Annotated in this window: 39 protein-coding genes and 1 pseudogene (1 of these 40 only partly in view); 17 read left to right on the top strand and 23 right to left on the bottom strand. The window is 37.3% G+C overall.

The features are described from left to right. Positions 1–5,331 carry the 5' portion of a LamG-like jellyroll fold domain-containing protein gene (locus F6K18_RS05180; RefSeq protein ID WP_287519299.1) on the bottom strand. It extends 2,355 nt beyond the left edge of the window, so 5,331 of the gene's 7,686 nt are visible here — the first part of the coding sequence; its start codon is at positions 5,329–5,331; its stop codon lies off the left edge, out of view. A gap of 389 nt (positions 5,332–5,720) precedes the next feature. Here F6K18_RS05180 and F6K18_RS05175 point away from each other — a divergent pair, with 389 nt between their 5' ends. The 3 genes from F6K18_RS05175 (at position 5,721) to F6K18_RS05165 (ending at position 18,404) form a co-directional block, all read left to right on the top strand. Then, a complete protein-coding gene (locus tag F6K18_RS05175) occupies positions 5,721–10,058 on the top strand; it encodes an SDR family NAD(P)-dependent oxidoreductase (RefSeq protein WP_287519298.1) in 4,338 nt (1,445 codons plus the stop codon). 134 nt (positions 10,059–10,192) lie between these two features. Further along, positions 10,193–18,250 carry a non-ribosomal peptide synthetase gene (locus F6K18_RS05170; RefSeq protein WP_287519296.1) on the top strand — a complete coding sequence of 2,686 codons (8,058 nt, stop codon included), beginning with the start codon at positions 10,193–10,195 and terminating at the stop codon, positions 18,248–18,250. Further along, on the top strand, positions 18,231–18,404 hold the full coding sequence (locus tag F6K18_RS05165; RefSeq protein WP_287519295.1) for a hypothetical protein: 174 nt from the start codon (positions 18,231–18,233) through the stop codon (positions 18,402–18,404). The genes F6K18_RS05170 and F6K18_RS05165 overlap by 20 nt, the downstream gene beginning before the upstream one ends. 48 nt (positions 18,405–18,452) lie before the next feature. On the opposite strand, the gene F6K18_RS05160 is transcribed toward F6K18_RS05165, so the two are convergent. The 5 genes from F6K18_RS05160 to F6K18_RS05140 form a co-directional block, all read right to left on the bottom strand. After that, complete coding sequence (locus F6K18_RS05160) at positions 18,453–18,620, bottom strand: hypothetical protein (protein WP_161564580.1); 168 nt, start codon at positions 18,618–18,620, stop codon at positions 18,453–18,455. Beyond that, positions 18,589–19,614 (bottom strand): ABC transporter permease, encoded by a 1,026-nt coding sequence (locus F6K18_RS05155; protein ID WP_287519293.1) that lies wholly within the window; start codon positions 19,612–19,614, stop codon positions 18,589–18,591. The genes F6K18_RS05160 and F6K18_RS05155 overlap by 32 nt, the downstream gene beginning before the upstream one ends. A gap of 647 nt (positions 19,615–20,261) precedes the next feature. Continuing rightward, complete coding sequence (gene folP, locus F6K18_RS05150; RefSeq protein ID WP_287519291.1) at positions 20,262–21,113, bottom strand: dihydropteroate synthase; 852 nt, start codon at positions 21,111–21,113, stop codon at positions 20,262–20,264. 565 nt (positions 21,114–21,678) lie between these two features. After that, the gene (gene tpiA, locus F6K18_RS05145; protein ID WP_287519290.1) at positions 21,679–22,404 is read right to left on the bottom strand and encodes a triose-phosphate isomerase; all 726 of its coding nucleotides are present in this window, start codon (positions 22,402–22,404) and stop codon (positions 21,679–21,681) included. Positions 22,405–22,678: 274 nt separating this feature from the next. Further along, entirely contained in the window at positions 22,679–22,864 is a 186-nt protein-coding gene (locus F6K18_RS05140; RefSeq protein ID WP_124154833.1) for a PCP reductase family protein, read from the bottom strand. A 737-nt stretch (positions 22,865–23,601) separates the two neighbouring features. Here F6K18_RS05140 and F6K18_RS05135 point away from each other — a divergent pair. After that, positions 23,602–25,176, top strand: coding sequence for a peptide ligase PGM1-related protein (locus tag F6K18_RS05135; RefSeq protein ID WP_287519289.1), 1,575 nt, complete (start codon positions 23,602–23,604; stop codon positions 25,174–25,176). A 60-nt stretch (positions 25,177–25,236) separates the two neighbouring features. Further along, positions 25,237–25,446: a hypothetical protein gene (locus F6K18_RS05130; RefSeq protein ID WP_287519287.1), complete on the top strand. Its 210-nt coding sequence runs from the start codon at positions 25,237–25,239 to the stop codon at positions 25,444–25,446. 117 nt (positions 25,447–25,563) lie between these two features. On the opposite strand, the gene F6K18_RS05125 is transcribed toward F6K18_RS05130, so the two are convergent. Further along, positions 25,564–26,142 carry a TIGR04376 family protein gene (locus tag F6K18_RS05125; RefSeq protein ID WP_287519285.1) on the bottom strand — a complete coding sequence of 193 codons (579 nt, stop codon included), beginning with the start codon at positions 26,140–26,142 and terminating at the stop codon, positions 25,564–25,566. A 265-nt stretch (positions 26,143–26,407) separates the two neighbouring features. Then, a complete protein-coding gene (locus F6K18_RS05120) occupies positions 26,408–27,775 on the bottom strand; it encodes a hypothetical protein (RefSeq protein WP_287519283.1) in 1,368 nt (455 codons plus the stop codon). Between the two features lie 729 nt (positions 27,776–28,504). On the opposite strand from F6K18_RS05120, the gene F6K18_RS05115 reads away from it, so the two are divergent. The 3 genes from F6K18_RS05115 (at position 28,505) to F6K18_RS05105 (ending at position 30,091) form a co-directional block, all read left to right on the top strand. After that, positions 28,505–28,735 carry a hypothetical protein gene (locus tag F6K18_RS05115; RefSeq protein ID WP_287519281.1) on the top strand — a complete coding sequence of 77 codons (231 nt, stop codon included), beginning with the start codon at positions 28,505–28,507 and terminating at the stop codon, positions 28,733–28,735. Beyond that, positions 28,732–29,511, top strand: coding sequence for a LamG domain-containing protein (locus F6K18_RS05110; protein WP_287519279.1), 780 nt, complete (start codon positions 28,732–28,734; stop codon positions 29,509–29,511). Before F6K18_RS05115 ends, F6K18_RS05110 begins: the two co-directional genes overlap by 4 nt. Positions 29,512–29,644: 133 nt before the next feature. Further along, the gene (locus tag F6K18_RS05105) at positions 29,645–30,091 is read left to right on the top strand and encodes a DUF29 domain-containing protein (protein ID WP_287519277.1); all 447 of its coding nucleotides are present in this window, start codon (positions 29,645–29,647) and stop codon (positions 30,089–30,091) included. Positions 30,092–30,189: 98 nt separating this feature from the next. Here the strand turns inward: F6K18_RS05105 and F6K18_RS05100 are convergent, their stop codons facing one another. Genes F6K18_RS05100 through F6K18_RS05090 form a run of 3 tightly spaced genes read right to left on the bottom strand, consistent with a single transcriptional unit; the run spans position 30,190 to position 31,202 of the window. Continuing rightward, entirely contained in the window at positions 30,190–30,381 is a 192-nt protein-coding gene (locus F6K18_RS05100) for a DUF6887 family protein (RefSeq protein ID WP_287519275.1), read from the bottom strand. Positions 30,382–30,435: 54 nt separating this feature from the next. After that, positions 30,436–30,828 carry an ACP S-malonyltransferase gene (locus F6K18_RS05095; protein WP_287519274.1) on the bottom strand — a complete coding sequence of 131 codons (393 nt, stop codon included), beginning with the start codon at positions 30,826–30,828 and terminating at the stop codon, positions 30,436–30,438. Further along, on the bottom strand, positions 30,825–31,202 hold the full coding sequence (locus F6K18_RS05090; RefSeq protein WP_287519273.1) for a DUF433 domain-containing protein: 378 nt from the start codon (positions 31,200–31,202) through the stop codon (positions 30,825–30,827). The genes F6K18_RS05095 and F6K18_RS05090 overlap by 4 nt, the downstream gene beginning before the upstream one ends. Positions 31,203–31,548: 346 nt before the next feature. On the opposite strand from F6K18_RS05090, the gene F6K18_RS05085 reads away from it, so the two are divergent. Both F6K18_RS05085 and F6K18_RS05080 read left to right on the top strand, forming a co-directional pair. Continuing rightward, positions 31,549–32,139: a helix-turn-helix transcriptional regulator gene (locus tag F6K18_RS05085; protein WP_287519272.1), complete on the top strand. Its 591-nt coding sequence runs from the start codon at positions 31,549–31,551 to the stop codon at positions 32,137–32,139. Positions 32,140–32,169: 30 nt separating this feature from the next. After that, entirely contained in the window at positions 32,170–32,508 is a 339-nt protein-coding gene (locus F6K18_RS05080; RefSeq protein ID WP_287519271.1) for a hypothetical protein, read from the top strand. Here F6K18_RS05080 and F6K18_RS05075 read toward each other — a convergent pair. Both F6K18_RS05075 and mnmG read right to left on the bottom strand, forming a co-directional pair. Continuing rightward, a pseudogene (locus tag F6K18_RS05075) lies at positions 32,498–33,886 on the bottom strand (DNA cytosine methyltransferase). The gene F6K18_RS05080 and the pseudogene F6K18_RS05075 overlap by 11 nt on opposite strands. A 335-nt stretch (positions 33,887–34,221) precedes the next feature. After that, on the bottom strand, positions 34,222–36,114 hold the full coding sequence (mnmG, locus tag F6K18_RS05070; protein WP_287519269.1) for a tRNA uridine-5-carboxymethylaminomethyl(34) synthesis enzyme MnmG: 1,893 nt from the start codon (positions 36,112–36,114) through the stop codon (positions 34,222–34,224). Between the two features lie 489 nt (positions 36,115–36,603). Between mnmG and F6K18_RS05065 the strand changes: the two genes are divergently transcribed. Then, positions 36,604–37,173, top strand: coding sequence for a DNA methyltransferase (locus F6K18_RS05065; RefSeq protein WP_287519267.1), 570 nt, complete (start codon positions 36,604–36,606; stop codon positions 37,171–37,173). Positions 37,174–37,634: 461 nt separating this feature from the next. Here F6K18_RS05065 and F6K18_RS05060 read toward each other — a convergent pair whose 3' ends face one another. Then, positions 37,635–38,450, bottom strand: a complete 816-nt coding sequence (locus F6K18_RS05060) for a hypothetical protein (RefSeq protein WP_287519265.1) — start codon at positions 38,448–38,450, stop codon at positions 37,635–37,637. Between the two features lie 627 nt (positions 38,451–39,077). On the opposite strand from F6K18_RS05060, the gene F6K18_RS05055 reads away from it, so the two are divergent. The 3 genes from F6K18_RS05055 to F6K18_RS05045 all read left to right on the top strand — a co-directional run bounded on the left by F6K18_RS05055 (position 39,078) and on the right by F6K18_RS05045 (position 40,276). Beyond that, the gene (locus F6K18_RS05055; RefSeq protein ID WP_287519263.1) at positions 39,078–39,227 is read left to right on the top strand and encodes a hypothetical protein; all 150 of its coding nucleotides are present in this window, start codon (positions 39,078–39,080) and stop codon (positions 39,225–39,227) included. 305 nt (positions 39,228–39,532) lie between these two features. Beyond that, positions 39,533–39,691, top strand: coding sequence for a hypothetical protein (locus tag F6K18_RS05050; RefSeq protein WP_287519261.1), 159 nt, complete (start codon positions 39,533–39,535; stop codon positions 39,689–39,691). Positions 39,692–39,745: 54 nt separating this feature from the next. Further along, entirely contained in the window at positions 39,746–40,276 is a 531-nt protein-coding gene (locus tag F6K18_RS05045; RefSeq protein WP_287519258.1) for an HIRAN domain-containing protein, read from the top strand. A gap of 87 nt (positions 40,277–40,363) precedes the next feature. Here the strand turns inward: F6K18_RS05045 and F6K18_RS05040 are convergent, their stop codons facing one another. The 3 genes from F6K18_RS05040 to F6K18_RS05030 form a co-directional block, all read right to left on the bottom strand. Continuing rightward, positions 40,364–41,017 (bottom strand): lectin-like protein, encoded by a 654-nt coding sequence (locus tag F6K18_RS05040; protein WP_287519255.1) that lies wholly within the window; start codon positions 41,015–41,017, stop codon positions 40,364–40,366. 830 nt (positions 41,018–41,847) lie between these two features. After that, entirely contained in the window at positions 41,848–43,317 is a 1,470-nt protein-coding gene (locus tag F6K18_RS05035; RefSeq protein ID WP_287519252.1) for a hypothetical protein, read from the bottom strand. Between the two features lie 168 nt (positions 43,318–43,485). Then, positions 43,486–44,013 carry a DUF29 family protein gene (locus F6K18_RS05030; RefSeq protein WP_287519248.1) on the bottom strand — a complete coding sequence of 176 codons (528 nt, stop codon included), beginning with the start codon at positions 44,011–44,013 and terminating at the stop codon, positions 43,486–43,488. A 1,024-nt stretch (positions 44,014–45,037) separates the two neighbouring features. Between F6K18_RS05030 and F6K18_RS05025 the strand changes: the two genes are divergently transcribed. Continuing rightward, entirely contained in the window at positions 45,038–45,409 is a 372-nt protein-coding gene (locus F6K18_RS05025) for a hypothetical protein (protein WP_287519245.1), read from the top strand. Between the two features lie 219 nt (positions 45,410–45,628). Here the strand turns inward: F6K18_RS05025 and F6K18_RS05020 are convergent, their stop codons facing one another. Then, positions 45,629–47,677 (bottom strand): hypothetical protein, encoded by a 2,049-nt coding sequence (locus F6K18_RS05020; protein ID WP_287519243.1) that lies wholly within the window; start codon positions 47,675–47,677, stop codon positions 45,629–45,631. A gap of 546 nt (positions 47,678–48,223) precedes the next feature. Between F6K18_RS05020 and F6K18_RS05015 the strand changes: the two genes are divergently transcribed. Together F6K18_RS05015 and F6K18_RS05010 are read left to right on the top strand one after the other, a co-directional pair. Continuing rightward, on the top strand, positions 48,224–51,034 hold the full coding sequence (locus F6K18_RS05015) for a phospholipid carrier-dependent glycosyltransferase (protein WP_287519242.1): 2,811 nt from the start codon (positions 48,224–48,226) through the stop codon (positions 51,032–51,034). Between the two features lie 358 nt (positions 51,035–51,392). After that, positions 51,393–51,632: a photosystem II protein, Psb35-related gene (locus F6K18_RS05010; protein WP_287519238.1), complete on the top strand. Its 240-nt coding sequence runs from the start codon at positions 51,393–51,395 to the stop codon at positions 51,630–51,632. 474 nt (positions 51,633–52,106) lie between these two features. Here F6K18_RS05010 and F6K18_RS05005 read toward each other — a convergent pair whose 3' ends face one another. From F6K18_RS05005 to tmk, 5 genes are all read right to left on the bottom strand, one after another. Then, complete coding sequence (locus tag F6K18_RS05005) at positions 52,107–53,108, bottom strand: DNA polymerase III subunit delta' (protein ID WP_287519236.1); 1,002 nt, start codon at positions 53,106–53,108, stop codon at positions 52,107–52,109. A gap of 394 nt (positions 53,109–53,502) precedes the next feature. Continuing rightward, positions 53,503–53,694: a hypothetical protein gene (locus F6K18_RS05000; protein WP_287519234.1), complete on the bottom strand. Its 192-nt coding sequence runs from the start codon at positions 53,692–53,694 to the stop codon at positions 53,503–53,505. 14 nt (positions 53,695–53,708) lie between these two features. Then, on the bottom strand, positions 53,709–55,184 hold the full coding sequence (locus F6K18_RS04995) for a family 10 glycosylhydrolase (RefSeq protein ID WP_287519232.1): 1,476 nt from the start codon (positions 55,182–55,184) through the stop codon (positions 53,709–53,711). 832 nt (positions 55,185–56,016) lie between these two features. Then, complete coding sequence (locus tag F6K18_RS04990; protein WP_287519230.1) at positions 56,017–56,577, bottom strand: glutathione S-transferase family protein; 561 nt, start codon at positions 56,575–56,577, stop codon at positions 56,017–56,019. A gap of 245 nt (positions 56,578–56,822) precedes the next feature. Next, entirely contained in the window at positions 56,823–57,545 is a 723-nt protein-coding gene (gene tmk, locus F6K18_RS04985; protein WP_287519229.1) for a dTMP kinase, read from the bottom strand. Positions 57,546–57,671 lie beyond the last annotated feature (126 nt).

Raw genomic sequence — 57,671 nt, 5'->3', positions numbered from 1 at the left:
ATTGATAGCAACCCATCCTATCAATTTTTTCTCGCTGTTAAATCCAAATTCTATGGCATCATTTTGACCGAAAAGACTAGCATTGGGCAAGGAAGCAGGTTTTATCCACCCCTCAATGGTGAAAGATGATAAGTTGTTTAATAGACTTGAGTTAGGACTGATATAATCACCTTCGCCATTAAACTCCATCACTTGATGACCTAAGTTACCAATGGGAGCAGTACAACCCCACCAAGTACCACCAAATACTGTTCCATTGTTACCGCTACCAGTCAAGTCTCTGACTTCAGTACCTGTAGCTTCATTCAGAGGATAGTAAGCGACTAATCCTGGCTCATTACCAGTGAGTCTAGTTTTACTATTAATCGCAATTTCTGCATCACTCAGAGCAATGTTCCAAATACGGTATTCAGAAATTTTACCGAATTGTTGAGAACCTGATATGCTATTACCGATAGTTGAGAAATAACCAGTAATTTTGAAGCTTTCTTGCTCTAGTTGTTTCCTCGTGTCTTCATCAGTCTCTGCCTCCAGAATTGCTTGTTGGACATCAGCAACTTCTTTACCATTAATATAGAACTTTGTTGTTGATTCTTTACCTACAGCAGTTAGGTGATGCCAACCTACAGACAATTCTTCTAGATTATAGCCACTGTCGTAAAATTGATTTCGGAGAAAAATACCTAATTTTGCATTATTATTCTCTGTAAAAACATCAATACGCTCTCCATCAATTGTAGTAATTAAGGTCTGACTTGATGCTACTACCCTCACGCAGATATTCAAGAAGGCATTCATAATACTCTGAGTTTGAGTATCATCAATTTTTTCCGTAGTACCTCCTGCATAGAGCAGGTAGTATATACGCTTAGTACCTGAAATATTTGATATCAGATGTTGATCGTGATCGGTGTTTGTAGAAAATTGGTGAGTAGCAGAGCCATTATTTTCTAAAATCACAAGATGGTTAACGGATGGATCGGTAGTACCATAAACACGCTTGACAAACCCAGAGAAAGTCACACCCCCTACTTCAGTATTTAAGACTATACCATCAACTGAACCATGAGAGTCTGCACCAAGATTTCCTGTAATCTCAAAACTATTTACTCCATCAACATCGGCAATAAATACAAAAAGTCCTGGATATTTACGGGTGAAGTATCGACCATTTCCTCCGACATATTGACTACCAGCAATAGTATTATTGGAATATGGAATTGAACCCCCTAAATTAGTCCTAAGGAGATTGCCACCATCATACATATCTCTGCCACCATCTGAAATTGCAGTTCCACTCACACCATCACTGAACTCATAGCGGTTGGGAATCAAATTGGTAATAGATTGATAATCCTGATTGAGTTGTTCCAGTACTTCTTCTAGACTAAAATCTTTTTGAGCCTTCGGTAGTGGATAGGAAAACCAAGTCTCAATTGTCCATTCATTTGGTAGAGAAATTGGCTTGAGCAGCTCAATTTTAGAGTTAGTATTAGACAGTTTCAGAGCAACAGGAAGTTCATCAGCAACCCACTGTTCAAAAGTGGTATTTTGACTGTCAGAGGTAGCGTCATAATTTGTCAACCGCATTCGTCCTTGATGATCGAAATAGCTAAGTTGCACATTACCTTCACAAGTTTCAATAGCTGTTACTCGACTGGCAGCAGATGCAAATCCTAGGAAGGCCCCTTTAGTAACTAACTCCTTGTTATCTTTAGCCACTTCGGGCATAGTTTGTGGTGTTACCTGAATACTTACTATGTCATTGAGTAAGTTATTGTTTAATGTATTCAATAAACTCTGAACAGTAGTAAGTTCAGCAATGACTTCCTGTAAACGATCCTCTAGTTCAGCTTTTGTAGTATTTTTCTCCCCACTGGTTAATTGTAATAGCGCCAGTTCATTTTGAAGAGTTATCAAGTGTTGTTTCGCTTGATTCCATTCTCTTTCTTTTCTCTCATAAGCTGAACGAGCATTAGAAATATTGTTGGTAGCTACGCCTCCTATTTGGATTATTTTCCACTGTTGGTGAGATTTTTGATGTTCTGGCCAAATACAAACGTTATACTCACCGCCACCACGATCTAATACTCCTCCACTTGCCCGTTGGCGAATCAAATAATAACCATTTGATAAGGATTCTGGTTTCCATTCATATTTGCTACCGTCACTTGTTCCGCCATATACTAATTCTTTATAGTTCCCATACAAAGCTCTGTTTTCATAAAGTGATACGATCCGATAATACCCGTTACTCGTTGCTACAAACTTAAACTTGTTATTCGTGTAATAAGGGTTGCCATCAGCTCCCACATCAGCATGAAGAAGTCCTTTCGATGCGGTATAAATACGAGCAATCCAATTTTCATTCTCTCGACAAACCAGTTTACACCAGTAGTTTAATTTATTATTCTGCTCGTCTCGATAAGTATTAAAAAGTTGATTTTTTTGAGCTTCAAGATTGCTAATAAGTGTCTGTTGATTAGAAATTTCACTCTGTTTAGCATTTATAGCTGCTTGTCTTTCCACATCTCCTAGATTCAAATTAGCAATTTTTTGTTCTAGTTCCCGTTTTTCTTTGAGGAGTAATGCTTCCTCTTGCTCTTTTTGTTCAAGTTCTTTCAACTTAGATGGTAATGCTGCCTGACTATCTGCCAAGGTTGTCAGAGTAACACTATCGGTAGATTTGACTTCAGTAATACTATCGGAAACTAACTGAATGCCATGTTTACGAATTTCTAAAGTTGACCAACTACCTTGAATATCAGCAATTTCAAAAGCACGCATCATTGCTACCGTATAAGGTACAGTAACGCGACAAGTTGCTTGATACCAGTTATTGCCTAATGACACAAAGTCACTGTCAGCTCCAGAAAACGTCATCTTTTGCTCAGCACTGCGACTTGTTTTACCCCAATAGGAGAAACTGAACAATTTATTCCCATTCACATTATTGGGATTAACATGAGGAGCGGTCTTAAATTCAAAAGTTTCTACATAGGTTGCCCCACCACTAACTGCCACCAAATCATCATTGCTGTACTTAACTACTTGGGTAGTATTATCTCCTAAAGTGCGACTCAGAGTAATCGCACTCACAAAAGCATCCCCATGTACGACTCCATCATTTCCGTAGGCAGAGAAATCAACTACTTTTCTGTCTTTAGTAATCGCCCCTAAGCGCCAATAACCTACTAAATCTACTTCTCGTCCAGTTAGCTGTAGGTACATACTGTCTTTAATTTCCTGAACAGTACGAACTTTATCCCAAATTTGTACATCAGCAATTTTGCCAACAAACGACTTGCCAATCTCAAATTCTGGTTGCCAGTTTTCTGGTGTATTGGGTAATGCTGCAAATTCTCTAGGAGTTCCTAACTGCTGACCATTTTTACAAAGAGTTAAAGTTGTACTGTCACTTGCACCATCAGAAGCAATCACGCCAGCATAATGCACCCATTGATTTGTAGGGATCGTTGCGGTATCAGTGACTTGTTTATTACTATTACCTATTCTAGCTTTCAGAGTCACAGTACCATTATTAATCAATAGTTGGAAACGTTGTTCTTTTTCCCAAACAATTATTTGTTCTCCACTGCCTGTCTGTGATACATAAACCCAAGCTGAAATCGTATAACCGAAAGCAAATTCTGTAGATGGAGGGGTTAACTCGATAGCAGGAATAGCAATTTTCTGATCCCCACCATTAAACATCACACCCCGACGCTTTCTGGATTTCAATTTCAGATTTACTGCTTCCCCTGGTTGCCAACTAATACCGTTAACAACGAAATTTTCCTCGTCAAGCTTCTGAATAGCTAAAGTTCTATTATAGTCACTGGTATTAATAATTTGAACTTCATCCCCATCTTCCAGACCATGATTGAAAGCTGTTATTCTTAGTTTTTGATTTTCTACCCTTTCAAAAGCAGTGATGGCACCATCAAAAATTAAACCTGTTTCTTCTTCTGGCACTACTTCCCAACGACCAATGTCTCCATCAACATAGCTAGTCTCAATTTCAAATGTATCTTCGTCAATGGCAGTAGCTACATAATGGCCATCATAACTTTGAGTATCCGTGATTTCAATAATGTCACCAGTGATTAAATCCGCTGCTTCGGGAGAAGTAATCTGAACTGTGTCTTCATCTCCTCTATTTATTGCAGTAATTGTACCCTGGGGCGGTGGTGTAGAATCACCTATTCCTTTAATTTCATCCAGGGTATTTAAGGGTAATAATAAATCGCGACTATTGCTCCTGAGAATAGTCTGGGAGTCTGGGTTTTCATCAATCTCTGCCAAAGTGCCATCTGCTGCTACGGCAAAACTCAAAGCTGCAATATTTCCCTGTTTTGTGGGAATTGCCAACATGATCTTGGTTGCATTTTTTAAAAGCTGCATCCCCTCTCTAGTTTGCTGCTCCCTTTGGATATCGTATTTTGTGGCAGAAAAACCGTCAGCTACCTCAACGTTATTAATATCTAAAGTCCGATGAATAATTCCAGGAATCGAACGGGGCACCAAAGCATTCTTAGCTTCTGGTTTCTGTTCTAATATGGTATAGTCCTTAATATCAAATAATCCCTCTTCAGAAGCGCCAATTGTTGTCAACTCTATCTTCTGAGTTTGAGAATTGTAAGCAAAAATATGCCAACGGTATTTTTCATGTTCGTTAGTTGGTAACAAGACTACAGAAAACCAGCCTTTGTGAAGATTTGTAATGAGGCTCAATTCCGTAGTTGGTTCATAAAATGGCTCACCATCAGCATCTCGAAAGTCCAAAGAGTCGATATTTGCTAACCCACCATTTGCTTTTTTCTTCATGCTCTCAATGGGTTGATATTTTTTCCGAGAGCGTTTAAACCGCACATCTAACTTCCGCACTAGCTGATTAGTCATGCCATCGAGGACAAAACGGTCTACTAATAAAGTATTAGGAGTAGTTTCGGTGGCATTAGCTTTCGACTGACGAAAAACATAAATGTGTTCCATCCCAGAAACTAATTGTACTGGTGCAGCCGCAGATTCATTCTGAGTTCTGTAGCGAGAACGCAGAATAAATTTATTGGGGTCATCTTGATGAGTTAATTCTGCGGTTTCTTTGTCTATTACCGACTGGTCATCCTCTGCTTCATCAGGAAATTCCAGTTCTTGCCAATCTTCCCATCCCGTGCGTTGGTCTTCGGGAGTATTGAGGTAAGAGTCTTCAAAGCCATCCTGCTTAATGGTGTAGAAAATCTTGCCGTTAGTATCGGTCGCAATAACTACTACTTTGCCTTCATGGGCAATAGTGTTAATGAATTCCAGCTTTTCTTGGAGTAATAGCATTAATCTGCAGTTCTAAGTATTAAAATTATTGGTTCGACTCATGGTTTTAGCGATCGCAATTGGTCCAAACTAAAACCCGATAAGAGCAAGAGTATAATCAAATAATTAAAAAATCAAAAAGTTAACATTTTTTTAATTTTCTAGCCATGTCCCAGTCATATCATCTCCGGTTGAACAGTTATAAATAAATGATGAAGGAGTCAGGAGTCAGGAGTCAGGAGTCAGGAGGGAAGAAAGAAGAAGAAAAAGAAAGTCTTTTTTATCACTAATTATCCGGACATGATATCATATCATGTGCGGTTGAATACTTATAAAAAAACTACTTCTCCAAAATAATGCTATACTTACTCAAAACTTCCCTTAATTACGCAGCATAAAAACAGAAAATTATGCACGAATCAAACAACACCAAAACAGATAAATGTATCCATCAGTTATTTGAAGAGCAGGTCGATCAAGCCCCAGTAGCAGTAGCAGTAGCATTTAAACAACAACTAGAAATAGTCGGAACCAAACAACGGCAGACATGGATAAAAGGGAAGCGAATAGAACTAGCAGACATAGAAACTGCCCTATTATCAGTCTCCGGACTAGAACAAGCTTATGTATTAGCTCATCAAACCTTATTAGTAGCTTATGTCGTATTTGCCGGAGTCTGGAACCCGAAACAATTACACTCCCAAATTCAACAGCGGTTACCCCCAGACATGATTCCGGTAGCTCTTGTTCCTCTGTCGAGCTTACCCTTAACTGATAAAGGAAAAGTAGACGAAGTAGCATTAGGGCGTTTTCCAGTAATTGATGAAGATTTAGTACAACGATGGGAAACTGAACTCAAAACATTACCAGAAATAGAAAAAGTAGCAGTGGTAGTGCAACAGAAAATATTAAAGTTGCCACCATTGCATCTATCAGACTTGCTGCCATCAGAACAAATAAAACTTCCTAATAATGGTGCAACTCCCGTAGCAGAAAAGTCAGTTCCCACAACAGAATTACAAACCCAATCAACATCAGGAAAACCAGCTATCAGTGCAGGAGAAGCAATCAAGTGGTCGCAAAATGCACCAACTACTTTAGCACAAGTATTAGAACGAGCAGCTCAAAATCAGGGGGATACAAATCTGATATATATTCAGTCAGATGGAGAAGCGATCGCTCAAACCTATAGTGAGTTGTGGGTAGAAGCTCAAAGAATATTAGGTGGGTTGAGACAGTTAGGATTGAAACCTCAAGATAAAGTAATCTTTCAGTTAGAATCAAATCAAGATTTTATCAGTGCATTTTGGGGTTGTTTGTTGGGAGGGTTTGTACCTGTACCAGTATCAGTACCCCCTAGTTATGACCAATCTCATAGTAGTCTGACAAAACTGGAAAATACTTGGCAAATGTTAGGACAACCTTTGATACTCACAGATAGGAAATTAGTATCATCTGTGCGTGGGTGGTCGCAACGTCTGAATTTAGGTAGGTCTGTGGTTGAAACTTTGGAACAGTTACGAGGTTTTGCACCAGATACAAATATTTATAAAAGTCAACCACAAGACCTAGCAGTTTTGCTGTTAACTTCTGGCAGCACTGGGATACCTAAAGCGGTAATGCAGGAAAACAGCAAGCTATTGAGTATGTCTGCTGGTACAATTGCCATGAACCAATTTTCTAGTCAGGATGTCACCTTGAATTGGATGCCGATGGATCATGTGGGAGCATTGGTATTTCTGAGTATTATGGCAGTTGACTTAGGATGTCAGCAGATTCATGTACCGACACAATTGATACTGCAAAACCCACTCAAGTGGTTAGATTTAATTGACCGTCATCAAGCAACAATTAGTTGGGCACCAAATTTTGCATTTACTCTGATTGGCGATCGCGCAGAAGAGGTTAAACAACGACACTGGAATTTGTCTCCAATGAAATTTTTAGTAAATGCAGGAGAAGCAATAGTTACTAAAACTGCTAGAAACTTTCTCAAACTTTTAAGTTATTATGGTTTATCGACTAAAGCTATTCATCCAGCTTTCGGAATGTGCGAGACTTGTTCGGGAATTACATGGTCTAATAGTTTTTCTCTGGAATCTTCATCTGATGACGATCAGTTTGTTGAACTTGGTCCACCAATTACCAGGGCATCTTTGAGAATTGTTGATGCAAATCAAGAAGTAGTTGGAGAAGGAGCTATTGGGTCTTTACAAGTAAAAGGCGCATCAGTGACATCAGGTTACTATCAAAATCCGGTGGCAAATCAAGAAGCTTTTACCGAAGATGGTTGGTTTAAAACAGGAGATTTAGGGTTTCTGAAAAACGGGTGTTTAACAATTACTGGAAGACAAAAAGATGTAATTATTATCAACGGTTTAAACTACTATAGTCATGAAATTGAATCAGCAGTAGAAGAATTGCCAGAAATAAAAGTTTCTTACACCGCAGCTTGTGCTGTGCGAGAAAGTAATGGTAATACAGATAAATTAGCGATATTTTTTAATAGTGAAAAAACAGAGGAAACAGAGTTATTAGCTTTATTAAAAACTCTCAGAGAACAAGTAGTAAAACGAATGGGAATTAATCCAGATTATTTAATCCCCCTAGACAAAGACTTAATTCCTAAAACTTCTATCGGTAAGATTCAACGAACTCAACTAAGTCAAAGATTTGCCACAGGAGAATTCAAAGAAATTTTAAAACGGATAGATTTAATCACCGAAAATAACAATACAATTCCTGATTGGTTTTATCAAAAAAAATGGCGGATAAAACAAGGAAATTATCAGCCACAAAAATTAGCTAAAAATGAAGTATTCTTAGTATTTATAGACCAATTAGGATTAGGTAAACAGTTTTGCCAAAAGTTAGAAAATAATTCTCAAGCTTATGTGCAAATAGAACTAGGAGAAACTTTCAAAAAAATTAATGACAATCACTATATAATTGCTCCAGATGTTCCAGAAGACTATCAACAACTGTACCAATCTCTAGCAACAGAAAAACTCCAAGTCGGAGCAATTATTCACCTGTGGCATTATGATAAATCTCAAGGAGAAATTACTGATATCAAAACTCTAGAAACAGCACAAAAAACAGGTATTTACAGTTTCTTATTCCTCCTACAAACTTTCGGTAATCAGAGCCAAGATTATCCAGTACGACTACTGTATGTTGCCAATAATAGTCAGTCTCTCAATCCCCAAGAAGCAATTTCCTATCAAAAAGCAACAGTACCAGGTTTGTTGAAAACTATTCCCCAGGAAATCCCTAACTGGCATTGTCGGCATCTAGACTTACCACAAAACTCATTAGAAGTCAATAGCGATCGCATCCTTCAGGAATTAACTATTGATGCTAAAGATTCAGAAGTTGCTTATCGAGATGGAGAGCGTTGGGTATCAGGTTTGGAGAAAATTGACCTACCTTCAAAACCATTACAACCGTTACCATTCAAAACAGGAGGAACTTACCTTATTAGTGGCGGTTTAGGAGGAATAGGGATAGAAATTGCTGGGTATCTCCTGGAGCATTATCAGGCAAAACTATTGTTGTTAGGTCGTACCGCTCTACCAGATAGTAACAGTTGGAAAATTTATTTACAGCAAGGAGGTAAACTAGCACAGAAAATCAAAGCTTACCAACAATTACAAAAATTAGGTGGTGAAGTGATTTACCAAGGGGTAGATATTGCCAATCAAAAAGCAGTGCAGGAGGTAGTACAGCAAACTTTGTCTGGATGGCAGGTTTCACAACTGGATGGAGTGATTCATTTGGCAGGGTTGATGCAGGAGCGTTTGCTGAGGGAGGAAACACCAGAAAGTTTAGCTGAGGTATTACGTCCTAAACTCATAGGAACTTGGGTATTACATCAATTGCCAGAATTGCAACCAAAGAGTTTGTTTATCAACTTTTCCTCTATTAATGGTTTCTTTGGTGGCACAACGGTGGGAGCTTATGCAGCAGCTAATAGTTTCTTGGATGCTTTCTGTTACTATCAACGCGATCGGGGTCAGTTACAGAGCTATTGTTTAGCTTGGAGTATGTGGGATGAAATGGGGATGAGTCGGGGTTATCAGATGAAGGAGTTAACTCAAGCTAAGGGATATTTAGCTGTGGGATTATCTCAAGGTATGTCTTCACTATTAGCTAGTTTATGCTACGACCAACCATACTTAATGGTGGGTTTGGATGGTAGTAATGTTAATATCCGCAGGTTTACCACTGTATCGGATACTCTGCAACAATTAACGGCTTATTTTACTACTAATGGTAAGGGTAAGCCAAATGTGAGTGTTCTGGAGCGTCAGGTAGAGGATGCGGTGGGTAAACCTAGTAGTTGCGCTGTAGTGGAGTTGGCAGAAATGCCTTTGACTGATAGTGGGGAAGTTGATATAGGTTTACTTCGAGAGAGTAATTTGGGTCGCTCTACTACTGAAAGGGTAAAACCGAGAAATGAGATGGAGCGTCAAATTGCTCAAATTTGGCAGGAGTTGCTTGGGGTGTCCCAGGTGAGTATCTATGATAATTTCTTTGAGTTGGGGGGCAATTCACTGTTGGCAACTCAGGTGATTTCTCGTTTGCGACAGACTTTTGAGAAGGAACTCAACTTAAAGCTTTTATTTGAGTATCCGACTATTACTGGTATAGCTCAAAACCTGGAAGTGCTGCGTCAAGTTGCTCAAAATCAGACTACATTAACTTCTGAAACAGAAGAAGAAGAAAAGGAGAGGTTTTTGTTATAGACATCCCCAAAAATTCAAAATAAAATCAATTATCATATATAAATTATAAATTATTCCCCTCCCAGGAGGGGTTAGGGGTGGGTTCCCTATTCCCTATTCCCTATTCCTTATTCCCTTTTTTCTGGAGATGTATTATGAAAATAGTTGAGTTTATATCTTATCTACAAAATCTAGGTATCAAAGTCTGGATAGAACAAGAGCAACTAGGGTGTGATGCTCCAAAGGGAGTAATGACACCAGAGTTGAAACAAGATTTAATCGCTCGTAAAACAGAAATTATAGAGTTTTTGCGTCAGGGGTATAAAACTCAAGAACAGTTTATTAAACAAGTTTCTAGAGATGGCAAATTACCTTTATCCTTTGCTCAGGAAAGGTTATGGTTTTTGAATCAGTTGTTTCCTAATAATCCCGCTTACAATGTACCAATTGTTCTGACGATAGACGGTACTTTAAATGTTGTCGCCTTGGAGCAAAGTCTGAACGCAGTTATCCAACGCCATGAAACTTTGCGGACTACCTTTTTCGAGATCGATGGAAAACCCGTACAGATAGTTGCTCCGGTAACTGACTTGAAACTGCCAGTGGTAGACTTGCAAAATAACTACTCGCCCCAGGAACAGTCAGAAAAAGTTCAACAGCTAATCAGACAGGAAGCAATGACACTGTTTGACCTAGCTAAGGGACCAGTGTTACGAGTTACTTTGTTGCGACTTGACCCAGAACGTCATGTACTGCTGATGACAATGCACCACATTATGTGCGATCTCTGGTCTTTAGGAATTTTAGTTAAAGAGCTATCTAGTTTCTATGCAGGTTTTTCTCAGGGAAAATTTTCTAATTTACCAGAACTACCTATCCAGTATGCAGACTTTGCTTATTGGCAACGAGAATGGTTTGCTGGAGGGGTGCTGGAAAAACAATTGAATTACTGGAAAAAACAACTGACTGGAGTTTCCCCAGTTCTGAAACTTCCTACAGACTACCCCCATCCTGCTAAACCTACATTTAAGGGTGGGAGCAAGTCTTTTCAAATAAATCTAGATTTGACTAGAAAACTAAGACAGTTAAGCAAAGAGTCAGAAAGTACATTATTTATGACTCTGTTATCTGCATTTTTTGTTTTATTATCCCGTTACAGCGGTCAATTAGATTTAGTAGTAGGTTCTCCTATTGCCAATCGCAATCGAGGGGAAATTGAATCATTGATTGGTATGTTTGTCAATACTCTTGTGTTACGAGCTGACTTGTCAGATAATCCCACCTTCCAAGAATTATTAAATCAAGTAAGAGAAACTACCTTAGAAGCTTACGCTCACCAGGATTTCCCATTTGAGAAGTTAGTAGAGCAGCTCAAGATACAGAGAAATTTAAGTCATAACCCTTTAGTACAGATAGCGATCGCTCTCCAGAATACTAAAATGGAACCTTGGAATTTACCCGGTTTAAGGGTAAGTCAAATGTTGGATTCTGATTTCACCAGATTTGATTTGGAAGTTCAGTTGATGGAAGTTTCATCAGGTTTGGAAGTTTCTTGTAACTACAGCAGAGATATTTTTGAGTCAGATACAATAGACCGGATGATGAAGCATTTCCAGGTTTTGTTAGAAGCAGTTGTGACTCATCCAGAACAAAGGGTATTGCAATTGCCATTAATGACAGAAGTAGAGTTAGACCAGATACTGGTGGAGTGGAACGATACCAAAACAGATTATCTAAAAGACAAATGTATCCATCAGTTATTTGAGGAACAAGTAGAGAAAACACCAGATGCAGTCGCAGTAATATTTGAGGAGCGGCAACTTACCTACTTCGAGTTAAATTGTCGAGCTAATCAATTAGCTCACTACTTGCAAAGTTTGGGTGTCAGACCAGAAGTATTAGTGGGTATTTGTGTAGAGCGATCAGTAGAAATGGTAATTGGTTTGTTAGGTATCCTCAAAGCAGGTGGAGCTTATGTACCATTAGACCCCAGTTATCCAGCAGCACGTTTGAGTTATATATTGGAAGATGCAACAGTACCAATATTAGTAACAACTAAATCAGTTTTATCAGATTTGCCACAACATTCAGCCAAAGTGGTTTGTTTGGATAGAGATTTAGAAACAGTCCCCTCATCTCAAGAAAGTACAGTTAACGAAGTCAGAAGTCAACCCACCCCTCGCCCCTCCCCCTCCCAGGAGGGGAACTCAGAAGTCAGAAGTTGTTTTGGTAATGGGGATTTGAGCAACTCTCCAAAAACGTTTCACCCATCGAGGGGGGGTTTTAGACCCAATTATTTTGATAATCCTGCTATTGGAGTAACTCCAAATAATTTGGCTTATGTAATTTATACTTCAGGTTCAACAGGAAAACCAAAGGGAGTCTTAATTTCCCATCAAAATGTCACGCGCTTATTCAAAACAACTGAAGCAATTTACAATTTTAATGCTCACGACTGCTCGACACTATTTCATTCCTACGCTTTTGATTTCTCTGTGTGGGAACTGTGGAGCGCTCTGCTGTATGGTGGTCGCCTTGTAATTGTTCCGTACTGGGTTAGTCGTTCTCCCAAAGAATTTTACGATCTGTTAGTCCAACATCAGGTTACTGTACTGAATCAAACTCCATCTGCATTCGCTCAACTAATTGAAGTCGATCAAGACTATAGTGTTGATGCTCTCAAACTACGATATGTCATCTTCGGGGGGGAAGCTCTACAGATAAAAACTCTTGCTCCATGGTTTGAGCGTCATGGCGATCGCTCTCCTCAGTTAATCAATATGTATGGTATCACCGAGACAACAGTCCATCTCACATACCAAATCTTGAGTACAGACAACATAGAACAGGTCAGTAGTCCAATTGGAAAAGCTTTAACCGATCTGAAAATTTATATCCTCGATCGCTATTTACAACCAGTACCCATAGGAGTAACAGGAGAGCTTCACATTGGTGGCGCAGGTTTAGCACGAGGATATCTAAACAGACCAGAATTAACAGCAGAAAGATTCATACCTAACCCTTTTGAAAAAAACTCGAAACTATATAAGACGGGAGATTTAGCTAGATATTTACCCGATGGAAATCTAGAATTTATCGGTCGCATCGACAACCAGGTAAAAGTACGAGGATACCGTATTGAAACAGGAGAAATAGAATCGACTTTAACTCAAAATCCTAGTGTTAAACAAACAGTGGTATTAGCAAAAGAAGATAACTCTGGTCATAAAATTCTAGTCGCTTATCTCGTGCTAGAAAGTGAAACTCCAGAAGGAACGCAGACAGAAGCAATAGGGAAATTGAAACATTATCTGAAACAACGGTTGCCGGAGTATATGATACCAAGTTGGTTTGTAGTCTTGCCACAACTGCCACTGACTCCCAATGGTAAGGTAGATCGTAAGGCATTACCTGTACCAAATGTAGCCAGTAGTGTGTCAACGGAGTATGTCGCTCCCCAGACGCAGACACAAAAAGCATTAGCAGAGATTTGGAAAGAAGTTTTGGGAATAGAAAAGGTAGGAATACATGATAATTTCTTTGATTTGGGGGGTCATTCTTTGATGGCAACTCAGGTTGTGTCTCGGGTGCGACAAACCTTTAATATAGAGTTACCCCTCACAAAGTTATTTGAAAATTCCGAACTGGTGAGTCTAGCTCAGGAAATAGAGCTATATTTAGCTCAGAGCCAAAATATAGAAACAGTAGTCATTCAACCAAGAGATAAAAATGAAAACCCCCCACCCTTATCACATCCACAACAAAGGCTATGGTTTATTGAAAAAATGGATTTGAGTAGCAACGCTTACAATCAACCATTAACTCTACATCTAGTAGGTAAAGTAGATTATGTCGCTCTACAAACAAGTATCAACCAAATTATTGCTCGCCATGAAACCCTGAGAACTACTTTCAGTGAAATCAATGGTACACCAGTACAAATAATCAAACCCCCTTTTGAACTACAACTACCCATACAAGATTTAAGTGAGTTAACACCATCTGAGCAAACCGTCAAACTCCGACAGCTACTTCAACAAGAAAATGAACAAACATTTAATCTAGAAATAAACCCTCCTATACGCGCTCAGTTGATAAAACTAGAAACAACAGAACACATACTGCAAATCACATTACATCATATAGCTAGCGACGGTTGGTCACTGACCGTATTATTCAAAGAACTCTCAGCAATTTACACTGCCATACTAGAAAACCAACCATCCCCATTACCTCCACTACCAATACAATATGCAGACTTTGCAGTGTGGCAGCGGAACTACTTACAAGGTGAAATTCTTGAAACCCAACTCAACTATTGGAAGCAAAAGCTGCAAGACTTACCTCAACTACAACTACCCACAGACCATCCCCGACCCCCAGTTCAAACCTTTAATGGGGGAGGTATACCGATAAACATATCAGCAGCAGTAACATCAAAAGTTAAACAACTCAGCCAAAAACAGGGAACCACCCTATTTATGACTTTGCTCGCAGTATTCAAAGTATTACTGTTTCGTTACAGTGGTCAAGAAAGCATAGTAGTAGGGACAGCGATCGCCAACCGCAACCGTACAGAAATAGAAGGGTTGATAGGTTTCTTTGTCAACTCCCTAGTCATGTACACAGACCTGGGAGGGGAACCAAGCTTCACAGAAGTATTAAACCGAGTTAAACAAACAGCTTTAGAAGCTTATACTCACCAAGATATACCCTTTGAGAAATTGGTAGAAGAGTTGGACCCTCAAAGGTCTCTATCGCAAAACCCCTTATTTCAGGTGATGTTTGCCCTTCAGCAGGAGGAAATATTCAAACCATCCTTTAGCTTACCTAACTTAGAGATAGGGTTCGGTTGGGAGCGATGGATGGGAGATAAAATGACAGTGCGGATGGATATGGAATTACATCTGTGGCAAGCAGGAGATGAAATCAAAGGATTTTGTGCCTATAACCGAGACTTGTTTGAAGCTGAAACTATTAGTAGGATGCTGTCACATTACCAAAATTTACTATCAGCAGCAGTAGAGACGACCGAGGGACCTATTAGTCAGTTGCCATTGATGACAGAACCAGAGCTAAACCAAATACTGGTGGAGTGGAACGATACCAAAACAGATTACCCCACAGACAAATGTATCCATCAGTTATTTGAAGAGCAAGTAGAGAAAACACCAGATGCAGTCGCAGTCATATTTGAAGGGGAACACTTAACATATCAACAGTTAAATTGTCAAGCTAATCAATTAGCTCACTACTTGCAAAGTTTGGGTGTCAAACCAGAAGTATTAGTGGGTATTTGTGTAGAGCGATCGCTAGAAATGGTAATTGGTTTATTAGGTATCCTCAAAGCAGGTGGAGCTTATGTACCATTAGATCCCAGTTATCCACCAGCACCTTTGAGTTATATCTTGGAAGATGCAGCAGTACCAATATTAGTAACAACTAAATCAGTTTTATCAGATTTGCCACAACATTCAGCTCAAGTAGTTTGTTTGGATAGTGATTTAGAAACAGTCTCCTTATCTCAACAAAGTACAAATAATCCTGCAATAACTCCTGAAAATTTGGCTTATGTAATTTATACTTCAGGTTCAACAGGACAACCAAAGGGAGTCTTAATTTCCCATCAAAATGTCACGCGCTTATTCCGCACAACTGAATCAATTTACAATTTTAATGCTCACGACTGCTCGACATTATTCCATTCCTACGCCTTCGATTTCTCTGTGTGGGAACTGTGGAGCGCTCTGCTTTACGGTGGTCGCCTTGTAATTGTGCCGTACTGGGTTAGTCGTTCTCCCAAAGAATTTTACGATCTGTTAGTCCAACATCAGGTTACTGTCCTGAATCAAACTCCATCTGCATTCACTCAACTAATTGAAGTCGATCGAGGATATAGTGTTGATGCTCTCAAACTACGATATATCATCTTCGGGGGGGAAGCTCTACAGATCAAAACTCTTGCCCCATGGTTTGAGCGTCATGGCGATCGCTCCCCTCAGTTAATCAATATGTATGGTATCACCGAAACAACAGTCCATGTCACATACCAAATCTTGAGCAGAGAGAGCATAGAACAGGTTAGTAGTCCAATTGGAAAAGCTTTAGGCGATTTGAAAATTTATATCCTCGATCGCTATTTACAACCAGTACCCATAGGAGTAGCAGGAGAACTACATATCAGTGGTGCAGGTTTAGCACGAGGATATCTAAACAAACCAGAATTAACAGCAGAAAGATTCATACCTAACCCTTTTGAAAACAACTCAAAACTTTATAAGACGGGAGACTTAGGTAGATATTTACCCGATGGAAATATAGAATATATCGGTCGCATCGACAACCAGGTAAAAGTGCGAGGATATCGTATTGAAACAGGAGAAATAGAAGCAGTCCTCACTCAACATCCCAGTGTTAAACAAACAGTGGTATCAGCAAGAGAAGATAACTCTGGTAATAAAATTCTAGTCGCTTATCTTGTGCTAGAAAGTGAAACTCCAGAAGTATCGCAGACAGAAGAAATAGGGAAATTGAAACAGTATCTGAAAGAGCGTTTGCCGGAATATATTATACCGAGCGGGTTTGTAGTGTTGCCACAACTGCCACTGACTCCCAATGGTAAAGTAAACCGTAAGACATTACCTATACCGGATAATATCAGTAGTGTGTCAACGGAGTATGTTGCTCCTGAAACGGAGACACAGAAAGTATTAGTAGAGATTTGGCAAGAAGTTTTAGGAATAGAAAAGGTGGGAATATATGATAATTTCTTTGATTTGGGGGGTCATTCTCTAACTGCAGTCAAATTAGTTTCTAAGATATCCACAAATTTCAACATTAGTCTCTCAGTAAAAACTTTATTCTTACACCCAATAATTGCTGATTTAAGTAATATAATCACAGAATTACTAAACAATAAAAGTGTCTCTCAACAGCCAAGTTATCAATCAATTCAAAATGAAGTTCAGGAAACATTAAAGGAGAAAGTTGTACAATCTAAAAATTCCGAGTATGTACAATTTGAATCTCGTTCTTTATTATCTTTATTTGCTGTCGGTAAAATTCCTCCTGTCGATGCTGTAGCTTTAGGTTATTTAGGAGAATATGATGCAGAAATATTTGATTATAGTCGAGAAAATATTATTGAAAATATCTTTGGAAATCTTCCTTTTTGGATAATGATAAAACAGACTAATTGGGGTCGAATTGCAATAATAATTTTGCCTCGATTTATTTCTGATTTATATAACAATCAAGATGATACAGTACAGGTAATTATTGAAGCATTAGAAATGGCTAGAATAATTGGTGCTAAATTTGTTTCTTTGACTGGCTTAATTCCTTCTGCTACTGATTATGGTTTGGCAATTAACAAGGCAATTGCTAATCGTCAGGATTTGCCAAAAATTACGACTGGACATAGAACAACTGGTGCTGCTGTTGTACTTACTATTAAGAAAATATGCGAGGAAGGTGGTCGAGATTTAAGTACAGAAAAAGTAGGATTTATTGGCTTAGGTTCTGTGGGAATGAATGTGCTGCCTTTAATGTTGAAATGCTTACCGCATCCTCAAGAAATTACTCTTTGTGACGTTTATAGTAAGTGGGAATTTTTGGAGAATATTCAACAATATTTAGTACAAAAATTTGGTTTTAAAGGTCAGATAAATTTGGCATTATCAAAAACAACAGTTCCCGAACAAATTTACGACTCTACTTTAATTGTGGGAGCTACAAATGTCGCAGATGTATTAGATATTATGCAGGTTAAACCTGGTACGCTAATTGTTGATGATTCTAGTCCTCATTGTTTTTCAGTAGAGAAAGCTATTCAGCGTTTTCAGGAACGAGAAGATATATTGTTTAGTGAAGGTGGAATGTTGCGATCGCCATTTCCTATAAAAACAACAGTCTATTTACCACCCTCTGTAGAAAAGATAATGAATAATGCTCAAAGGGCAGCAGTTTTTAATTCAAATCCTTTTAATATCATGGGTTGTGTTTTTTCTAGTTTACTCTCATCTGAGTTTGAGCAACTGGAACCTACTGTAGGAATTTGCGATGGAGAAGAGTCTCAATTACATTACCAAATTTTGCAAGAATTAGAATTTGAAGCAGGGGATCTACATTGTGAACATTATGTACTTCCAGCAAAATCAATTGCCAATTTTAGACAGCGTTTTGGGTTTGCTTATGGAAAGTCTTATGGGTGAGGGTAGGAGACAGGAGACAGGAGACAACCCACCCCTAACCCCTCCCAGGAGGGGAGAAATGGGAATCAGCGAGGAGGTAGGAGTAACAATTGTCAATTTGGGATTTTTCTGCACTTTGGAGGAGGGAAAGCAGAAGGCAGAAAGCAGAAGGTAGAAGGGAAAGAAAAGTTCAAAGGGAGTTATATCATGTCCGGATAATTAGTTATAAAAAAACTTTCTCCTTCAACTCTAGTTCTTCCTCTTCCTTCTTCTTTCTTCCCTCCTGACTCCTGACTCCTGACTCCTGACTCCTAATAAATAGCTTAGTTATTTGTAGCAAACATTTATCGCGCTTGGTATTAGTACCTAATTCTCGGATCGATATAAGCATTTAAAATATCAATAAAAATACTAACTACCACAACAATTCCGGCAAAAAATACAACAATTCCCTGTACTGTAGGATAATCTCGCGAACTAATTGCCTCATATAATCTATTCGCTAAACCAGGCCAAGAAAAAGTTACTTCGGTTAATATTGCTCCTCCTAATAAAGCAGCAAAAGTTAATCCTAAAATTGTAATTACTGGTATCATGGCATTTTTGAAAGCATGAGCAAATAGTATTTTCAATTCGGGAATACCTCTAGCTCTAGCAGCTTCTACATAATCAGATTTTAATGTTTGTTTGAGATTAATTCTGACTATTCTTTCAAAAATACCACTAAGCAAAATTCCTAATGTTAAACTTGGCAAAGCTAAATAATATATAGAGGTGAAAAAATGATTGATATTACCACTAAAAATACTATCAATTGTGTATAGACCTGTAATAGTTGGAGGTGGATTTTCAGTAATAGGAAAACGAGTACCTAAAGGAAACCATTTTAACTGTACTGCAAAAATTAATTGTAAAATCATCCCAGCCCAGAAAGGTGGAACTGCATAAGTAATAATTCCAAATAAACGCCCACCAATATCTAACTTGGTATCAGGGTGAGAAGCTGCAATAGAACCAACAGTAATACCAACAATTAGAGCGATCGCCATACTAAATACTGCTAATTCTACAGTGGCAGGAAAATAATTTTGAATAATTTGCCAGACTGACTCCCCGCGAGTGGTCATTGATGTACCAAGGTCAAAACTGAGTAATTTTCCTAGATAATTAAGATACTGTTCCAGTAGTGAGCCATCTAAACCAAGTTCTACTCTTAGAGCTTCTTTTGTTGCTGTTGATACTTTTGGTCCAAGAATAGCATCTACGGGGTCTCCTGGTGTTGCTCTTAATAACAAGAAAACTAATGTGCTAATCGTCCACAACATCAGTGGAGCTAATAGCAAACGTATTAATATATAAGAATATAAGGCTTTAGAACGAGACATTATTTCAAGTCAAAATTCAAAATTCAAAAGTCAAAAGTAAGAAATTAGAAGTAATTGCCTTTTATTGCTGATGGAAAAATAGGCAGCAAAGTTAAAAGTCAAAAGTCAAAAGTCAAAAGTAATTGCCTTTTATTGCTGATGGAAAAATAGGCAGCAAAGTTAAAAGTCAAAAGTCAAAAGTTAATTTCAAGTCAAAAGTCAAAAGTAATTGCCTTTTATTGCTGATGGAAAAATAGGCAGCAAAGTCAAAAGTCAAAAGTCAAAAGTTAATTTCAAGTCAAAAATCAAAAGTAATTGCCTTTTATTGCTGATGGAAAAATAGGCAGCAAAGTCAAAAGTCAAAAGTCAAAAGTTAATTTCAAGTCAAAAATCAAAAGTAATTGCCTTTTATTGCTGAATTGAAAAACAGGCAGCTTTTACCAATATCAATTAATTAACACTGTTTTGTGAGACTCTATCACTTATTGTGTTGCCAAAAATGTTAAATTTTTCACTAATTCTCTGCAACAATGCGCTTAATAATTATTACTCAGAGCTTAATTACTCTGATGATTGTCATTTTTTACTAAGTTGAGCTTCATAAAATAGAGAATTAGTATGACTTGCTAAGACGCATTTAAAATGTGTCTTAGCTTAACTACTGAATTTTATACTTCTTTATTCCTAAAAATAACATCTGCAACTCGACAAACTTCAGAAATTTCTTTAACATCGTGAACTCGTAAAATATCTACAGATTGAGCGATCGCTGCCACACAACCTACAGCAGTTCCCCAAACTCTTTGTTTAGCATCAGGTTGATTTAAAATTTTACCAATAAAACCTTTACGAGATAACCCTACTAAAATCGGACAATTTAAACTTTTAAACCTTGATAAATTACGGATAATTTCTAAATTTTGTTCGTAATTTTTAGCAAAACCAATACCAGGGTCAATAATAATTTTATCCCTTTCTATTCCTGCGGTTATAGCCGCCTCTATTCGACTCTCTAAAAAGTGATATATTTCCCCAATTAAATCTTGATAATCTGTCAATTGTTGCATTGTTTTTGGCGTACCTCGAATGTGCATTAATACAATCGGCACTTTAAGAGCAGCAACCACTGAAAACATATCTGAGTCATAAGTTCCCCCAGAAATATCATTAATTAAATTAGCACCAACTTCCACAGCTTTTTGTGCAACTACCGCTCTAGTTGTATCAACAGAAATTGGAATTTCAGCACAAATATTTTGCTGATTTCTTAATAACTTGATTATTGGTAAAACCCGATTAATTTCCTCCTCCAGAGACACAACTTCAGCCCCAGGTCGAGTAGATTGACCGCCAATATCAATCAAATCGGCACCATATTCTACCATTTTTTTGGCTTGTTTTAAAGATGTTTCTAGCGTATTAAAATCACCACCATCACTAAAACTATCTGGCGTTACATTTAAAATACCCATAATATAGGTACGTTTTCCCCAAGCAAAATTTTGATAGTAATTGTGCATTTTAATGATGTTTAATAATTAATGCAGTAACAGTTAAATAATTTATCTTTTCTGTGGCGGTTTTATAGGAGTCGAAGGAAAGGTTAGGACAGTTCAAAAGTTTAAAGCTCGGACAAAGTAACACTTTTCCTTCTTCCTTCTTTCTTTTTTACTTCTGCTATAGTACCCCACCATCTACACAGTACTGAAAATTGTTTGGGGTTATGAGACACAAAGTGGCCGATCATTGACTATCCATAAGAATTAGACCTTCTGCCTTCTGCCTTCTGCCTTCTGCCTTCTTCAAGAGAGTTAATTTTAGGATAATTTAAGCAAAAGGGAAGAAAAAAATTGTCAACTATAACTGTTAGTAGAACAACAACTAAGTTGAATACTTAAACCAAATCTATAGATGATAGTGAGGTTTAATTATCCATAATTATTGCCACCAATTTATAGTTATGTTATAGTGCAAATTTTTGATAAAATTGGTGAATTTATATTTCTATTTTGCTGCAACATACTCTTTTTTCCTCCCTTTTTTAGTTTCTACAAGAAGTCTAATTAATCATCAAAAATCCTTAAATTATTTATAATTAATCAGACGAGAAAAACTATCCGAATCTAAACTTGCTCCCCCAACTAAAGCACCATCAATTTCTGGTTGAGCCATAATTTCATCAACATTATTAGGTTTAACAGACCCACCATATTGAATAGTGACATTAGGATTACTTAACTTACTACGAATTAAACCAATAACACGGTTAGCTTCTTTAGCTTCACAAGTATCACCAGTACCAATTGCCCAGATAGGTTCATAAGCAATTACCAGATTTTCCTGATTCACATCAATTAAATCTGTGGCCAACTGAGAAAAGATATGTGATTCTGTTTCACCAGCAGCTCTTTGCTCCTTAGATTCTCCCACACAGAGAATAGGGGTTAAACCATGCTTCTGAGCAGCTTTTAAGCGCAAATTAACTTTTTCGTCAGTTTCACCAAAATGTTGACGACGCTCACTGTGGCCAACAATTACATAACTAACTCCAATTTCCTTGAGCATTGGGCCAGAAATTTCTCCTGTATATGCTCCCTCATCTTCCCAATGCACATTTTGGGCACCCAACTTTATCCGACTCCCATGCAAATTTTTTGACATAAAATCTAGTGCAGTAAAGGGAGTGCAGAGAACTACTTCAGGTTTTTCAGGGATTTCTGTGAGTTGAGACATCAAACCCTGGAGAAACTCTTTAGCTTCTGCTTGGGTTTTGTACATTTTCCAGTTCCCAGCAATTATAATTTTTCTCACTGTTGATTTTGTAGACCTCAAACTTGACTATCTGCAACACTCCAGTCTAAGGCTTTATGAGTCCTTTTTCTAGACTTCAAAGAATAATTGTTTTCCTCATCACAATTGTGTTGATTGGAATGTTGTTATCAAACAGGATTGGGTCGCGCCACCCCGCCAAGAAATGGCGAAATATTTTTGGAGCGGAGCTCAAATCCCCTACTTCCCCTCCACCAGAGGGGTTAGGGGTGGTTTAACTTTTGACTTTTAACTTTTAACTTTTGACTTGATTATCCTACTGGCCAAATTCTAATCGAGCTTGCTCAACTATTTCTGCTGTGACGACTTCTTGCTCTGCTTCTCTGGCCAAATCTTCAATTCGCTTTCTTGCCTGAGCTCGAACAAAATAGGGAATATTTTTTAATTTAATTTGAGCTTCTGGCGTCCATTGTAATTCGTGATTAAAATTAGAATCAGTCATATTAAATCTTCCAGCATCGGTTTATCTGCCAGGGATGAAAATCTCTAGCTAATTAAGGAAAGTTCTCTTAGATTAGAACTCATATTACTTTATTATTTTTATTAGTCCATTTTAACTTAACTTTGTATTCTCAGAAATTCCAAACTAAACTATCAGGAAAATTTTAGGGAACTGGAAATATAAAATTTACAGCACTTTTTAAGATGGTGAGGTACAGTTCAATATTCATCTCTATTCCCGACTTCCAATTTTGTACCTTTCTCCTGCCTTATTATACCAATTCAAAAAAAGAATGTTACGAATAATAAGTGCGATCTAAATACTTTACAGAAAATGTCCCTTTGAGAAAAAAGAGAATTTACTAGCTCAAAACTGGTATTGAAGTAATTCATTCTGTACGTCGTCAATCCGACTGCTCCCCTACCTGACTCCTAAGAAATACCCTAGCTATTTGTAGCAAACATTGATAAAATTGGTATTACTCAGACTTTCTCTAGAGAAATTGCGATCTAAGTACAGAGGAATTTGAGTATGAGAATGCGATCGCATACCATGGGACACCATTACCCTCAATGTCTTCCCCAAAAGCTTGTCTTTTACCTGCTATAGTTATATATAGTATGTTTCATATCAGTGAGGTACATCTGGCGGGCAAGATGCCCGCATTTTATCCTTAATATTTGTAGATAATATACCACCGAATCTCTTGTAAAACTTAAGAAGAATGTATAAATGTGATGACAAAACTACATATTTATGAAGCAAAACAAGCCTCAAGATTTCGAGAACTACAAAATTCTTTACGCGATCGCTGGGAAAGTATAGATTTATGTGACCATGGTGACTCCGATATTTTGATTATTCCTTCTGTGACACTAGACCAACGGGAATTGCAAAAGATAGAGGGCAGTCATAATTATGAAGAACGATATCTATTTTCTTTGATTCGTCTGCGTAACCCCAGAACTAGACTAATTTACATTACTTCCGAACCTCTGCACCCGAGCATCATTGACTATTACTTACAACTATTACCAGGAATCCCATTTTCCCATGCTCGCGAGCGACTACTCCTATTTGCCACCTATGATACTTCTGCAAGACCTCTAACAGAAAAAATTTTAGAACGTCCACGCCTCATTGAGCGTATTCGTCTAGCATTGCGCCGGGATAAGTCCTACATGGTTTGTTATAACTCCACTTCACTTGAGCGAGAGCTATCCCTACAGTTAGGTATTCCTTTATTAGCATCAGACCCAGATTTGAATTTTTGGGGGACTAAAAGTGGCAGCAGGCAGATATTTACTGAGTGTAATATACCTCATCCTGATGGGAGTGAGTTAGTTTGGAATGTTGATGATTTGGCATTAGTAACAGCGCAGTTATGGGAGCGTCAACCTCACCTACAACGAATTGTGATTAAGTTGAATGAGGGATTTTCAGGCGAAGGTAATGCCTTGTTAGACTTACAACCATTGCAGAGAGAAGTGAATAGTGATAGGGTGACAGCAATACGCGATAGTTTTAGCACACTGCGCTTTCAGTCTGGTGATGAAACTTGGGAAAATTTTAGTCAGCGTATTTTTGAGTTAGGAGCGATCGCAGAAGCTTTTATAGAAGGAGATGTGAAGCGATCGCCAAGCGTACAAGGTCTGATTAATCCCAAAGGAAAAGTTGAAATTATTTCTACCCATGACCAAATTTTAGGCGGACCTGATGGGCAAATTTTTCTTGGTTGTCGTTTTCCTGCTGATGAAGCTTACCGATTACAGTTACAAGAATTAGGTATGAAAGTGGGAAAAAATTTAGCGGAAAAAGGTGCTTTAGATAGATTTGGTGTGGATTTTATTGCTGTATATCAAGGTGAAAATGCTACCCCAAAATGGGATTTATCTGCAATTGAAATTAACTTGCGTCGTGGTGGTACAACTCATCCATTTATGACATTAAAATTATTAACAAATGGATATTACGATCGTACTACTGCCTTATTTTATAGTCAGCAGGGACGGGCAAAATTTTACAAAGCTACTGATAATTTACAAAAAAGTCCTTATCGGGGTTTATTACCTAATGATTTGATGGATATTATTGCCTTTAATCAATTACATTTTGATAGCTGTACTGAGACCGGAACTGTATTTCACATGATGGGTTGTTTATCACAATTTGGCAAATTAGGTTTAACCAGTATTGGTAATTCTCCTGAACAAGCGGAAGAAATTTATCAAAAAGTTGTTAATGACCTAGATATTTCTTGTCAAACTTCCAGTAAGTTTGGTGTTCAACATTTCGGTTTTAGTTCTTTCTAGAGAAAAATTATTGAAGAAGGAGTCAGGAGTCAGAACTCAGGAGTCAGGAGGGAAAATTGCATGGGGATTCTAACCCCAAACAATGAGGTAATAATTAATTGGCTTGCGCTCAAAAGTCTTTTAGTAGGGGTAGGAGACAGGAGACAGGAGACAGAAGACAGAACTCAGGTGGAACGGGGAATTATAGAGGAGGTAGGAAGAAAAGTTATCCCAAGATTGTTCTGCCATAATCGTCCCAAAATACTAGCATGCATGAGCTTTTTGGTGTAAAAAGCTTGCACTTTTTTCGACCAAAAAAGGCCAATACCAATATCAATCAATGGTTTGAAATTTAATCAGCAAGCCCTAATTATTAATTATTAATTATTAATTATTAATTAATGAATACTACTTTCCCATATCCCGCTTCATTTTTTCTAATTCTTCATCTGTTTCTAGACTTTTAAACTGTTCTTCCAATGGGTCTAATGAATTAGCAAAATTATATAAATTGGTTTGATTCCAGCCATCGGTTTCCCAGCGTCTTTCATTCCTAGCAGTATAACGATTAGCTTCAGCTTGAACAGCTTTTGCTCGTACTTCCTCCCGACGTTGTTTAATTTGACGATAGAGTTCTTTCGCTTGTTGGATGCGCTGCTTACATCCTTGCATCTGTCCCCAATGTTGATTACCTTGGCGTAAAAAAAATGCTTCCCTTTCTTGAGCAGCTTGAGCTAGGTCTGGTCGATTAGCTGTTCGTGCTTTTTCCACTCGGTTATGCCAACGCTTCACTTCTTGCGCTGTTGAAAGAATGTCTTGCTCTGATTTTTTTTCTTGGCGCTGGAGTTGCGCTATCAGACGCAAAGTGTCTTCTTCTTGTTTGCGTAGTTGCTCTTCGAGTGCTTGGAGTTCTAAATGAGGATTATTCCGCAGAAACTCTTCAAGCCTATTTTCTAGAAATTCGCTGAAATCGTCAAATAAACCCATAGTTAAGATTACATAAAATTAAGAGCATTAGGCAGTGGAAAATTTAACTTTATAACTTACAGGACTTACGCACAGGCACTAAATCAAGGGCTAATGCCATTCGCCCCTACATGGCGTTTTCAATGTGAATTTGCGTAAGTTATGACTCATATATTAGCAAAGAATGGGTTGGTTAGGACTTATGCTGATCGGAAACTGTAAGACAGGGAAATATTTTTCCCACAGATTAAGCTGTTCCCTGTTCCCTGTTCCCTGTTCCCTTAAACTAAAACTGTTGCCCTACAAAAACAGAACGAACTTCACCATTACGGCGAATTACAGCTTCTTGGTTTGCCACATTAACAAGAGTCCAACCACTACCACCAATATTCTCGCCTACATATATCCGACGCGCTACACCCTCAATTTCAAATAAAGCAGCCGAACGTTCCCCTAACTCCAAAATACCCACTAAGGTATTAATAGGAATCTGAACTTGACTTTCTGCCACTGCTTTCGTCGCAGGTATTTCTGCTGGCGGTGGAGGTAATTGTAATGGTTGTGTTGGCGCTTGTGACTCTTCTGATTTTGCTTCTGTTTCAGATTGAGTTTCTGCTTCTGGTTTAGTTTCAGGTTGGGACTGGGATGATGCTTCCGGTTGGCTTGTTGCTTCCGGTTTTGTTGCTACTTCTTGTGTTGGTTTAGCTTTCTCCTCTACTTTTGCCGTTTCTGCTTTTGCCGTTTCTGGTTTAGCTTTCTCCTCTACTTTTGCCGTTTCTGCTTTTGCCGTTTCTGTTGCTTCCGACCTTTCTGTAACGTTTTCAGCAGCATCTGCGGAGGCAGAAGCATTAGATGCAGATGCTGCTGATGGCTTTGGGGAAGATTCGGCAGGTTTTGGTGCTACTGCTACTGCTGAAGGTACAACAGTTGGCACTGGAGGAATTACCACCACTTTAGTTTCTGGAATAGTTATAGGTTCTTTTGCTACTTGTGCCTCCATGAGATCGACCAGTCGGTTGAGCGGTAATAGTAAGCTAGTGTTTGTTGGTTGGTTTGCAGGTACTGGTATTGTTGGTAAATTGTTGCTTGGTGGGGCGGGTGGTATACCAGGAATTTGTTGTTGTTGTTTGCGAGTTGCTTCTTTTTGTTCAATCATTTGGAGCGATCGCTCTATATATTCAGCAAATTCTTGATCTGCTACTGCTCTTGGACTCAATGTTTCTGATGATTCATTTGGCTTTTCTACATAACCTAAATAACCCAAAATTTTATCGAGTCCTCCCCTAGTTACTAACCACAAAGAAAGGGTGACTAATATAGAGGCAAAAGCTGCGCCTAAAAGTAGTTTATCTAACGATTTGCTTTGTTTTTTTTCTGCTTCTGCTTTAGCTAATTTTGCCTTTTCTTCTTTGTCAATTTCTTGAGGTTGAGTATTATTTTGAGGCAGAACAATTTGAGGAACCTTAATTTGCGTTAAAGAGACAACTTCTGGTCTAGCTACTTGAGTCGGTAAGCGACTACCACCATCCAATACTCGGTCAAGATCACGGAACATATCGTCCATCAAATTCTCAGCAAGATTATCTACCGAAATAGGCTCTTTAAATCTTGTTTTTTCTGAATTTTCTTCAGTTTTTTGGTAGTTCGTGGTCATATTCTTTTTTTACTCCCTATCCTCAATAATTTTTGATTTAAGAGTTTGTTTAATTTTGATTCAGATATTTTAGTTTACCAAGATTATGTAGTAACAGTGTCTCAGATGAGAATAATTATAGACATTTTAACTATAGTTTATAACTTGTTTAGCATTTAAGCTATATATCTTAATTTTGGCAAGGGGAACAGGGAATACCGGAGCTGGCAAGGAGGAATATATAATCTAAATTAGTCTACTACATGACTCTCTACTTTTATATCATTATTTTGAGTTTTTGTCAATAATTATTTGACTTTTTGGCCAAATTTCAGATTTATTCGTGGCAGTCTTATAGTAACTGCCAGGTTGCTTAGGACAATTAGTGCGAGCATCTTGCTCGCGTCTTAACGAAGTTAGAAGTCAGATAGGGGAGCCGTCGGATTGGCGACGTACAGAAGTTAACCCACCCCTAACCCCGACCGTGGAGGGGAAGTAGGGGATTTGAGCAACTCTCCAAAAATATTGCGCCTTAAAAGGCGGGGTTGTGCAACCCATATTATTTTGATAAATCATCATAATTACCCGATTTCCTAACTATAGTGGCGATTGTTATAGCTGCTGAGAAATTTGGTACAGCAATCTTGATCATTGCATCATTTTAGATGAAACAGTCCACTACTAAACTCTAACTAAACTAAGTTATAATTTAGGGAAAATAATAATAATTAGATTAGAATAGTATAGATTATGGCAACACTAGAAGAGGCTCTTATAATAGTTAACCAACTTTCCATTGAACAAAGAGAAATGTTATTAGAAATTGTTAAAAATCAAATGATTGAAGCTAGTCGAGAGGAAATAGCTCAAGAAGCAAAAGAAGCGATCGCCTCTTTTCATAGAGGAGAATTACAATCTCAGTCTATAGAAAATATTATCACTGAGTTACAAGCAACTTTAACAAAGGAACAAAAACAATGAAGTTACGCAATTTACTACTCTTTACAATATCTATAGCTACCTCGATGATTCTAGCAATATTATTTGTGGCTGAACTTTTGCGTTCTGAAAAAATAAATTATGCCTTATTTTTTGATGGAGTTGATGACTATGTTCAAGTGGCAAATACTAACGTAGTAAACCAAATTGGTAGTGGAGATTTCACATTTTCTGTACTGGTTTATGCATTAGAAAGTGAACAAGTACTTCACCCTCAGATTCTCTCTAATCGCACAACCAACGGTGCAGGATTTATGTTTGGATTTCATGGTCGTTGGAGAGGAAGTGAGAATAAGATACCTTATGTTCAACTTGATGATATTAATTGGATTGGGTATCCTAACCAACCTAACTTGCTAGATGGTCAATGGCATCACTTTGTTGCTCGTAAACAAGGGGATCGACTAACATATTTTGCAGATGGAAAACTTGTGGCATCTTTGACAACTTCTAGAATTGGAAACTACAATCTTGCTTCTGAGCAACCTCTCTTAATTGGTTGGGATTTAGTTAATCAATATCAGACACATTTCAAAGGTAAAATTGATGAATTAAGTATTTGGAATCGGGCATTAACTGATGCTGAAATAGAGTCTAAAATGCTTTATTCTCTTCGAGGTAATGAGCCAGGACTTATTAGTTATTGGCCTTTTGATGAAGGTTCTGGCAATCTTGTTAGAGATAAATCAGGTAATGGTAATCATGGAACTATTTATGGTGGCGCTGTCTGGACAACTGGATGGGTTTCAGAAATATAATGTTTGGTAAAATTATTGTAATTAAAATAGTGAACAATTAAATCACGATTATAATCTGGAACATTAAGGAAAGTTTTGGAGACCAAACCCCTACGAAATTACTATTTAACTTTTTCACAAATATATATAAAATATGGTTAATCAAATTACCGATCTAAAATTACTGTATGAAGTAGATTATTTATTGTGGTTAGAAAAAACAATCAAACTACTAAATAATCGTCAATTAGAAAACCTAGATTATGAAAACTTAATTGAGGAGTTAGAAGCATTAGGTAGAAGTGAAAAAAGTGCTGCTCAAAGTTTCGTTATTTTAATTATTCAACATTTACTATTTTATCAATATTGGGAGGAAGAAAAAGCTAATAACTCTAGGCAGTGGCGTGGAGAAATTTTTGCTTTTCGGACTCAATTAGAATTAAAAATAACAACAAATTTACGAAATCATTTAGCTGAAAGACTTGACTATCTTTATAGTAAAGCTAGAAAAAGCACTCAAATTAAATCAGAACTTCAGTTACCAGAAATTAACCCTTATTCTCTGGAACAGATATTGGATGAAGATTGGCTACCAGAGTAATTATTCAACATTTCCTGCTCTATCAATACGATTACACCACACTGTAGGGACTGTAGGGAAGTTGCATCAAGTCCCTATAGTGTTATCGTTTGCACTACTTATTGTTTTTGTTGTTTAATTTCTGCTAAAATTTCAGGTAATCTCTCGAAATCTGCCTCAGATAACTTACGCCCTGACTTAGATGTCAGACGGTCAGCTAACGCATAAAACGCCTCGGTATCGTCTCGATGATCTAATACATAAGCTCGTAATTCTGATTCATTCATGGTTTGAAAATTAGGATGATTCATAGAATTATTACCTCTCCATTTCTGTCAAACTCTAAATTGAGAGCTAAGTCTGCACTACGGAATAAATAATCGACCTGCTCCCATATAATATTCAATATCAATTACAATTTCCACCAGCTTTTCAATACAAGATTCTCTGTAACCATACTCGCTGACTCGATCTGGATTGGCGATAGTAATAATTGGGAAAGAGGTAGACGTATTTTCTTGGCGCATTACTCGTTCGAGGGAATCTTCACCCTGAGCATTACGGTTTGCTGTCAGTAAAAGCATTCGATTAGTTTGAGCAAATTCCCAAACAACTCGGTCATTGCTATTTGCTGGCAACCCAATCTCTCTAAATGTAACTAATCGAAGGTCAATAAGGTCTAACCATCCTCCATTAACAAGACTTCCAGAAAGCAAGATAGCTTCTCGGTTTAAATTGTAGTCAACCAAAATAATCATTTTTTCCTTGCTTGACGCTTGGTTTTCCTTTCTATCAGTTTAACTCGAACTGCTTCATATCCTGGATGGGGAGGACTTGCCGCAATTTTTGCCAAGCGGTCGCGATTTCGTTCTTCCCAATATGCTCGAATTTCTGCTGCCATCCTCAAAACTTCCTGATACTCTGCCTCAACTTCTACTTGATGGTTTTTAATATAAGAAAGAACACCATGGAGTTCCTCCTCAGTAAGGTCGAAAGCATCGCGAATGTACTTGGGTGGATACTCAGCTTTGAGATAATCCATAATGTCATAGAGAGTAATGCGAGTACCAGAAATCGTCAGACCTCTTTCAGTACGGATAATAATTGCTTCTTTGTTAGGTTGGTTTATCATATTCCTTGTTGGCGTGAAAAATTTCAGCAGTCTTGTTTCCATTGTACTTTATATTTTGTTGGCGATTTATTGTGATTCCACGCATATTTCCTCTTTGGGTTCTAGTCTGGTTGTTCTAAGGGTTCGGCAGCAACTCTAACAAAGCCAGAAGTAGTACCTATTTTGGGGTCATTGATGTAGACACTGTAAAGGTAAAATTATTTATATGAATTAGGTATATATAGAGTTAATTATCGCAAAATATAACTATATATAGTGTCAAAGCTGTAAAAATTCTACTTTTTAGTTGAAAAATTGCATACTATTGCCTGTAGGAAATAACTTGTGAATGCAATAGTATGCAGATATGAAAAAATCTATTAATCAAGCTTTTGGCAGAGTGCTTGCTGCATACAGACAACTAGAAGGTTTATCCCAGGAAGATTTTGAAGGTGCCGCTCATCGTACATATATTAGTGACTTAGAAAGGGGGTTGAAAAGTCCGACATTGGAAGCGGTTTCAAAACTTGCTGAACGCCTAAAGATTCATCCAACTGAGCTTATTGCTCAAACTTTTGCTTTGTTAGAAACAGATAAAATGCGATCGTCTCAATCTGTAATCAAGTACATCCTTAATAATTATACTAAAACAGACTTTACTTACACTAATAAAGGAGAAATGTTCACCTCGAAAGAAGTAGAAAAAGCAGCGATATTGACAAATACAACAGTAATTACTCTGGCAATGATATTTGAACAAGTTGTCGGTATTAGTTTGTTTGAAGTAATAGATCAAAAGCCAACTGGAGCATTCATCGGAGCAATTTTTGTCTCAAATTTTGCAAATATTTCCTCACATTTGGTACTTAACCCATCTCAAACTGGTTATCCAGATTTAATACCAAAGGAATATCTAAATAATTCATCAGCGATTAATTGGGATCAATTTCCTCATTGAGGAGTAGAAGTTAAAACATCTTGTGGAAATTTGAAAACAGGAGTAACCAGTAATTTACCCGTGGGTAATTCTAGAATATCTTTCCTAACAGGTTTAGATTGGAAAGGACATCATCAGTATATTAATAATTTACTAGCTTTATTCTGGGATTATTTTGAGGGAATACCAACAATTATGTCAGCTTTTTATTCTAATAAACTTGTACCAAATGACTTTTCCAATACAATTCCCAAAGCAGGAGGAGGAAGAACAACAAGTGTTTGTGTTACTAAAAAAACTGCTAGAGATAAATTGATGAATAATTGGGTTTTATTGCCTGATTTACCAGATTATATTCAGTTCTTTAAAAAGTTAGGAATTAACAACTAAAATTACTTAAAGAAAATAGTTCAAGCTGTAAAGGATTTTCTTTTGGAGTTGTATTAATATTTTTTTCAGTAATATTAATTAAATGTTGACCGAGCAAATACATAAATTTGGGTGGGATACTTTCGCCGATTGATTCTCTGATTAAACTATCTGATGCTTGCTTAATTTTTTTGTTTTTCCAAATCAAAGGTTCCCATTGATAATTAAAATCTGAAATAGTATGTAATTTACACGCTTCAGCTAAAGAGAGTACACGATTTTGTGTGGGATGAATATTACGATCTGAGCAAGGAAAACTTAAGTTTTTTGTTAGTGTAGGAGCGGGAATATCCCAGCTCATTCTCTTGTAAGCGCTGGTAAAACCTCGCATGATTCTCAATTTTCCATCTTTAGTTTTAGTAAATGGTCGTGGCAATAAATGACCATATTTAATGCAGTATAAAGGAGTATTATGATTCGCTCGATTAATACCTGAAGAATCACGAGAAGCTCTATGTATGGGGTTATTTTTAAACCCACATTTTGGGTTAATACACTGATTATTAAATGCTGAATCTCCTTCAGGAGTGTGACTAATCCATTGATATTTTTCAGGAGTTAATATAGGTACATAGTGAAGTGGTAAATTAGGATGTTTTGCAGTTTCTGAATTTCTGGCATCTAAAAAAGGAAAGTCACCTATAGCATCCTTAACTGTAATCCATTTAGGAAGTAAATTTTTCCCTAACTTATGATGAGTTTCTGGAGGGATTAAAGAACCACCAGACTGTAAATATTTTTTGGCAATTTGTAGTTTTGAATAAACTGTGATTAATCTTTTTCTACGTTGTGGAATACCATATTCAGCAAATTCAACAACTTTTGATTCACCGATATATTCAGAACCTAAATATTCAGGAATTAAATCTAAAATAGGTCTTAATTTTCCATTTTCATCTTCTATAACTGTATTAGACATTCGTGACACATTTTCAAAAATAATCCATTTTGGTTTTAATGCTACGGCGATACGAAGAGCAGGTAATATAAGTCTATTTCATGGGTCTAATTTTGGGCGTAGACCTTTTCTAGCGTTCAATAGAAGTGTTCCTAATCCATTTTGTGACATTCCCTGGCAAGGTGGTGTTGCAACTATGGCAAATAGTTCTTGGTTGCCAATTATTTTGTGAACTGTATTAATAATTTCTTCTTCTTTATCTAAAATATCTCCATTTATTACAGTAGAATTAGGAAAATTAGTTTTGATTAAACTTGCCCGTTCTACAATGAGTTCATTATGTAATAAGAATTGAACACCCGCAGTTTCAAATCCTTTATCGCCAATTCCTGAACCTGCAAATAAACTGACTGCTAATTTAGTTTCAAAAGAAGAAAACATAGGATAATATCAAGTAAGATTGAGTAAATAAAATAGTACAAATTTAATTATACATTACTCCTGCGCGATCGCTCTACCAGCATAAAAAAAACCTACAATTTTCACATTTTTCAAGACTGTTCAATAGGTCTACCTATTATTCCTCCTAGTTAAACTCAAGCAACGAATAATATTATATTCTGATACATCGAATTTAGTCAAAACTAACTACAAATGATGTTTTTTTTGATAAGTGGGAATATCAAGAAAGGGTTTGCTCTCCAAACCCTTATGGAATTGCAATTTATCGACAGATACCGAAAACTAAGTCAGAGATTACTTTTGACTTTTGACTTTTAACTTTTAACTTCCACAAGTCGATATTGCACTTCCAAATAAACCAACAAAGCATTAATATCTGCTGGATTTACCCCCCCTATTCTTGACGCTTGTCCAATAGTTAAAGGCTGAACTTTTGACAATTTTTCCCGCGCTTCCATTGACAAAGTATCAATAGAAAAATAATCTAAATTAGCAGGCAACTTCCTATTCTCTTGCCGACTAATTTGGTCGATTTGATTTTGTTGTCTTTGCAAATAACCGGAATATTTAATATCAATTTCGGCTCCTTCTTTTTCAACTAATTTCAAATCTAAATTCCCCAAATTATACTTTTCTAAATCCACATAATGGAAACCAGGTCGGCGCAACAAATCTGCTAAAGTAATCGAACCTTTAATTTTTGTCTGAGTATCGGCAACAATATTAATAGCAACCTCTTCTAATTCTTTAATTCGAGTCGAACTTAACCGAGCTTTTTCCCCATTAATATTAGTTTGCTTCCTCTCAAATAACTCCCAGCGACGGTCATCTATTAAACCAATTTCTCGACCTAAAGGTGTTAGTCTTTGGTCTGCATTATCGGACCGTAAAATCAAACGATATTCGGAACGACTGGTCAACATTCGATAGGGTTCGCGCAAATCTTTTGTACATAAATCGTCAATCAAAGTACCAATATAACTTTGTTCTCTAGGAAAGATAATCATCTCTTCATTCTTAACAAATTTAACCGCATTTATTCCCGCTACAAAACCTTGAGCTGCTGCCTCCTCATATCCAGTGGTACCATTAATTTGACCAGCACAAAATAACCCCTCAACTTTCTTTGTCATCAGAGTCGGATAACATTGAGTTGCAGGCAAATAATCATATTCCACCGCATAAGCAGGTCGCAACATCACACAATTTTCTAAACCAGGCAAACTCCGCAACATTTGTAACTGCAATTTCTCTGGCAAACCAGTAGAAAACCCCTGAATATAAAGTTCAGGAATATCACGACCTTCCGGTTCAATAAATATTTGATGACTCGATTTGTCAGCAAAGCGAACAATTTTATCCTCAATACTCGGACAATAGCGCGGACCTTTCGCATCCACCCACCCACCGTAAACAGGAGACAAATGCAGGTTATCCCGAATTAATTTGTGAGTTTCGGGAGTAGTGCGCGTCAGATAACAACACATCTGTTCCCTTTCCACCCACACTTCCGGGTCGAAACTAAACCAACGCACCTTTTCATCCCCTGGTTGCTCTTCGAGGTCAGTGTAGTCAACAGAACGTTTGTCAACTCTGGCAGGAGTACCTGTTTTCAGTCGTCCGGTTTCAAAACCAAGTTTATTGAGGGTTTCAGTCAGACCGATAGCAGGAAATTCTCCGGCGCGACCTGCTGGCATCGACTTATTGCCTACCCAAATAACTCCACCGAGGAAAGTTCCGGTAGTGAGGATGACAGCTTTACATTTGAAGGCGACACCGAAGTAGGTTTCTACTCCAATAATTTCGTCGTTGTCTCCGAGAACTAAGTCTGTCACCATGCTTTCCCTAACTCGGAGGTTTTCTTGGTTTTCGATGATGTTACGCATAACGGCAGAATATTCTCGTTTGTCAGTTTGAGCGCGTAACGCCCAAACAGCAGGTCCGCGAGAGGAGTTGAGAATGCGTTTTTGCAGATAAGTGCGGTCTGCCATTTTGCCAATTTCTCCACCCAAAGCATCCACCTCGTGGGTAAGTTGAGATTTTGCGGGTCCGCCAACAGCGGGGTTGCATGGTTGCCAGGCAATTTTGTCGAGGTTGAGAGTGAGTAGGAGGGTGTGGCAACCGAGGCGTGCAGTTGCGAGAGCTGCTTCACACCCGGAGTGGCCTGCACCTACTACGATGATGTCGTATTCGTCTTGAAAGTCCATTTTAGTGATCAGTTATCAGTTACAGCAGATTCCAGGTATATCAAGTGCGGGCATCTTGCCCGCGTGCCCGACATTTTCAGTTATCAGTTATCAGTTATCAGTTACAGCAGATTCCAGGTATATCAAGTGCGAGCATCTTGCCCGCGTGTCCGATATTAAAAATTAAATATTCCCAGTGCGAGCATCTTGCTCGCTTCGGGGTGTACCTCACCAAGGTGGAACCCGCTGTAACAGTTATCAGTACCGACCCTTGAAGTCGGAAGCTTGAAAAAATGTTTGATAGCAATATATTTGAATTTTAATGTTTCAATATTGCCCAAAATCACTTTAGCTATTGTCTAATTTTATAGTATAACATTTATTATTAGTTGTGTGTGATTTAGGGAAATGATTTTGTTTTATATTGGTAAAGGAAGTATAGGATAGAAAGGCAAACATAGAGGTTTTTGTCCTACTCCCTATTCCCTAAAATAAAGGAGAATTATTCAGATGATAAACAAACTTTTTTACGGTGATAACTTAGAGGTTTTACGCAGACATATTAAAGATGAATCTGTAGATTTATGTTATATAGACCCGCCGTTTAATTCTAAGCGTAATTATCATCAAATTTATAATAATGTTGGTCAGGAAGATAGGGCACAAGCACAAGCTTTTATTGATACTTGGACTTGGGATGATTTTGCTAATCAAGGTTTAGCAGAAATTATGGAAAATTACCAAGGTAAATTTACTTCTCAAAGTATCGATCTAATCGTAGGTTTAACAAAAGTTTTAGGCAAAGATAGTTTACTTGCTTATTTGATTAGTATGACTCTAAGAGTGGCAGAAATTTATCGAGTTTTAAAACCAACGGGGAGTTTTTATCTTCATTGCGACCCCACAGCGAGTCACTATTTAAAATTAGTATTAGATGCAGTTTTTTGCCCTCAAGGTGGAGATTTTAGAAATGAAATAATCTGGTGTTATAGAGGTGGCAGTACTCCTAAAAAAGACTTTGGGAGAAGACATGATGTAATATTCAGATATTCAAAAAGTAATCAATATAAGTTTAGTTGATTTAGATTAAAAATTAATGGCTACTAATGCGCGATTTATTTGACATTATTGAAGTTCCAGAAGATTCAATTTTAGAAACTGAGTATATGAAGTACGGATATTAACAATTAAATGTCCCAGTGCGGGCATCTTGCCTGCGTGGGTGTACCTCACCAAGGTGGACGCTGTATATCTTTATCTTTGATATTCGATAAAACAAATAAAAGGAATGTAACTTGCAACAGGAGTAATAACAATATGTCTGTATATATAAAGCACCTTGAAGCTAAAGGAATTTAAAGAAAGTTGTTTTGCCATTAATATTATTCCAATATACAGTGCAATAACAGGGAAAAATAGCTAATATACTCTCCCTAAGAAAGAAATTAATAATTTGACAGATATATAGTATTTGAACTATATTATGTCTCTTAAATTTATTTATCTTCTTATTTATCTTCAATATTTTTACCAGTTGAATTTCATCGATGTTCTGACCATTCAAAAATATGACAATGTTGTAGGAGTTTTTCATAGTAAGGCATCGACTCCTCTAATAAAGGAATCAACCGATCTGGTAAATCAATCTCCCTCTTTTTATAGGGAATAAATGTTTCGGATGATCTTAAAGTCTCAAACCAAGGTTCTGAATCGTGATACTCAGGATTAGGATATAATTGTGCAAACAATAAATTGGAATCTTTTAGACCTACTTTCCATCTCAGCATCCTTTCATCAAATGCAATACCTAAATTTTTGCACAACCATTGCAAAACAGAATTAGGGTTTTTTATGATGTCATCTGAGTGAATAACTAAAGAGGTTTGCCCTGTAATAAGTTCAATCTGCTGGAAAATCTGATCAAGGGTTTCGAACCCAACATCTTGCAGTGTTAATGGTTCTGTAATATTAAACTTTCTAACTGCTCTATCAAAAGATAGAATAACCTCTTGAGGATGCCGAATTAAGAAAAAGTTTGTTATTTTTTTTGCCCAATCTATTCCAAATTCAGGTAGATAATGGTTTGCTAAAATTTTTTGAAATGAAAACAATTTTCCGTCAGGTAAATCTCCAGTTATTTTTTGAATAACTTTCTTGTAATTAGTTTCAATATCGTTTAACTTAAATAATTGCAGTAAATTTTCGTCTCCGAGAATCTCGCCCCTAATAGAGATAGATGGAGCCAGAAAAGGCTCATCATAAACAATACATCCATCTAAATTCTCAAACGCACGAGTAATGACAGTCGAACGGCTTCTGGGATAAGCCCACATAGCAATATGTTTGGTTTGTTTCATTTGGGATTAGTTAGGTTTATCTGTTGATCGTTAGGACTTACGCACGGGACTGGTTTGCGTAAGTCCTGATTTTCTTGAGTCACAAATTGATGTGGTTCAAACCCCTACTAATAGTAGTAGAGGAACGAGTGCAAACTCGCCTCCTACAAAGTAAAAGTTTAAAAAAAACCTGACAGGTGCAAAGTATTTCAACCATGCCATAACTCCCCGTGCATTTCGGAGCACCTGATCTCGATAGGCGCACAGTATCTCAACCGTGCCATAACTCCCCGTGCAGTTCGGGGCACTTTATCTATTTACTTATTATAAGGCACAATAAAATAATTCAGTAGATATTAAAAAAAATAATACTTAATCTATAAAGTGTTTATCTTGCTTATCATAGTAAATGTATGAATATGAAGTGGCGATCGCGCTAACTTTGTATAGTTATTTTCTATTTAAAATTATACTAAGAACACTTATTCAGATGGTAAACCAACTTTTTACGGTGATAATTTAGAGGTTTTACGCAGACATATTAAAGATGAATCTGTGGATTTATGTTATATATACCCGCTGTTTAATTCTAAGCGTAATTATCATCAAATTTATAATAATATTGGTGACGAAAATTGGGATTTTATTATGAATAATTCAGTACATTTAGCACCAAAATTAGACCACGCATCTAGTCTCGGTAGAGAATTACTAGACCCCGAAAAACAGAAGAACATCAATAATCAAGTTGTCAAAAATTATGCAGCTAAATCCAGGTCAGCAATGTCTAAAAAATAGGAGATAAAAAAGCCATGTTAACACTATATTTATTTGAAAAAGCAGCATAATAATATCCCAAAACTGGTCTAATTTGGCTCCAAAAATTTAGCTAATAGAGGCGATATCTAAGTATATAAATTCCAGAATCTGCTAAGGAATAATAGATACTATTCACAAATTTTCAACCCATAAAATTAACTGATAACTGATAACTGAAATTACCACATACCTAAAAATTATATTTCTGAAATTTCTATTGAATTTACCCAATAACTTCTGAGAATTAACCAAAATAGACTTCTACAAATAAGAGAAAATTTACTATGAAAAAATTATTCTTAGCTTGGCAATACCCCGTTACTCGTGGTTGGTTTCCTGTAGGTTCTTTAACTTATAAAAACAATTGGTATGAATTTGTTTACCTTAAAGGTGCAGAAGAAGCTAAAAAATTTGGTTTTTCTGGTATTTGGTCTTTAAAATAATTTGATAAAACTCATCGCTCTCAGGAATTATTGCCTGTATTTTCTCATAAAATTATGAAGAGAACGCGACCAGATTATCCAGATTTTATTAGTTGGCAAAATCTCTCAGAAACAGAAGATGACCCTATGGTTTTATTGTCTCGTAGCGGAGGTAAAAAAGTCACAGATAATTATGAAGTTTTTCCTTACCCAGAACAAGATAAAAATGGTGCTTATCATCTATATTTCTTTACTCATGGTTTCCGATATATGACATCTGAAACTATTGACAGAATCAAAAAATTAGAGGTAGGAGAAACTTTGTATTTAATGCACGATGCACAAAACGATTTTGACTCAAATGCTTTAATGCTACGCACGAAAGATTTTTACCTTTTAGGTTTTTGCCCTCGATATTTATTAAATGATGTTTTTCCGCTACTCAAAAAGTATCCTGATGCAGTTAAAGTAACATTAGAACTGGTAAATCTACCACCAGCGCCATTACAAATGAGATTGCTTTGTCATTTAATAGTCAAACATGATGATTTTCAACCTTTTTCTAGTGAAATGTATGAATCTTTAGCTGTACCAATTTTTCGTTAAATTTAAGTATCAAGTTAGGGCGAATGCCATTCGCCCATACATATCGGGTTTTCAAGCTGAAGCGTGCGTAAGTCCTGGAAATGATATTTATTTCTTTTTCTCTAACTTACACTGCCATGACCGATATAAACCTAAACCACTAAAAACAAATAAACTCAGCACTCCCGTTGGTTCATAAACTGGAACAGTTGCCAGTCCTCCATACTCAATATAATAACCTGATACCTGCCAATCATCATTGCTAGCTAAATCATTCCAAAAACCAGTGAAGCTAATTTGGGCAAAATCTTCACCATCATCAGTATGGAGAACATTATTAGGTTCAAAAATAGACCAATTTGCATAACTATTATTAACAACTGAACCTTGAGGTGCAGCACTACCTTGCCAAAACTGCATTCCTGCTTCTGGGCCTGTTACCCATTTCCATACTCCCTCTTCGCTAGCATCACTTGCACCGATCCATCCTTCACTAACTTGATCTAAATCATTAGTAGCAATAGAATTAACAAAATCACTTTCTGCTGCTGAAGTGATGGTTACTAGATAACCTTGAAAACCATTAAAGTATTTATTTTCTGCTGCAATTTTTGCTTCTTGCCAAGTCAACCTTTCTGGGACAGATACATATTCATAATAATGTCCTGTATCTGAAAAAAAAAGAGCTGCTGAAGCTGTTTTGCTAATTCCTAAGTTGATTAAAATTGCACCAATAGTAGCAAAAGATAATTTTTTGATCATGGTATTTACAACTAATCTACAAAAATAAGTAGGTGGCCATAAAGCAATCCCAATCGGGTTTTCACTGTTCTGAATCTTCATCGCTATATGGATAATTAAACCTACCTACTTAATCATTACATTTTTATTTAATGATCGTAAGTAACTTTACGAATGTTTCATAAAAATGTTAAACTTGTAAGTAATTTTACTGAAAAGCGACGTTGAAAGCATAGGTGTTTTAACCGGGGGATGAAAACAAGCGAGTCGTTTAGACTAGACAACTTTAGTTGTCCTGTATTATTATCTGGATATACAAACGTTTAGACAAAAGTAAGCAGCAAAGCATGGGTTAAACTTAAGCCGACTGTGTAGGGGCACCGCGGAAATTGTCCCCAAAGAGTATATCTTTGGTCAGCGCTCGAAAAAACGAAGCAACATGGATTTATCCTGTTGCGTAGTATCAACTTAGAATCCCCCTCGGCAACAGCTGCGGGGAGTAGTCAAATAAATCAACCAAACTATGAAAAGATAAGTAATATCATGTTCGGTTGAATAGTTACACTTTGGAGGAAGGCAGAGGGAATCCCCCCCAACCCCCCTTTCAAAGGGGGGAGATAGAAGGGAATATTGGTTCAAAGGGAAAAGGTTTTTTTATCACTGATTATCCGGACATGATATAAATACTAATAATATAGTAGTGCCTGTGCGAAAGTGTGGGGATGATAAGATGAATATAGTCCCTAAATCATGGAAATAATTATGGGATGTCCTCTATGTGGTCATCACAAACCCCAATTAAAAAGATATAAAATGATTTCTTTAGGGTTCCCTCTGCCTTCTTTATTCAACTACTCCTGAGCAACTTCATCCTCTGAACTTTTCGGAAAATTTCCCTGCTGATAAGCAGTAATTTGCTCCTCACTCAACAGATCCATAAAATCTGCTAACTCACTATAAGTAACACATCGAACTTCTGGTAAACCACAGACAGACTCAGCAAACCGAAACATTGCGTTCCAGTAAGCACCGTTATTCCAAGCTGAAAAATGATGCCCAATATCTATAGGAGCGCGGTTGCCATTATAGTTCTTCTGGAAATATTTCATGTAAGTTTTCAGAGTATCCTCCTCATAACGTTTCGCATTACGAGGGTTTGGTTTTGCCTTAGAATGCAAATAATAAAAGTTATAATCCATTGACAGTACATTTTTTCCACGAGAGTTAGTCAAACTAGCTAACGGAAAGTTCCAAATACCATTTTCCTTTCGCGGCCAATAGTTAGATAATGCTACTTTGCTAGTGTCATAGCGGAAACCATTTTTGGCTAATACTTTATACAAACCAGGACTTCGAGCTAATAGTGGTGCGCGAAAACCTTCGATGGCAGTGCGATCGAATACTAGAGAACCTGGCAAATTATTAATTTTATGCGCTCCAAAGAAAAATTGCTCGAAATATTTAAACTCTTCCGTCCAGTCTTTTTCACTCCATTTGCTACCATCAAAATGACCCACTGCATGAGACCCGATCTCGTGACCTTCTTGATAAGCGAGGTTAACCTGTTCCAGTCTCAGAGCAATATCTTCCGCTGTATCACCCCAACCAATATCCGACCGACCTTTTCCTTTCCCACCGGGAGCATCGTAAAGTTTTCGTTTGTCTTTGCTGACAAAATATACTGCACTGACAAAATAAGTGAAGCGCAAGTTAATACCTTTTTTCTCCATTTCTTGGGCAAAGTTGCGCGATCTTTTCCAAGCGTCTAGGGATCTGGAACCATCAAATGCTAACATCACAAACTGCGGCGGTTTATCTACTTTGCTCACGATACCTTCATCTTGCATCAATTTGTAGAGGAAACGTGCATTCCAAAGGTTCAACTGACAGCTATTTCCACCATTAGCTTTGACACAAGCAGAAATTAATTCTTGAGGAAAAGGACCCATGACTTGGTTATTTTCGACGCAATAACCGATAATTTTGTTGAGGGTAGCTCCCTCCGGACATCTTCTGTTTCCGTATGCTTGGAGAAATAATTTTTCTGACCATTGGTTACTATTGCAACTGCCACCACCTCCCCATTCTCGACATTTTTTAATCATTGTTGGAGTGAATGGTCCAAGAGCGTATTCGCCGTTAGTATAGAAGTATCCACCTTTGTCGTTAATGGGCTTTTTTTCAAATTTTAATGTCTCTAATTTAGAATTGTTAGTGGGTGTAGGGTTGTCGGAAATATTTGATGTGTTGCTACAGGCAGATATTAAGATTAAAAGACTGTAGATAAAAAGGCTATGGTATGATTTTAGTTTTTTTAGCACTTTAATATTTTTCACTCCTCTAGTTATTAACTCATAATCAGGACTTACGCAGAACCGCTTTATCTAGTAGGGGCGAACGGCCGTTCGCCCCTACAGATGGTGTATGACTTAATATTTTGCGTAAGTCCTGATATTATAATGGAAGCGATCGCTTTTTTAATAGATACCCTATTTATTGTTCCTACCAAACTTCCAATCTTCCCCACCGGGTAATAATGCTAAATTATCGTCAATAACAGCTAACAAATCATTAGCAGAATAACTATAAGTTAAGGCTAAAAAACTATTAGCAGTTGTGAACACAGAATTTTTATCTACCATTTCCTTCAATTGAAAGGAACTATAAGCACCATTTTTAACCTCTGTGCTTGCATCGCGAATAGCAAACTCAATCGCCTCTTCTAATATCTCATCCCATTCTTCTTCTTTAATGTAATCAGAAATTTGATTTTCCTTTAAATTTAAGCTTTTAATTTTTCTAATCAAAGCCTGAATTGATGCTGCCCAGGAATTAGTTAATCGCCCTTCTACCTGATTTTTAATTAAGTGAATTAATACCACAGTTAAATAAGAATCTATCTTGAAAAGCGTGTCTTTTTTACTCATGGCATCCAGTTCATCAATAATTGCTAAGGCATCGTGATTTCTACCTTCCATAATGCAAGTCCTTAAGTCGATTAATTCTTGAGTTGTCATTAGTTATTTTCCTCCTGAAATTAACAATTAATATACCAATTCACTTTAAATATGTCACAAATAGTTTCAAACTTTAAATATGAAATAATTTATGGAAATTACTGTAGCATCAAAGTTATAAGCTTATAAAATCTTAGTTTTGACTTTTGATTTTTGACTTTTGAATTCCGTGAAACGGTACAATGCTACTTATTTATCCTACCAAACTTCCAATCTTCCCCACCGGAAAACAATGCCAAATTATCGTCAATAACAGCCAACAAATCATTAGTAGAATAACTGCAAGTTAAGACTAAAAAACTCTTAGCAGTTGCGGCCGCTTTTATCCCCTTAAAAGAGGAGACTTCAGACCAAATTTTGCGGTGAATATCTACAGGAAATTTAAGTTTTTTCCAGCTTTTAAGCCTTCTGTTCTAGATAACTAAAGCCTTCTGTTCTAGATAACTAAAGCCTTCTTCCTTACCCTTACCTTACAATACCAATGCTACCGGACTTGATATCAGTCCATAACTGAGTAAGGTTTTTTGCCATTGAGGTTCAAATTGTTGACAAAAATCATCGTAAAATTTCGGTAAGCGGGAAAAGTGCCAGTTTTAACGGCTTCCTGGAAGCAACTCGACGGATTTTAATCCGTAGTCAAAAAAATGTATTACAATGAACTAATAACTTAAAAAGTAGCCTCAATGGTCTTTGACCGCAGAGAGTACTGGCAATTGGCACAGTAAGCGTGGACTGCTGCTGTATAAGTACCACGGTACGGTACTGGCAATGTGGTTGTTTTGCCTAGCGGCATACTTCGTAAACGAGCAATGTGAAAATCGTGGCTTTAGCCAGATAGAAAGCTCCTAGTCACGAATCAACGCGGATTTATCCCGTGGAGTGTCAACGACATGGCAAAATGAAGCATCTATACTAAGCATAGGGAGAGGTAGCTGAATGGTTTTGTTTTTTTCAGCATATCACCTGGTCCCTTTTCTGATCCTGAACTAACATTAATTTACAAACGAGTACTGCTTGATAATTTATGAATGATAAATTTGTTAACTCTATTACTGTAACGATAGTAGTTGCACTCATCAGTATTACTGTGTTTATACTACCAGCCCCATTAGCGAAGGCTTGCAATATGTTTGTTGTATCTTTTATAAGTATTGGTTCTGGTATTGATCGAGATACAGCCCAGAAATTTGAAAACTTTCTGAGTACAAAATATCCAGATATTAGCTATGAAGCCAACCCAGCCGGATACGAAGGGGAACGTGATTATTGTTTTGATTTGAGTAATTTACCAGAAGAGCAACAAGCTGCTTTTCGAAAAGAGTCTAGACAAATACTGCAAAAATCAAAGCTAGTGCAAATTTCTGAACAAGAGAACTGCCCGAAAAAACTCGAATAACGGGACTTCTACAAAAAATGAGTCAAAAATGGCTTTAAACCCATATGGGAAAAAGGTTTGAACTCGAGTGAACATCAATCCAGCAATACTTGTGGTTCCAACCCTTTCCTCTTTAACTTACCTGAACAACTTTTCAGCCCCTTTTTTGGCTAGAAAATGTCTAAGTCCCAATAATCTAAACAGTCACAGCCGATAGGCTCAGAGATTACAAAGCAGCTCTTAACTCTTCAAAGACTTCAGCTTGGATTCAATCTCTTGCTTGACTTGAGTAGGTAGTTTGACACCCCGTTTATCCATGACCTGAAGCACATTTTCTTCAATAGCAGCCGCTGTTTTATTATCCTGTTTGTCTGCTAGCTCTTGACTGAGTTGGTCAGAAATCTGCTTAAAGCCAATATTACCCAGAGTATTAGCAGTTTCAGTTCCTTTTTCCACCAGGACTTTTTGAAGCTCTTGGCTAGCCTCTTCTAGTTTGGCATCTTGAACTTTTACTTGCGGTTGACCATTGCTGAAATCCATAGTTTTGAATTTTTTTAACTTAGGTACTGCTAGGGCAACTTGGGCGTGGGGGACGGCACTGGCTTGAGGGAAACGCTCAGTCAATTCTTGAAGAGTATCGTTACCCGATCCCAGAATCCGACTACCTTGGAAAGCGAGAATCCGACCAACATCATCGTTAAAGACATCTTGGGCTAACTTTTCTTCTTCTCTCCTTCTTTGCAGATCGGGTCGGAGGACAATTAATGAAAAGGAAGAGGAGACGATTTCTTTACCCTCATCATCTTCTCGCTCGACTGACAAGGCGACAGTAATTTCGTAAGCCCCAGGGTCGGCAATATACCATCCTAAAGAACCAGCCGAGAGGAAAAGATTACTGTACAACGATTCTCCGGGCTGGAGAATAATTTTTTCATCAGTGAAACAAAGCTGAGAATAACTGCGATATTGCTTAGTCTCAGACTGATTGCGAGTGATGTTAACGGTCATGTGACCAATATCTTTCAGAATTGACTTCTCTACTGAGCGGGGTTGATGACTAATATTCTTTAATTTCAGCTCTAAGACAACTGGTTCCATAAACTGGAACACAGGGCGTTGTTTATTGACACGGAGGTCTAGCTGAAGGGTTGCTTGCTCTAGATCTTGACCGCTGAGTTCCTGCATCAATTCCATCGTCGATGCCTTTTCAGCGTGACTGGCGCCGAAAGCAGCTGCTCCCATATTGATAAAAGCTTCAGGAGCGTGACGAAAAAAGAGCAATTCTTGGTCGCTAAACCTGAAGCCAAAATCCCGCCAGTAAGCCTCTTCGCCCCCTGCAACTCGATAAGGATAGTTCATAAAGCTTCCTGCATTTGGCTCATTAACTACTGAACTATGCCATCCTGGATATCCAGGCAATTGTTTTTGCCAGGAATGAAGCAAGTTGAAGGCATGACCGATTTCGTGAATCATAGTCCGAAAATGGTGACGCTTGATAATTGCATCACGGTTAGCAGTACCGGGAGGATAAAAGTCCTCAATGGATTTACTAAAGATAGCAGTACCACTGCGTTGATGAGCACCAATAGTATCAAACATGATGCCAAAGGTGACGAAGCCTGGATCGTTTTCATATTCTTTGGCAAAAAAGACCCACATTGCCCAAGGATCGCCTTCACTCCGCGACCAGTTGGCGATCATCGCATCATGTAGTTCTTGGTCGTTCCAGCCTGCATTTGCACCTGCCTCAGTGCCAGAAACGGCGTTAACTGCACTAGAACGGGTTATTTCGATGCCAGCCCTGCCATAGATTTTTTCTAGCGTCAACTCTTCCGCAGCCACCCCAGCGGGACGAGGTAATGAGCTAGTATCATAGGTTAGCCACCGCTCTACGCCTTGTTCGTAATCTAATTCTAATTGAGTCTGGCGGAAATCATTAGATGTCTGTGGGATAGTACCCCACCATAGATTTGTCCCATCTTTTTTGAAGTAAAATTTCAGGGATTTTCCCGAACCGCTAGAAATATATTCAACGGCTAATTTATTGGGTTTAATACCTCCGATCACAATTGTATTTGCCTTATCGTGTCGATACCAAATGTCACCTTCCCACTTGTCAGTTCCTGCTGATTGCATGCGGGCAATCCAGAGACCTGGTAACTGATTGGTCAGAGTTAGACTGAATTCCATCTGTGGATAAGTCCCGTCCACATCCAGGCGTGCCTCAAAGTTATATCCAGAAACCGTCCCTTTATATAAACCACTTACTACTCGATTTCCTATTGGCATAGTGTTATACCTTTAGATAAAAATTAAGTTTAACATAAAGTATTTGAACAGAAGTTTCGGCATCGGTGTAAAATTTTGTAAACACACCAAAAATCTATTTTGAACAGAAGTTTCGGCATCGGTGTAAAATTTTGTAAACACACCAAAAATCTATGTGGCATAGTAATTAGCATTATTTTGACTTTTGTTAACACAGAGCTGTTTATATATGTCCGATTTTTCAGGTATCTCCTCTTCTCTTCCTCCCCATGAAGCCTTACGGTAGTAGCTCAGTAGGGTGCGTTAGGCGCTTACTGCAAACTACAGTTAAACTGTCAAATATTACGTTGCGCCGTAACGCACCGCCAAGTTGTACCGTGCTGCAGTTTGTGGTAGACTGAAAAATATTCAATGGTGCGTTACGACGGATTGTTAAATCCCTTTCAGAGTATAAATTTAAGCCGTCTAACGCACCCTACTAGACCTATAAGAAACCGGGTTTATCTGAGGTAAATGTTAGTATGTTGAGGCATTAAATATAAACCCGGTTTCTGTTTCTATCCCTATATGACTATCCAAGAAAAAAAACAACCCAAAATTAATCATATCCTCACCTTAATTATCCTATGCTTATTGGAAGCGGTGAGCGATCGCCTCTGGTTTGCTGTCGATCAGTCTGTACCTGCTTGGGATCAAGCTGACTATCTCACGGGTTCCCTGACTTACTGGCGTGCTTTTCAAAATGTGCAACTGTTTTCTGGGGAATGGTGGAAGAATTTTTGGGCACTTTCGCCAAAGGTTCCGCCGTTGACTTATATTCTTACTGTTCCATTTCAAGTTATTTTTGGTAGGGGTGCTGACCAAGCAACTTTAGTACATCTATTTTTTAGTGCTATTTTACTTACTTCAGTTTATTGTTTAGGCAAAAAATTATTTAATCAAAAAGTTGGTTTTTGGGCAGCAGTTTTATGTATATTATTTCCAGGGTTATATAGATATCGTTTACAGTATTTGCTCGACTATCCTCTCACGGCAATGGTAACTTTAAGTTTCTGTTGTTTAACGTTTTGGTATTGGGATAGGGAACAGGGAATAGGGAATAGGGAACAGAGAGGAGGCAACAGGCAACAGGCAACAGGCAACAGGCAGCATAAAACGGGAAAAATTGACCAAGAAAATTTTAATTTTAATTCAGAAAAAACGTCTATTTTTGATGAATTGCCGTCAAAAATATCTGCTATAGGGAACAGGGAACAGGGAATTGGAAAAATTGACCAAGAAAATTTTAATTTTAATTCAGAAAAAACGTCTATTTTTGATGAATTGCCGTCAAAAATATCTGCTATAAAAAATAATTTACTTATATCTTTAAATCTAAAAACTTGGCTTTGGGCGATTGCTTTTAGTTTGGCTTTTGGTGCGGCAATTTTAGTTAAACAAACAACCATATTTTTTCTATTCATTCCATTACTTTGGGTAGGGATAAATATTCTCAGAAAACGGCAGTGGCAAAAGTTAATTCAACTACTTTTTTCTCTGTGTTTATCTGTAGCAATTTTTTACCCTTGGGCGAGAACAAATTGGCTATTAATGTTAACTGCTGGTAAGCGGGCAACTGTTGATTCTGCTATAGCTGAAGGCGACCCTAATTTATTAAGTTTGGATGCTTGGCTTTATTATTGGAAACTGCTGCCTTATCATATTTCTTTGCCTCTGTTAATTATTCCTATTGGCGGATTATTTTTTTACCTAATTCGGTCGTTCAAAAAACAGGATAAATTCTCATCAAATTACCTTCACTCTTGCCGATGGTTAGCTATTTTTTTAATTGGCGGTTATCTCATTTGCTCTCTCAATATCAATAAAGATTTCCGCTACACTTTGCCATTATTGCCAGTTTTATCAATTTTATTAGCCTTTGGTTTAATGCAGTTTCCGAGAAAAGTAGGAAAACAAATTCGCTGGTTTACTATTGGTTTAGCTATTATTTTAATGATATTAAATCTCTGGCCTATAGGTGGAATTTTCTTCAGAAACATTTCTGCTTGGTTGAGTCCTGGCGGTGTTTATTATGCACATTTAGGTAAAGAATGGCCTCATCAAAAAGTAATTGCTGAAATTGTCAAAACTGACCCCTATTTAAGGTCAACTTTAGGAGTTTTACCCTCCACTCCAGAAATTAATCAACATAACTTAAATTATTACGGTGCTTTGCAAAATTTACAGGTTTACGGTAGACAAGTAGGAACTAATTTAAAACAAGTACCTCAAGATGTGCGATCGCTTTCTTGGTTTGTCACAAAAACTAATGACCAAGGTTCGGTTAAAAGAATTAAAAAAGCTCAAGCTGCTATTGTTAATACCATCGAACAAAACCCTAATTTTCAACTACAAAAAAGTTGGCAGTTGCCAGATAATAGCAACTTAAATCTTTATCATAATCAGTTTTTACCTGTAGAAGTTCATCCTCTGAATAAACCACAGGAAAAAGTCAAATTAGACTATGTGATTTTATCGCCAAAAATTCGACCGGGAGTGCCAATACCTATTACCTATAAATGGTCTGGTTCTTGGCAAGAATTACAGTCTGGTTTAGTGTTGTTAACTTATCGCCACGAAAATAGCGATCAAGCATTGTTTCAACCATTGGTTTCTGACAATAATGTGTCTAGTTTCATTCACGATCGCGCTATTGGAATGGGGAGTTTATACCCCGGTCTGTCTCCAGCAAATAAGTCTGAGGTTGGGTTTGAAATTATTGAAAGAATAGGAATGTTACCCCCTGCCAATATTTCATCGGGAAATTACATATTAGAAGCAACTTACCTTAACCGGAAAACTGGAGAAACTTATCCTATTCCCATACAACCCCCCGTGCGTGTCGAAGTGGACCCCCAGGCCGAAATATTACCAGCACCAGAATTAGATTTGGTGACACAGTTACGGATGTGGGGGCAAAAATTGCCTCTGGGAATAAAAGGTTTAGAAACTGTATTTGAGGAAGTGGGGCGAGTTAACCAGTACGATCCAGTTCAAGATTATACCAAACAAGCAGAAAAAACTTTGGCATATCGTTTGCAGCAAGACCCCAATAATTTAGAGTTGCTTTATGGGTTGAGTTTGGCCAGAGTTTTACAACAGGATGCAGATGGAGCGATCGCTGCTTTGACTAGAGTAACTGAGTTAGATTCCCAAAACCCCTTTGCCTATGCTTATTTAGCTTTTGTTTATCTATATAACTTAAATCCAGGGCCCGCAGAAATAGCCTTGAAGTCTGCTTTGGAGCTGGACCCCACTCAGCCAGAAATTAGAGCTTTAAATGGAGTTGCTGCTTTGATGCAAGGGAATGTATTTAAGGCGTGGCGTTATCTGAAATAGGGAGTGGGGGAGTGGGGGAGTAGGGGAGCGGGGGAGTAGGGAAGCGGGGGAGATTGAGAAATATTTGGCGATGGCGCTGAGATAGAACATTTTTTTATACCGAATTAAACGGACTTGATGTTATCTCAAATATCCAGGTAGAGAGTTCGGAAAAGTGGGAAAAACATTTCTCTATCTAAGCTTTAGCGTCAGTACTAAGTACTAATTACCTCATTCTTGACAATAAGTCAAGACTCAAGAAGTGTGGATTTCTATATTTTTTTACCCACAATACCGTAATTTATCCCAGCTTGACACTTACCGCAATAAATTGTTACATTTGTTTACATAAAGGTAAATAAATGTAAAGGAAAAAATTATGGTTATTTTAATCTCACTATTCGTTATCGGTTGGGTAGCTGCAGCAGTAATTGGAAGCCAAGCTTATTTATTGGGCGAACAAACTAAGCCTATCCACGAGCGCAACTGGAATTCTAAGTCTTTTGAAAATTTATCTGAATCTTTAACTGGCAATAGATTGGACTACAATCAGCGAATTCCGGCCTATAGTATGGACGCCTATGCTAGCCAGAACCTTGCTGATGGTTCAAATGTATAGGTATAGCAGAAGGAAGAAGGAAGAAGGAAGAAGGAAGAAGGAAAAATATTGCTTTGTCTAATTTTGAAGCTTTTGATCTGTCCTCACCTTTCCTTCAACTGCTGTAAAGATTGATAGTTTGATTTTTCGTTGACTCCTCTGTTTGAAACTTAACTGAACTATTTTCATCCCAAGTAGATATTCTGCTGGGGTGATTTTTTTTGATTCAGAGGCTGTTTTTAACGAAGTCAGAAGTCAAAATTCAGAAGTCATAATTCAGAAGTCAGAAGTTAACCCACCCCTACTGCTCCCAACCCACCCCTAACCCCTCCCAGGATGGGAAGTAGGCGATGCGTGAGCAACTCTCTAAAAATATTTGGCCTTAAAAGGCGGAGACCCAATTATTTTGATCAACAAAATGCGCAGCATAATGGTAAAGATATATATTTTTTAATTTCTTCCCACACTCCCCTGCTCCCCCACTCCCCCACTCCCCTACTTCCCTCCTGTCTCCTGACTCCTGACTCCTGACTCCTTCTTCAAAGAACACATAGCCATCAAAGTACATTCCCAAACTAATCTAGGTTGGACATAGGAGAGTAAATATTTTCTAGCTGCCTCCAGATGTTTGAGACATTCCACTTTGTCAAGCTGCTGTTGTGGTTTGGCCCAATAACTATGCTGTAGATAATCTATTAACCATAACTGCGCCTCTAGATCCAAATTTTTACTAATATCTCGCCCTACTTCTAGTGCTTGACGAATAGTCTTAATACCCTGAGTTACCGTTTCCAAAATATCCGCAGGAATTTCTTGTAGTTGTTGCCAAGCAGCGATCGCTTCTCCCGGACTACCTTGAGCCATCATCATTACCTCTGTATGTTTCAAAATTTCTTCATGGCCAGCTTTTTCTAATACGAGCTTCATATTCTCGTTGGCCAAACGATAAAAAGGAATACGCTGACATCGGGACACCAAGGTGGGTAATAATGAATCAACTCCCGGAACAATTAAAATTAAAGTTGCCCGTTTGCCTGGTTCTTCCAAAGTTTTCAACAAACCATTTGCGGCACTTTCTCTCATTGTTTCAGCTTGTTGCAAGACTACTACTGACCTTGCAGTTTCTAGGGGGGGACGGCCAAGAAATTCACTAATTTCCCGTACCTGTTCGAGACGAATTTGAGGTGGTGACTTGCGTTTGACTCCTGCTTCTGTTGCTTCTTTTGCTGAGAGTAGTTTTCCTTGGTGTAGATAGGTGGGTTCTACCCATAATAGGTCTGGATGGTTTCTTTTGTGAATGCGATTTTTTAGGGATGGGTTAGCGGGGGAGTGGTTATTGGAGAATAGGAGTTCTATAAAACATTGGGCAGTTAAACCCCTTCCTATTCCTGGGGTGCCTACAAATAAATAGGCAGGGGCAATACCTTGGCGAGTAACTGCTTGAGTTAATAATTCTATGGCTTGGTTTTGTCCGATAATTGAGGTAAGTGAAGTCAAAATTCAAAAGTCAAAAGTCAAAAGTTAGAATTTAAAAGTTAAAAGTTACAGCATATTTCGGGTAAATGATGTACAGGGTAAATGCTGAAAACATTGTAGTGCGGGCATCTTGCCCGCGATGGGTGTACCTCATAGAGTCGCAAAGTGCTGTAAAAGTTAAAAGTTAGAAGAATACGGAAGATGAGATTTTCATTCCTTACCTATAAGGTAATTCAAAAGTCAAAAGTCAAAAGTTAAAAGTTAAAAGTTAAAAGTTAGAAAAATACGGGAGATGAGATTTTCATCCCCTACCTACAACCTAAAAGAAGGAGTCAGGAGTCGTAGGGGCAATTTCCTACGGAATACTTTCCTACGGAATACTTCGTAAACGTAAACGCGTTTGCGGAGCATGACTTTAGGAAATTGCCCGTACAAGAGTCAGAATTAATAGACATCTCCAAAAATCAAAAATACAATCAATTCTTATCCATAAATTATCAATTATTCCCCTCCTGGGAGGGGGAGGGGCGAGGGGTGGGTTTCCTGTTCCCTGTTCCCTGTTCCCTGTTCCCTCTTTTCTGGGGATTTCTAATATGTTTAATACCATTTTTAAAATTCAATCTAAAAAGATGATTTAACTCTATTTGCTGCTTTTTCTGGTTCTCCAGAAAGTGGGAAAACTAACACGCTTTTAATATTAGAATTATTCACTAATTCCTCAAGGCGATGTAATTGTTTATCGGTAATACCAATACCGTCATATTGTTTCGCATAATTTAATTCTTCTTGAAAGTTATCTTCATTATAAGCTTGAATAAAGACTCGATCTACTAACCATTTTTCCCAGTCTGCAGCAAAATATTTTTTCGCCCAATAAGGGTTATGATGACTAAGATCAAAACTAACTGAATTGTTAGCTTTTTTCATTTCTGTTACCATCTGCTTGGTAAAACTTGTTAATTTCGCTGTACGGTCTACTTTTCCTGGCAATTCTGCATGATATCCTAGATAATCATCCCATTGAACGGCATCAATTGTTGGATATTTTTTGACAAATTCAACTAAAATATTTGTAAAAAAGTTAGCCACTTCTTCTACTTCTACATCCAAGACATAATGCTCAATTCCATCGTAGGTTTTATCCACTCCGGGAACTATCCATTTTTTAGCAATTGCTAAGTCAAAGATCGGACTATTTTTATCAATTTTAATGCCTTTCTCAAAGTAAGCATGAACTTCTATTCCTTGTTGATGTGCTTCATCAATTAACCAAACTAACCATTGTTCATTAAATTCGTTAGGACAGCTATTTGCTCCTAGTATTTGTTGCATAACTTCACTTTTATACATTGTACAACCATTTCCCCAAACTCCGTGAATTATGGCATTAAATCCTTGCTTTTTATAATAACGAACTCTTTCACGAATTGTTTTTTCATCCGCATTATTAGTTATATAATAACGACTTAAGTAAATTCCTCTAATTTCTTTTTTATCCCAAGGAGTTAAAACGTTATCGTTGAGAGAATTATTATTAGGCTTAACTGGATTAACAATCTTTTCTTCGGTAGGAATAGGTGATGGTGATTCTGTTTTAGGTAAATCTGGTGTATTTTTGACGGTTTCTGATGAAGATGATTGAGATGATTCGGTTGGAGTAGAGTCAGTTTCTTTTGATTTTAAAACAGTTTCTTTTTCAAGGGAATTATTATTAGGCTTAACTGGATTAACAATCTTTTTTTCGGTAGGAATAGATGATGGTGATTCTATTTTAGGTAAATCTGGTGTATTTTTGACGGTTTCTGATGAAGATGATTGAGATGATTCGGTTGGAGTAGAGTCAGTTTCTTTTGATTTTAAAACAGTTTCTTTTTCGGTTGATATATCTTCTGATTTTAAAGTGGGAATAGGTAGATTTGGAAATTTATCTTGGAGCAAAGAAACCACTGAATTATTAGATACGAATTTAGATAAATCGATCTGATTTCTCTGGATAAACCACCAGTAACTTCCAGCTAAAATCATCAAAAAAATTAGAATTTCTACCAAACAACCTGAATCAAAAAGACGAGAAGAATTATCCTTTTTTTTAGACATAGGTTCAATAATGGATAATGGATAATGGATAATGGATAATGGATAATTAGGGTTTGCTGAATAAAGTCTTTTTGCTAGGGTAGGAAACAGGAGACAGGAGACAGGAGAAATGGGAATTTAGAGGAAGTAGGAGTAAAAATTTTCCCAAGATTGTTCTGCCCAACTATGCGCCTAAAATACTAAATTTTTGAGCGTTTTAGACTGAAAAACAGGTACTTTTTTCGACCCAAAAAAGGCTAAAGTATTTATATGTCAATGCTTTTAGATTGAATCAGCAACCCCTAATTACTTCTTCCTTTTTAGGGAGAAGATTGAATAAAAGGAAAATTTTTTCTTCTCTTTGTCGATTATATATGGCAAGGAAACCTCGCCATCCTACCCTACGGGAAGCTCCGAAGATCGACCGCTTGTTTCTCCTTTAAAAGATAGGCTTTAAACCTTAATTATTCGGTAAAATTTTAATAAATTTTGATAAATTTTGATAAGATTTTTTGATTTAGTTAATCTCAATCTAATTTAATCCCCTGGAATAATTACGTTATTACTAAATACATACAGCTTCTGATTGAAAAATTTCGGAAATTTATATTTAACTTAATATGTAAGCATTCAGCTATTAGCATTCAGCGGTCAGCTTTTTAATCAAGGAATTGCTCTTTTAACTTCTACTACATTTTTAACTCATAAATTGAACCACTAGAACTAGAAGTCTGAGTTATTAACATAAGCAATTTTGTAGCAGGAAATATATTAGATATGACTTAAAAGCTGATAGCTGACTGCTGAATGCTTACCTTAATATAGAACGATAAAGGGTTTGATTTTTTACTCTTTATATCCAATTTTGGATTGCTGGAAATTGGGTTAAATCAAATCCTCCTTCATCAGCAACATGGGTATAAGCAAATAAACAAATATCAGCAATAGTATAAGTATTACCTACAAAAAATTGATGATTTTCTAAATGTTTTTCCATGACATTTAAAGCCGCATAACCTCCTACTTGTTTTTGCTTAATTTCTGCTTGATATTCTTCTGCTTTTCCTAAAATACTTATCCAATAACGAGAGGTGGCAATATAAGGTTCATGGCTATATTGTTCAAAGAATAACCATTGCATAACTTGAGCTTTTTCCCATTTATCGGTCGGTAAAAATTTTGTTCCTTCACTGAGATAAAAAAGAATTGCGTTAGATTCAGATAAATATTTTCCTGGTTCTATTTCTAAAGTAGGTATTTTGCCATTAGGATTTTTTTGTAAAAATTCTGGGGTACGACTTTCTCCTTTTGTAATATCAATTTCGATTCTTTCAAAAGGGATTTCTAACTGAGTTAAAAGTAAACGGATTTTATAGCAGTTACCAGAAGTAGAAAATTCGTATAGTTTCAACATATAGTAATTCTAATGATTGTGAAGTACAAAATTATTTTTTTTTAGGGAGTAGGGATTAACGAAGTCAGAAGTCAGAAGTTATTTTTGTAACGGGGATGCGTGAGCAACTCTCCAAAAAGATTTCGCCTTTATACCTCAGTAACTTGAGAAACGCTATTTGAATATAAATACTTAAAAAAAATCTCTTTCCCTTTATGAGTTTAATACCTAATTTTACAGCGGGTAAAAATGCGGTTAGTGGGAGATTAATCCATATTAACCATATTCTCCTGACTCCTGACTCCTGACTCCTGACTACTTCTTCCAACCCATTCTATTAATTTTTTCCTCATAATTTCTTGAATTTTTTCTTGAATTTTATCTGTGGTCAGATTAGCATCTATTCGTACTATCAAAGGATTACCTTTAGCTAATTCTTGATAGCCTTGTTGTACCCTTTTATGAAATTGAATATCTGCTTGTTCCATCCTATCAATTTTTCCCCGATTTTTAGCTCGAGTTAAACCAATTTCAACATCAATATCTAACCAAAAAGTTAAATCGCTTTTTAACCCTCCTGTAGCAATATAATTGAGTTTTTGAATTAATTCTAAATCTAAACCACGACCATATCCTTGATAAGCAAGAGTCGAGTCAGTAAAGCGATCGCACAATACTATAGCCCCCTTTTCTAAATAGGGTTTAATCAAGTTTTCAATATGTTGAGACCTATCTGCTGCATATAGTAACAATTCGGCTCTTTCTTGAATTTGCTCTCCAGATATATCTGTATTTAAGAGTAATTCTCGTAAAGCTTGACCTAATTTTGTTCCTCCTGGTTCTCGTGTGACAATTACTTCTAAATTTATCAACTTTGATAAAAGTTCCCTTGATTGTTTTTGTTCTAATAGCCAATTTCGTAAAAGTTGAATTTGAGTGGTTTTTCCACCTCCTTCTACACCTTCAAAGACAATGAATTTACCTATCATTTTGCATTTATTTAATCTATTTTTAACTGCTTTTTTATAATTTGCCAATGATTACTAATTTATTTATAGGAGCAATTTTATTTGAGTTGTGTTCTTCGACTTTTAGGGAAGAAGGAATGGCAGACA

Source organism: Okeania sp. SIO2C2, from assembly GCF_010692625.1.
GTDB classification, from domain to species: Bacteria; Cyanobacteriota; Cyanobacteriia; order Cyanobacteriales; family Microcoleaceae; genus Okeania; species Okeania hirsuta.
This window is presented reverse-complemented; position numbering and strand designations above follow the sequence as displayed.

Coding starts and splice junctions, on each gene's coding strand:
- F6K18_RS05055 (WP_287519263.1), top strand. CDS start 39,078: ATGAATAATTCAGTACATTTAGCACCAAAATTAGACCACGCATCTAGT.
- F6K18_RS05065 (WP_287519267.1), top strand. CDS start 36,604: ATGATAAACAAACTTTTTTACGGTGATAACTTAGAGGTTTTACGCAGA.
- F6K18_RS05045 (WP_287519258.1), top strand. CDS start 39,746: ATGAAGAGAACGCGACCAGATTATCCAGATTTTATTAGTTGGCAAAAT.
- F6K18_RS05170 (WP_287519296.1), top strand. CDS start 10,193: ATGAAAATAGTTGAGTTTATATCTTATCTACAAAATCTAGGTATCAAA.
- F6K18_RS05125 (WP_287519285.1), bottom strand. CDS start 26,142: ATGGGTTTATTTGACGATTTCAGCGAATTTCTAGAAAATAGGCTTGAA.
- tmk (WP_287519229.1), bottom strand. CDS start 57,545: ATGATAGGTAAATTCATTGTCTTTGAAGGTGTAGAAGGAGGTGGAAAA.
- F6K18_RS05000 (WP_287519234.1), bottom strand. CDS start 53,694: ATGGTATTAAACATATTAGAAATCCCCAGAAAAGAGGGAACAGGGAAC.
- F6K18_RS05140 (WP_124154833.1), bottom strand. CDS start 22,864: ATGACTGATTCTAATTTTAATCACGAATTACAATGGACGCCAGAAGCT.
- F6K18_RS05050 (WP_287519261.1), top strand. CDS start 39,533: ATGAAAAAATTATTCTTAGCTTGGCAATACCCCGTTACTCGTGGTTGG.
- F6K18_RS05130 (WP_287519287.1), top strand. CDS start 25,237: ATGGGGATTCTAACCCCAAACAATGAGGTAATAATTAATTGGCTTGCG.
- F6K18_RS05160 (WP_161564580.1), bottom strand. CDS start 18,620: ATGCTTATATCGATCCGAGAATTAGGTACTAATACCAAGCGCGATAAA.
- F6K18_RS05020 (WP_287519243.1), bottom strand. CDS start 47,677: ATGCCAATAGGAAATCGAGTAGTAAGTGGTTTATATAAAGGGACGGTT.
- F6K18_RS05040 (WP_287519255.1), bottom strand. CDS start 41,017: ATGATCAAAAAATTATCTTTTGCTACTATTGGTGCAATTTTAATCAAC.
- F6K18_RS05060 (WP_287519265.1), bottom strand. CDS start 38,450: ATGAAACAAACCAAACATATTGCTATGTGGGCTTATCCCAGAAGCCGT.
- F6K18_RS04995 (WP_287519232.1), bottom strand. CDS start 55,184: ATGTCTAAAAAAAAGGATAATTCTTCTCGTCTTTTTGATTCAGGTTGT.
- F6K18_RS05015 (WP_287519242.1), top strand. CDS start 48,224: ATGACTATCCAAGAAAAAAAACAACCCAAAATTAATCATATCCTCACC.
- F6K18_RS05110 (WP_287519279.1), top strand. CDS start 28,732: ATGAAGTTACGCAATTTACTACTCTTTACAATATCTATAGCTACCTCG.
- mnmG (WP_287519269.1), bottom strand. CDS start 36,114: ATGGACTTTCAAGACGAATACGACATCATCGTAGTAGGTGCAGGCCAC.
- F6K18_RS05095 (WP_287519274.1), bottom strand. CDS start 30,828: ATGATTATTTTGGTTGACTACAATTTAAACCGAGAAGCTATCTTGCTT.
- F6K18_RS05165 (WP_287519295.1), top strand. CDS start 18,231: ATGGAAAGTCTTATGGGTGAGGGTAGGAGACAGGAGACAGGAGACAAC.
- folP (WP_287519291.1), bottom strand. CDS start 21,113: ATGCACAATTACTATCAAAATTTTGCTTGGGGAAAACGTACCTATATT.
- F6K18_RS05155 (WP_287519293.1), bottom strand. CDS start 19,614: ATGTCTCGTTCTAAAGCCTTATATTCTTATATATTAATACGTTTGCTA.
- F6K18_RS05120 (WP_287519283.1), bottom strand. CDS start 27,775: ATGACCACGAACTACCAAAAAACTGAAGAAAATTCAGAAAAAACAAGA.
- F6K18_RS05010 (WP_287519238.1), top strand. CDS start 51,393: ATGGTTATTTTAATCTCACTATTCGTTATCGGTTGGGTAGCTGCAGCA.
- F6K18_RS05105 (WP_287519277.1), top strand. CDS start 29,645: ATGGTTAATCAAATTACCGATCTAAAATTACTGTATGAAGTAGATTAT.
- F6K18_RS04990 (WP_287519230.1), bottom strand. CDS start 56,577: ATGTTGAAACTATACGAATTTTCTACTTCTGGTAACTGCTATAAAATC.
- F6K18_RS05085 (WP_287519272.1), top strand. CDS start 31,549: ATGAAAAAATCTATTAATCAAGCTTTTGGCAGAGTGCTTGCTGCATAC.
- F6K18_RS05175 (WP_287519298.1), top strand. CDS start 5,721: ATGCACGAATCAAACAACACCAAAACAGATAAATGTATCCATCAGTTA.
- F6K18_RS05025 (WP_287519245.1), top strand. CDS start 45,038: ATGAATGATAAATTTGTTAACTCTATTACTGTAACGATAGTAGTTGCA.
- F6K18_RS05135 (WP_287519289.1), top strand. CDS start 23,602: ATGACAAAACTACATATTTATGAAGCAAAACAAGCCTCAAGATTTCGA.
- F6K18_RS05090 (WP_287519273.1), bottom strand. CDS start 31,202: ATGATAAACCAACCTAACAAAGAAGCAATTATTATCCGTACTGAAAGA.
- F6K18_RS05115 (WP_287519281.1), top strand. CDS start 28,505: ATGGCAACACTAGAAGAGGCTCTTATAATAGTTAACCAACTTTCCATT.
- F6K18_RS05100 (WP_287519275.1), bottom strand. CDS start 30,381: ATGAATCATCCTAATTTTCAAACCATGAATGAATCAGAATTACGAGCT.
- F6K18_RS05030 (WP_287519248.1), bottom strand. CDS start 44,013: ATGACAACTCAAGAATTAATCGACTTAAGGACTTGCATTATGGAAGGT.